The organism is Candidatus Liberibacter asiaticus, assembly GCF_000590865.3.
Classification (GTDB): Bacteria; Pseudomonadota; Alphaproteobacteria; order Rhizobiales; family Rhizobiaceae; genus Liberibacter; species Liberibacter asiaticus.
In genome coordinates, this window is sequence record NZ_CP010804.2 from 640,687 (window position 1) to 698,357 (window position 57,671).

A 57,671-nucleotide genomic window follows, 5' to 3' on the forward strand; every position below is an offset into this window, starting at 1 on the left:
TAAGTGTCCTAGGATTGATTATAGTAAGAATTTGTGACAAGTGATACCAAATTCATGATGATAAGAATGGATGGTGATCATTTCTTCTTTTGATGAGGTCTTAGACAGGGATTGGTGGGTATGACAAAAGACCGTTTTGATTCTGATAACAATATGAAAACTTCTTATGGATTTCGTGAGGTTCCAGAAGAAGAAAAGCAAAACATGGTGAACCATGTTTTCTCTAGAGTGTCGCATCGTTATGATGTGATGAATGACTTGATGTCTCTTGGATTACATAGGTTTTGGAAGGAAGCGATGGTGACTAATCTTAATCCTCGCAAGTCTAAGGATTATCGTGTTTTGGATGTTGCAGGTGGTACGGGCGATGTTGCTTTTCGTATCGCAGAAGCATCAGATAATCGATCTCAGATTGTGGTAGCGGATATTAACAATGAAATGTTGTCTGTTGGAAGAGATCGTGCTTTTAAAGAGAATTTACAGGATTGTATAACTTTTATTGAGGCAAATGCTGAAACTCTTCCTTTTGAGGCGAATAGTTTTGATGCGTGTACGTTGGCTTTCGGGATTCGCAATATGCCACATATTACACTAGTACTTCAGGAGATCTATCGGATACTTAAGTGCGGAGGACGATTGCTTGTATTAGAATTTTCCGAAGTGCAAGGGCCTGTTTTTAAAAAGATTTATGATATGTGGTCTTTCAAAGTTATCCCTCAATTAGGACGGTTCATAGCGGGAGATGAAGAGCCATATCAATACTTAATTGAATCTATTCGAAGATTTCCGAATCAACAGGATTTTGCAGCAGTCATTTCTGCAGCTGGTTTTTCTAATGTATCATTTACAAACTATACTAATGGTGTTGTAGCCCTCCATTCTGGATGGAAATGTGAGAATATAGGGAGTGTTGTTTGAAAGAATATTATGAGCTTTTCCGTATAGCTTGGATATTGATACGGGAAGGGGTGATTGTGTCTTTGCCTTCTGATCGATTGCCTCCGATCATCGTTTTTGGCAAAAAAATAGCATCTTTATTTGTACGTCGAAATATCAAAAAATGTCAGAGAAGTGATCGTTTGGCGCGTGCTATGAATCGCCTAGGACCGTCATATGTTAAAATGGGGCAATTTTTGGCGACGCGACCTGATCTTATTGGGAAAAAATTATCTGAAGACCTTGCTCTTTTACAAGATAAGATGGATTTTTTTCCTACCAATACGGCGAGACTTTCTGTTGCCAGCGCTTTGAAGGCTCCTATTGAAGAATTATACTGCGAGTTCGACGATCCTATCGCAGCTGCTTCTATTGCGCAAGTTCATCCAGCGGTTGTCCATGATATCAATGGGTACCGAAAGGTAGCGGTAAAAATTATACGTCCTGGTGTAAGAAAGCGTTTTTTTCGCGATATCCAAGTTATGTATTTGATTGCGCGTATACAAGAAAAGTTATTGCCTTCGATGAGAAGATTATGCTTTTCAGCAGTGGTACGTGCTTTGGAACAAGTAACAAAAATGGAAATGGATTTGCGACTTGAAGCCGCAGCTTTTTCAGAAATGGCTGAAAATACAGTGAAAGATCAAGGATTTCGCGTTCCAAAGATTGATTGGAATCGGACAGAACGTGATGTCATTACTATGGAATGGATTGATGGAGTAAAAATATCAGATACAGAGAAATTGCGTGCTTGTGGACACGATTTGGAGCGATTATCTGTTACGCTTGTACAGTCTTTTTTGTTGCATACATTGCGAGATGGTTTTTTTCATGCTGATTTACATCCTGGAAATTTATTTGTTGATTCAAAGGGATATATCGTAGCGGTAGACATGGGGATTACGGGGAGATTAAGTAAGAGAGAACGGCGTTTTCTTGCTGAAATATTATATGGTTTTATTTCGCGTGATTATCAGCGCGTTGCAGATGTCCATTTTGAAGCCGGTTACGTTCCACGCCATCACAATCGGTTTTCTTTTGCGCAGGCGATACGGGCTATAGGTGAGCCGATTCATGGACAGTCATCTGATGTTATTTCTATGGGAAAACTATTGACCATGCTTTTTGAGATCACAGAGTTATTCGATATGATGACCCGTCCTGAGTTGGTTATGCTTCAAAAAACTATGGTTGTTGTGGAAGGGGTGGCCCGTATGCTGAATCCGGAATTCAATATGTGGGTATCATCAGAGCCTATTGTTGAAGAATGGATTCGCGATCATCTTGGGGCTAAGAGTTGTGTGGTTGATTTTCAAGATGGAATTAAAACTGCGTTTCGGCTTGTACAAGCAGCTCCTCAACTTTCTATTTCAGTGGAGAAAATTTTGAAGTCATTAGTAGAATCATCAGTAAAGGATAAATATCTGGATTTCCCGAAAAAAGAATCTTCTCGTGTATATGATTTTTTAAACAAATTAGTTTTATGGAGTATTTTCGGGGCTCTTCTTTATATTATTTCTATCATGCGATAGGGTTGTTATGGATCTTTCGGGAAAAAAGATTGCTCTGATCATGTGTGGGAGTGTTGCTGTCTATAAAAGTTTAGATCTTATTCGTCGACTGCGAGAAAGGGGTGCAGTGGTTATCCCTGTTATGACTAAGTCAGCGCAAAAGTTTATAACTCCATTGATAGTAGGGGCTATATCTAATCGTCGTGTGTATACGCATTTATTGTCTTATAAAGAAGGGTATGAGAGTAATCATATTCAATTAGCAAATGAATGTGATCTATTGGTAGTAGCGCCTGCATCTGCTAATTTTATTGCTCATGTAGCGCACGGGATGGTATATGATTTAGCGTCTGCTATTTTATTAGCAAAAGGAGATCAACCTGTTCTTATAGCGCCGGCGATGAATTTTATGATGTGGGCTAAGCCGGCTACACAACGTAATGTCGAGATTTTACAAAAGGATGGATGTTATTTTATAGGCCCTGAAAGTGGAGCAATGGCTGAGAGTAATGGTTACGGAGTAGGAAGGATGTCTGAGCCATGTGATATTATAAGGCAAATAACATGGTTGTTATATAAAAGCAAAGAACTGCTTTTAAAAGGGAAACGTGCTTTAGTAACTTCAGGGCCGACATACGAGCCGCTAGATCCCATGCGCTATATTGCAAATCGTTCTTCAGGACAACAAGGGCATGCAATTGCCAAATCTCTCGCGTATTTCGGAGCAGAGGTGATATTGATATCAGGGCCTGTTTCAATTGCTGATCCGCCAAATGTTATGACTATTCATGTTGAGCGGGCGGAGGATATGTTGCAAGAAGTTTTGAAAGCATTGCCGGTAGATATAGCAGTGATGGTATCTGCAGTATCAGATTGGAGATTCCCTAAGATTGCGGGGACAAAAATAAAACGGAAAGACATAGGTGATACTATGAGAATAGATCTTATGGAGAATCCTGATATACTCAAAATTATAGGACATCATCAATGCCGCCCGTCTATTGTTGTAGGATTTGCGGCTGAGACACAGTGTATTGAGCAGAATGCTCGGGAAAAATTATTAAACAAAGGAGCGGATTTTATTGTATCAAATTGTATTTTGCCAGACACTGGATTCGTGGGGAAAGAGTGGAATAAGGTAAGTATTGTCTTTCCAGATAAAATAGAGGAATATCCTGAATTACCTAAAGCGGAAGTGGCAGATAGGTTGTGTCACTTGATTGTAGAACATCTTGGTATGAAGTGATAAGTGTATTCTTCTGAGTGCCAAGCGCCTTTCTAAGGTGGTTGAACATGATAGACTTAGCTATCGGTGTGATTTTTATTCTTTGTGATTTGATACGATATCTTGAAAATTTTGGGCACTGACACTATATCACCATTGTAGATGCCTTATAGGATCTGCGTCTCTTATTCTTCATTGGGAATTGACGAAGGATAAGATGGTTTTAATAAGATAGTCGCTTCATAAGGAGGACGTTATGCGTTTAGATGTTTCCCGTATTTATAATTCTGCAGTTGGATATGATACTGTTCTTTCGATGTTGGATGGTTTAGGTGCTCCTAGCCAGACCTCTGCTTATCCTCCCTACGATATAGAGCGTACAGGTGAAAATGCCTATAGAATAACAATTGCTGTTTCTGGATTTCATCCTTCTGAAATCACCATAGAGGTTGATTCTAGTATCCTAATGGTTAGAGGAGAGAAGAAATCGGAAGAGAAAGAAACAGTGGAATATTTGCACCGTGGTATAGCAAAGCGTGCTTTCGAGCGTCGTTTTCAACTTGCTGATTTCGTGGAGGTCATGTCTGCATCCCTAGAAAATGGGCTTTTGTATCTAGAATTATTGCGTAGTGTTCCAGAAAGGATGAAACCGCGTCGTATTGAGATTTCACAATCTCCTCAGGAATCTACAAAAATGATTGAAGAGAAGAAAAAATCCGTCGCTGCATGATGTTATCATGATGTGTATGCGATTATAAAGATAAGAAAGAAAGGATGATTTTGGTCATCCTTTCTTCATTATTTCATTGAGATATACGACTTGTTATTTTCAGAAGGACAGGTATATATCCCTTGGTGAGGTATTCAGTCGATTGTCATCAGGGATAGTAAGGGTAAGAAAATGCATCTGACGAAGCGAACTGATTATGGAATACGTGTTTTGATGTATTGTGCCATTCATAACGATTATCCCAATCGCATATCGCAGATTGCTGAAGCTTGTTGCATATCAGAGCTCTTTTTATTTAAGATTTTACAGCCTCTTGTAAAAGCGGGTATAGTTGAGACTGTGCGGGGCAGAAGAGGAGGGGTTCGTCTTTGTCGTCCAGCGGATCAAATTACTATTTTAGATGTAGTCAAAGCGACGGAGGAATCTTTTTTTGTTGCGGAGTGTTTTGCGAGTCATAAGATTGATTGTCCTTTGGTTGGAAGCTGTGGCTTGACTTCCGTATTGCGGAAAGCGCTTAATGCTTTTTTTGATGTATTGACTCAATATTCTATTGAGTGTTTAGTGCGCAATCGTTCTAGCATTAAAAAAATTTTTAATGCAGGTTAGTTGTTTTTGGATGATGAATTTTCGATATTTTTTATAAAGTCATTGTCAAAAGAGAGCTGGCAGAATTCTTGTAGTAAGAGCAATAGCTTTGCTTCAGTATGTTATCAAAAGAGTAATCAGGTGAATTGAATTAATACAAGATGCGTTAAATACACGTTGAGGAAGCGTGTATAGAATAAAAATATAATCGATTTTGTATAATTAACCAGAAGGTGTTTTTTTTACTCTTTTCAATATGGGGAATATGGTTATTGCTATTCCCTATCGATTCTATAAAAACGATTATTTTAACAGGGCAAGCTATAAAGAGCAGACAGGTTAGCTTTAAGGGCAAGTTTTTCTCTTCATGTTCTTTTAAGGGCGGTCGAAATTAATTCTCTCCTATCTTTTTCGTTAGGAAAGGATATGATAAACAACAGTGAGAATTTAATAAGTGCCGTCAGGTTCAGGTATTTATTGCTCCAGCCTTGATACGCTTAATTCTAAGTCATCAATGCATTTTTTAATGCTTTTATCTTATCTTTTTTATTCCCAGACAAAGAAATGTAGTATGCAGCGTTCACATCAGAAAAATATGATGATAGCATTCCTCATATATGTGTCAATTCTTCCGCTTGCTCTGAACACGTCGTTAGTAGAAACAACCTAGAAGGTACTTAATATTCATAGAAATATTATAAATAGAAAATTTTATCTTTCTATCATAGGGACGATAAGGTTTTGTAATAATAACAATCTTTAATTGTAGTGATGCTAGTTAGGGTAAGATCAAGTATAATAAATATTTTATAATCAAGGGTTTATAAGTTTATATATATAGTATACGTGGATTGTTGTCTATAGGTGTTTATCATTTTGGTGCTTTTGATCAAAATTCCAAATTTATATTGTTAAACTATAATATCCATAATACATAATTTTATTTTATACTTTAGATCTTGCAGATCTATTTGGATCAATTTTTATTGAAAAATTGATTTTGGAATGTTTTGATACTCGCACGATTAATTATATTTTTGATCCATTGGATCATTTGAGTCAAATATTAAAGTTATTTTTTATGTGTATTCAAAACAAGCTGGGCTTATATAGTAGGAGATTTAACTGTGGCTTCATCAGGATCCTCTGTGGAAGGAGTGGTTTGTTCTCGTGTTATCATACTGCTATTACAAGCAGTTTCTGGTCCATATATTTATTCGGTTCCAAGTGCAATGAAGGTGGAATTAGGATCTATCGTACGAGTGCCTCTCAGGTCGCGTACTGTTCTTGGAATAGTATGGTATAATTCAGAAGAAAAATACAAGATTGATAGTCTGAAATTACGTCCTATTGAATACGTTTTTGATTGTCCCCCATTGTCGCGGCAGATGTGTGAATTTGTAAAATGGGTTGCTGATTACACATTTTCTCCCATGGGATTAGTGGCACGCATGGTTGTTTCAGCTCTTTCTGAAACAGAAAAAATGGAAGAAAAAATTCAATTTACTGGTATTTTTCCTCGGATTAATACGGTCGCACGTCTTCGTGTATTGGACAAAATAAAAGATGGGAAGATATGGGAGAAAAGAGATTTAATACGTGCTTCTCAGGTATCCTCTCACGTGATTGATGGATTAAAAGCACAAGGAGTTATTAAACAAATTTTTGAAGTTATTTCTCCTGTTGTTGATTCGCCTAATCTATATTTTTCTTTGCCAATATTGGATAAGAATCAACAAGATGTGGTTGAACAAGTTGTTCCGTTATGTACGAAAGGCTTTGCTGTTTCACTGATCAGTGGAGTGACAGGTTCTGGCAAAACAGAAGTTTATTTAGAGATTGTTGCTGCTGTTTTACATTTGGGGAAACAGGTGTTGATTTTATTGCCAGAGATTTCTTTAACATCGGCTATTTTAGAGCGTTTTCAAAAGCGTTTTGGCGTCAAGCCCGCAGAATGGCATTCTTCTCTTTCTACAAGTATGCGTGAAAAAATTTGGAGGCAGGTAGCGCGAGGAGCTATATCTGTGATTGTTGGAGTGAGATCTGCTTTATTTCTCCCTTTTAAAAAATTAGGTCTCATTGTGATAGATGAAGAGCATGATATCTCGTATAAACAGGAAGAGGGTATTTTGTATAACGCTCGCGATATGTCGATTGTGCGTGGAAAGATTGAATCATTTCCTGTTGTTCTTGTTTCGGCTACTCCGTCTATAGAGAGTCGTGTGAACGGGATATCTAGGCGCTACCATTCTGTTCATTTATCCACGAGATATCGTAATAGTGCTTTGCCCCATTTGCAAGTGATTGATATGAGAGGTCAAACGATAGCACAAGGAAAATCTCTTTCGCCAGAAATGATTGATGGTATAAGGCATACTTTAGCAAGGAATGAGCAGACCTTACTTTTTTTAAATCGCCGAGGATATGCGCCATTGACGTTATGTCAGGTATGTGGTAATCGCCTGAAATGTCTTCATTGTTCTTGCTGGTTAGTAGAACATCGCTCTAAGAAAAAATTATATTGTCATCAATGTGGTCACAGTGCGATTTATTCGCAGTCTTGTGTCGTCTGTGGTTCGTCTGGAAAAATGATTGCTTGTGGTTTTGGAATAGAGCGCATTGCTGAAGAGGTATGCGAGTATTTTCCTTTAGCTCGAATTTCTATTCTATCTTCGGATTTAGAAGGGGGGGGGGGAAGATTGCAATTGCAATTAAGCGCAATTGCCAAAGGAGAGATTGATATTATTATTGGGACACAATTAGTTGCAAAAGGTCATAATTTCCCACGAATGTCTTTGGTTGGAGTTGTCGATGGTGATCTTGGTCTTACCAATGCGGATTTGCGATCTTCTGAAAGGACTTTTCAGTTATTATCACAAGTCACGGGTCGTGCTGGTCGGTTTGGTCTCAAGAGTCTTGGGCTAATTCAAGCGTATCAACCAACGCATCCGGTTATGCAGGCATTGGTTTCAGGGGATGCTGATTCTTTTTATGAATCTGAAATCCGTGCGAGAGAATCAGTGAATTTGCCTCCATTTGGGCGTTTGGCTGCTGTGATTATTTCAGGGACAAAGTATCAAGAAGTAGAAAATTACGCATATAATCTAAAAGAACACGCTCCCAGATCGTCTGATATTGTAGTTTTTGGTCCGGCAGAATCGCCATTATTTATGGTGCGAGGTCGATATCGTTTTCGCCTCTTAATTCATGGGAAGCGTAATTCTAATTTGCAAGGTTTTTTCTCTCAGATGTATGATAATACTATTAAAAGATCAAATGCGTTGCGTGTACAATTTGATATTGATCCACAAAATTTTTTATAATTTTCTGCATCGTGTGAGTGACTGATGGCAAAAGATGGTAATTTGAGTTCAATATAGTCATTGTATAGAATATTGTTTGTTTGTTTGTTTGTTTGTTTGTTTGTTTGTTTGTTTGTTTGTTTGCTGCAGTGTTCTGAGCATAAATTTTTAGTATGGATTTATATCGCTTATATGCTATAGAGATATTGCTATCATAATGGTATTTGGATTTGATATGATCAGAATACAAATAAGATAGACTATTTCTGATGTTTCGTATAATAAGTAGTAGTTTGGGATTATATCTCTAGAGATTTTCTTTTATTTTAAGTACAATGGGATTGTTTGTGTCTCTTTGTGTTGTGCATGAGATCGGATTACTGGTTGTAAGCAATCTTAGTGTTTTTTGAGGTGAATATTTTCTGTTTCCAAATATTCTGTTGATTTGTTAAATTGTTAAGTCCTATGTTTTTTAAAGGATATAGTGTTGGTGTCTCATTCATTTGCTCTTTTTTCGGATGTTCCAGGTAGATATTCTCATTCCTTGTTTGGCGTGTCTAATGAAGAAGGTGTTTTAGATATTGTCTCAGACGATATATCGCGTTTAGAGGCGCTCCTTATGGAATCTGCGGATTTGAGATTTTTTATTCATAATCCCCTTTTTTCTATGAAGGATCGGCGATCGGTTATAGATGATTTGGTAAAAGACGCTCATTTTTGTGCTATAACGGCAAATTTTTTGCGAATTTTGGTGGCTAATGGAAGGTTATCGGTTTTACCGGCAATCATAAAGTCCTTTCGGGCAGTCTGTATGTATTATCGCAATGAGGTAATGGCTTTTGTCAGGGCATTTAGTGGTTTATCTTTACTCCAGCAGAATAAGCTGGGGGAATGTTTGGAGAAGATAGTTGGTAAGACTGTTATATTGGATGTAATGGAAGATTCGGCGCTTATGGGTGGTTTTATTGTGGAGATTGGTGCTCATCAAATTGATGCATCTTTGCGTACGCAATTATTAAAGCTTGGTTGTATATTGAAAGAGGTTGACTAATGGATATCCATGCTGCAGAAATTTCTGATATTCTAAGAAAAAGGATTAAAGATTTTGGTAATGATTCAGAGTTTTCTGAGATAGGTCGGGTTCTTTCTATTGGAGATGGTATTGCGCGTGTTTATGGTCTGAATAATATTAGGGCTGGAGAAATGGTGCAATTCTCCCATGGAGTTTATGGAATGGCGCTCAATTTGGAAGTAGACAACGTTGGTGTCGTAATTCTCGGCTCTTATAAAGAAATTTCTGAGGGAGATATTGTAAAGCGTACAGGTCGTATTGTTGATGTTCCGGTTGGTTTAGAATTGCTGGGTCGTGTCGTTGATGCACTTGGTAATCCGATTGACGGTAAAGGTCCGATTAAGTGTGAGCAAAGATCTTGCACTGAAGCAGATGCGCCAGGGATTATACAACGTCAATCTGTATGTGAACCATTATCAACTGGTATCAAAGCGATAGATTCTCTTATTCCCATAGGTCGTGGTCAACGTGAGTTAATAATTGGCGATAGGAAAACTGGGAAAACGTCAATTATTTTAGATACTTTTTTAAATCAAAAATCTTCTCATGACAAAGGATCAGAGAAAGATAAAGTCTATTGTATTTATGTAGCAATTGGTCAAAAGCGTTCTTCAGTCGCTCGATTTGTTAAAGCTTTGGAGGATCGAGGAGCGTTAAGTTATTCTATTGTAGTTGTAGCAAGCGCTTCTGATCCTGCGCCAATGCAACTCTTAGCGCCTTTTGCAGGTTGTGCTATGGGAGAGTATTTTCGTGATAATGGCTATCATGCTTTGATTGCATATGATGATTTGCAAAAACACGCAGTTGCTTATCGTCAACTATCTCTTCTATTGCGTCGACCTCCTGGAAGGGAAGCTTATCCAGGGGATGTGTTCTATTTGCACTCGCGCTTGTTAGAAAGAGCTGCGAAAATGTCCGATGCATTAGGGGCAGGGTCTCTTACGGCGTTACCTGTGATAGAGACGCAGGTTAATGATGTCTCTGCGTATATTCCAACAAACGTTATATCTATTACAGATGGGCAAATTTTTCTAGAAACAGAGCTATTTTATCAGGGTATTCGCCCAGCTATTAATATTGGATTGTCGGTTTCGCGTGTTGGTTCTGCTGCTCAAGTTAAAGCTATGAAGCAGGTTTCGGGTGCCGTGAAAGGAGAGTTAGCTCAATATCGTGAGATGTCTTCTTTCTCTAAATTTTCTTCTGATCTTGATTCTTCTACCCAAAAATTTTTGAGTAAAGGTGAAAGGCTCACGGAGCTTTTAAAGCAACCGCAATTTTCTCCATTAGCAATGGAAGAGCAAGTGGTTATGATATTCGCTGGGATAAGTGGATGCCTTGATGAAGTTGCAGTATCTCAAGTAAGAAAATTTGAGACGAATTTTTTATCCCATATGCGGGTTTCATCGCAAGACATTTTGGAAGATATCAGAAAACAAAAAGTCTTAACTGATGATATTCGAAGTAAATTAATAAATGAAATTAAAGTGTTTTTAGAAGATTTTAATTGAGATTCAGGTGAATATTAGATCATGACTTCGCTGAAAGAGTTTAAAAGTCGTATACATTCTGTGAAGGAGACTCAGAAGATAACTGAGGCTATGCAATTGATTTCGGTCACTAAGTTGCGTCGAGCAAAGGAAGCTATTCAAAATGCTTCTTCCTATCAGTTCCATATAAAAGATTTTTTTATGAAATGCGTTGTTGGCGAACATTTTCAGGAATATCCTTCTCCTTTCGTAAGAGGGACAGGAAAGGATAAGGTGTATCTGCTGGTTATTTGTACAGCAGAAAAGGGATTATGTGGTGGTTTTAATGCTCAGATTATTCGTTTTGCGCGAGATCGTATTAAAGAATTCATCGCGGAGGGTAAGGAAATCAAGCTCTTGATCATAGGCAGAAAAGGATATGAGGGATTGCGTAAAGAGTTTTCTTCCATGATCATTGATTCTATAGAGTTATCCTCTAAAAAAGGAGTAGATTTCGTTCAAGCACATGGTATTGCGCGTCAGATTACATCTCTTTTCACAAGTAATGTTTTTGATCTTTGTTTTTTTATATATTCAGAGTTTAAATCAATTATCCAACAGATTCCGATTATATCGAAGATAATTCCAGTAGATTGGAGTCAGGATTTAGAGCAGAAACAACAAGACATTTTATCTGTTTATCGTTATGAATCTACCTTATATTCAGTGTTAGATGACATTGTGCTTCGAAGTATTTCATCTCGAGTATTTTGGATTATTTTAGAGAATAAAGCGAGTGAAGTAGGGGCAAGAATTACCGCTATGGATAATGCTACTCGTAATGCTGGTCAGATGGTTGATAATTTAGTTTTGTCATATAATCGGCAGCGTCAAATGCGGATCACTACCGAGCTTATTGAAATAATTGCAGGGGCGGAGGTAGTGTAAGATAAGAAATGGAGAAGAGAAAAGAGAGAATAGCCTTATGACTACTAAAGCCAAAACCGAGAGTGTTGGAAGAATACAACAGATTATGGGAGCTGTTGTGGATGTTGTGTTTGTGAATTCTTTGCCGCCAATTTTTAGTTCTCTGGAAACAAGCGATAAAGGTTCTCGTATTGTATTTGAAGTCGTTCAACACTTAGGGGAAAAGACAGTTCGATGTATTGCTATGAGTAGAACCGATGGTTTGAGCCGAGGCGATTGTGTAATTGATACTGGCACACAGATTACTGTTCCTGTTGGAGAGGCTACTTTGGGTCGTATTATGAATGTCATTGGAGAGCCTGTTGATGATCAAGGTGCCATTATCTCTTCAGAGAAGCGTGCCATCCACCAGCCATCTCCTTCTTATACAGAGCAATCTACAGATGCTAGTATTCTGACAACAGGCATTAAAGTGATAGATCTTATTTCTCCTTATCAAAAAGGTGGGAAGATAGGGCTGTTTGGTGGTGCAGGAGTTGGGAAGACGGTATTAATCATGGAATTAATCAATAATGTTGCAACAGCGCATGGTGGTTATTCGGTTTTTGCTGGCGTTGGTGAGCGTACTCGCGAAGGGAATGATTTGTATCATGAAATGATTGATTCAAAAGTGAATATTGATCCAAGAAAAAATAATGGCTCTGCTGTAGGATCTAAATGTTCGTTACTTTATGGTCAAATGAACGAGCCTCCAGGAGCTCGTTCTCGAGTTGCTTTGACAGGTTTGACAGTTGCTGAGCATTTTAGGGATCAAGGACAAGATGTTCTATTTTTTGTAGATAATATTTTTCGATTTACTCAGGCGAATTCGGAAATTTCGGCTTTGTTGGGGCGTATACCATCAGCAGTGGGATATCAATCCACTCTCGCTTTGGAAATGGGAGAATTACAAGAGCGTATCACAACAACCTTGAAGGGTTCTATTACTTCTGTGCAAGCTATTTATGTCCCTGCAGATGACTTAACTGATCCTGCTCCGGCTACGTCTTTCACACATCTTGATGCAACGACTGTTTTATCGCGTCAAATATCAGAAAAAGGCATTTACCCAGCTATTGATCCGCTTGATTCAAACTCTAGTATGTTAGAGATAGATATTGTGGGACAAGAGCATTATGACGTCGCACGTAGAGTTCAAGAGATTTTGCAACGATATAAGTCTCTTCAAGATATTATTGCAATTCTTGGTATGGATGAGCTATCAGAGGAAGATAAATTGGTTGTTGCTCGTGCCCGTAAGTTAGAACGCTTTATGTCACAGCCGTTCCATGTGGCTGAGTCTTTTACAGGATTGCCGGGTAAATTTGTTTCTTTAGAAGAGACAATTAGAGGATTCAAGGGATTAGTACAGGGTGAATATGATCATTTACCAGAGCTTGCGTTCTATATGGTAGGATCAATAGATGAGGCTGTAAAAAAGGCTGAGGTAATTTAAATTATTTTTTAAATTTTGTATAGGATATCATGTCTCTAGTAAACGATTTGCACTTTGAATTAGTTTCTCCGGAAAAATGTGTTTTTTCTGGAGAAGTTCAATCTGTTGTACTTCCTTCTGAGTTAGGCGATATAACCGTTCTTGTTGGTCATGCTCCTGTTTTGACTACAATAAAATCTGGAATTGTTACGATCAGTCTTTCATGTGAAGAGATTCATCGTTATGTGGTGATTGGGGGGATTTGTGATATAGTACCATCGCACTGTACGGTTTTAAGTGAAACCATTCTCCCGATGGATAATGCTTGTCTTCAAGCATTGGAGAAGCGTATCGATGAAGTTTGTTCGGATCTTAATAATATCTGTGATGTTGATCAAAGGTTTCAAATGGAACAATTGTTAGTTGATTTATCCTGTTTGCGTAGGCGTATTCAGTAGTATTTTTTTAAAGGAGGAATAGAAGATATTAGATCTGCTATTGTGGTGGCTAGTTGCTTTTTCTTTTATCGCAAGTTCCCTAAATATTTTTATAGCTCTTTAATATTCTAGTGTTAGTTATTTAAGAGGGCATTTAGGTTAGAGAAGCAGGTTTAGTGCTAGTTTGGGATTATAATAGTTATGGTTTCTGAGGAACATTGAGGTATCCCCGTCGTTATTTCAATGAATTTATATTTTAATAATACCTAGGCGCCATTCCAAGTTCGAGACGATAGCTGATAGTCCGCTACTCTACTACTAGGGAATAGAATAATACTCGAAGATTTTTAAGATTGTAACCCATTTGTTATTTTTATAAAAACCCTATCCTTAAATATACTTTAGGAACATTTTAAATCATAGAAAAACAATTTTTTCTACTTATAGCTCAATGGTACGGATGGTCGGAATCGAACCGACACTTTGTTGCCAAAAACGGATTTTGAATCCGTCGCGTCTACCAGTTCCGCCACACCCGCTTACAGATTTATCGAACGATTTCACCTAAACGCAAAATATTTCTCTGAGAGAGACTAATGTCATATATTTATTGTTCTAGCAACCCTTTTTTTCAGTGTAGATAATTTTTGTGATCTTTACAATCATCTGTATATATTTACTAAATTAACTATATCTGGAAAGAGGGATAAGTGAAGTCTGTTTCAAGAAAAATGAATATGGATGATGAATTGTGATGAGACTATTGCCTTAGTATTTTATATCGCAATTTTTTTGTGATTAAATAAGATTAAGGATTAAAATTTTCATAGAAACTATCTCTATCATTAGGGATTTTGTTTTGGATCAGATAATAAGAAGAAAGAGATTCTGAATGACGAATGTAGTGGTAGTTGGCTTACAATGGGGTGATGAAGGGAAAGGAAAGATTGTAGATTGGCTTTCAGAAAATGCTGACGTTATTGTAAGGTTTCAGGGAGGGAATAATGCTGGCCATACTTTAAAAGTTAATGATATCGTTTATAAGTTATCTCTCCTTCCATCAGGGGTAGTGCGTCCTGATAAGATGTCCATTATAGGAAGTAGTGTGGTAGTAGATCCACATGCTTTTATATCTGAAATTGAAAGTTTAGCGCATCAGGGAATTTGTGTAACCCCTAATAATTTGCGTATTGCTAATAATGCATCGCTAATATTATCGATTCATAGGGATCTTGATATGTTGCGAGAAGGTGCGCTTTCCCCATGCGGTGCCCATATTGGGACAACACAAAGAGGTATTGGCCCAGCCTATGAAGATAGAGTCGGACGACGTGCCATTCGTGTGATGGATCTCACTGATGTGGAGCATATTTCAAAAAAAATTGAACAGTTATTATTGCATCATAATGCGTTGAGACGTTCTTTTGGGGAAAAAGAGGTTTTATATAAGACGATATTGGAAGAATTGATGTATGCACGAGAAAAAATTCTCCCTTTTATGGATGTTATATGGTCTCTGCTTGAACGTGAATCTCGCAAAGGGGCACATATTCTCTTTGAAGGGGCACAAGGTTTTCTGTTGGATAATGATCATGGAACCTATCCTTTTGTAACATCTTCTAATACAATGTCTGCACAAGCATCTATTGGGTCTGGGATTTCTCCCGGTTCTTTGGGATATGTGCTTGGGGTAGTTAAAGCTTACACGACACGTGTTGGTGGAGGGCCTTTTCCCACTGAATTAAAGAATCAAACTGGTGATTTTTTAAAAGAAGTTGGAAAAGAATTTGGTACAGTGACTAATCGACAACGTCGCTGTGGTTGGTTGGATTTAGCATCAGTACGTCGTTCTGTCATTATCAATGGCGTTAAAGGAATAGCTTTAACAAAACTTGACGTTCTTGATGGTCTTGATGAATTGAAAATTTGTGTGGGATATCGAATGGATGGTCGTGAAGTAGATTTTTTGCCGGATGACTCTATATATCATACTCGTTTTGAACCTGTATATATGATATTAGAGGGATGGAAGCAGTCTACTGCTGGTATGCGTGTCTTCGCTGATCTTCCTATACAAGCGAGGAATTACATACGAAAAATAGAAGAGGTATTGGAAGTGCCAGTTGCTTTATTATCCATTGGCCCAGAGAGGGAAAATACCCTAATTATGTCTAACCCATTCGAAGATTAAATTATTTTGGTATCGATTTATTTATTGGTGCTACATTGAGATAGTAGAAATGTGATAGATGGTAGATTTTATATTAGTAATTCAACGTGCTGTGGATAATTTACCTGAGAATACTCCTGAAAGGCGTTCTCATATATATGAGCACGCTCGGAATTCCGTTGCTCGACGCTTAGAATCTATGAAACCGCGTCTTCCTAAGGAGATTTTGGAACGTCAATTTAACAAATTAGAACAAGCAATCCTACAAGTAGAAAAGCAGAATCAGAAGTCTTTGCATACTTCGAAGCAGGATAAGGAATCGGACATTCCTAAGAGTAGTGTTACTTCTAAAGAGAATATTTTTCTTGAACCTCGTTTAAGATCTATTTCTTCTATTTTGCGGAGTAATAAGCATAAAAAATTAGCGAATATATTGTCTGTTCAAGGAAAAAGTAGAACAAATACGAACCTTTCTCCAAAAAACTTTTCTTGTAGATTAAGGGAGATTTTGAGTTTCTCAGTTAATACACAGCATGAATATGATTCATCTGTTTCCCCAGTTGCTGCTATTGAACACGATAAAAGCCGTTTGAGAAGGGGAAAATTAGCAGGCATTTTTTCTTTTCCGACTGGTTCGATATTTTGGTCGGTACATAACTATTTTTTCAATAAAACACGCGGGTTACTATCTTTTTACTCGGCATTGTCAGAGCACCATTTATTCAAATATTTTGTTTTCTTGATTATATTGTTGGGTATGGCAATAGGAGTATCTTATTCTATTGGGAAAAGTAAAGGCAGTATTACGCATTTTTTAAGAAGAGAATCGCTAGATGGAGGCAATGTAGATAAGAAAAATGTTTTTTCGGGGATTCGTCCGAAAATTACGCGCAGATTGTTAGAAGATGGATCTGAAGTGGATGTCGGTCCATCTACTATTCCTGTGGCTGATTTTGCAAATACTAGTAATATTGCATTCAAAAACTATATAGGTGGAGATGAAAATAGTACTTTTGTTTTAGGGAAAAAAGAAATAGAAGAAGGGAATCCTCTCATAGGGGAAGGTCGAGTCTTTATCAATAAAGGTAGGGGGCAATCTTCTATTTTATCAGGTAAGATATTATGGTCGCTGCAACAAGAAAAATCTCAAGGATTAAAAGGTTTAGTCATCAAAGGTGATATTCCTATGATTGACAATGCATTTTCGGCATCTATGACTCTAAAATGCAATGCTGATATATCTTTATCTATAACACATGTAATGGAAATTATGTTTTCTTTTCCTAAGGAAAGTCAGGATGCTGTTGTAGATTTGCGACGAATTTCTATGAGAAAAACAGACAATAGCCCAAGTGTTTTGATCGATTCCAATATTTTCGTAATTTCTAAAAACTCTTATTTGATTTCTTTAAAGGGTTCTGAGGAAGATCCTTTTAGAAATTCGAAAATTCTAGAAGAATATCGGTTTATAGATATCCCCATTACGTACCGTAGTGGTCAGAAAATATTATTCACTATAGACAAGGGGAAAAAGGGCGCAGACATCTTCAAATCTGCAATCATGCAGTGGGAAAATCGTTCTAATAACTGAAAAATAGTACTTTTATTGTGAACGCGCATCCACCGCTACAATATCTTTGTGCTGAATTTTTTTTATTTATTACTGCTATTTTTTCAATATCTCGGTTTTTGTAGTAGGGGGGGAGAAGACGATAGCTCTACCTGCTTTTGTATTGATTCTTGTACTTTCTTAAAAGCACGTGCTTCTATTTGTCGTACGCGTTCGCGACTTACTTCAAACTCAGATGATAAATTCTCAAGTGTTACAGGATTTTCTTGCAGACGTCGTGCTTCAAAAATCCTTCTTTCTCGGGGATTTAATACAGACATAGAACGGGTAAGCATGTTACGACGATTTTTTCGTTCTTCTTTTTCAATAAGTACTTGTTCTTGGCCATCGTGATCATATACTAACCAATCTTGCCATTGGCTAGAATTTTTGTCTGAAGAATTGATGAGAGCATTGAGAGACTCGTCTCCAGCTAGGCGACAATTCATCGAAATTACTTCTGATTCCGAAACATTAAGTTTTTTAGCGATGGCAACGACTTGTTCCGGTTTTAAATTGTTATCAGTTATAGCTTGTAGATGTCCTTTTAGACGTCGTAAATTGAAGAAAAGACGTTTTTGATTAGCTGTGGTTCCTATTTTCACTAGTGACCATGAACGCAAAATATATTCTTGCATTGCGGCTTTAATCCACCACATGCTGTATGTAGCAAGACGAAAACCACGTTCTGGATCAAATTTTTTAACTGCCTGCATCAGCCCTATATTGCCTTCGGATACGACTTCGCTGATAGGCAAGCCATAACCGCGATAACCCATCGCAATTTTGACGACAAGCCTGAGATGGCTTGTCACTAATCTGTGTGCAGCGCTTAAATCACCATGCTCACGATATCTTTTAGCAAGCACATATTCTTCTTGTTTTTCCAACATAGGAATTTTTCGTATCTCGTGAATATAACGACTGAGTCCAATTTCGCCATTTACTATTATAGACATGTTTTTACGGTTCATGAGACTATTTGCCTTCTGTTTCGTCAAGTATTCTCTATTTAATCAAGATCATAATACACAACGCACACTTTTTTATCGAGGGGTATTTCCTTTATTTGATTAGAAAATTAATTATGCATATGGGAACTGGATTATAGATATGATATTTTACTTTTCGTTTAATTTTCGGATTACAGTTAACATATCTTCGGGAATAGGCACTTGAAAATCCATATCTTGATTGTTACGAGGATGACTAAATGACAAGGAATGCGCGTGCAATGCTTGCCGTGCAAGGGATAAAATAGCACTTTTTGCATTGTTATTAACGATATTTGCTTTTGTTTTAAACCCTTTTCCATATAAAGGATCGCCAATTAGTGGATTTCCTTTATGAGCCATGTGTACACGAATTTGGTGTGTTCTCCCTGTTTCTAAATGACACTTTAATAAGGAGACTGCAAAATTAGAGTTTTTATTATAGATTTCGATTGTTTGGTAATGCGTGATAGCACTATCTGCTGTTTTATCGTCTATTCCTTTTACAGCACGTCGTAAGCGGTTCGATTTGCAACGTCCTAGAGGAGCGTTAATTATCCCAGAATCTGGTAACGGTATTCCCCATACCATTGCATAATAGGCACGTTTTAATCTTGTACTCTTTCCATGATCAACGAACTGTTCTGAAAGTTTTTGATGTGCAAGATCATTTTTGGCGACTACCATGACTCCTGTTGTATCTTTATCTAGTCTATGGACAATTCCAGGGCGCTTTACGCCATTGATGCTAGAAAGATTATTATGACAGTGATATAAAAGTGCATTGACCAAAGTTCCCGTCCAATTACCAGGTGCAGGATGTACCACGAGACCTGCTGGTTTGTTGATGACAATTATATCATCATCCTCATATAAGATATCAAGAGGGATGTTTTCTTGAGCAATATTTAATTTTTGTGCTGCAGGAACAGTAATCAAGAAACTGTCCCCAGGAACAACTTTTCTATTTGGATTTTTGGAAACCATGCCATTAATGCTAATAAAGCCATTGAGGATGAGTATTTTAACGTAAGATCTTGAAAATTGCTCTTTTAAACTGGTGGCTAACCATCTATCTATTCTTCCTTCTGCTGTGCTATCGGATAACAATGAAATTTTTATAGAAGAGCAATTATCTAATGTCTGTTGCATGTTTTCACGTCTAATGGGGAATATATTACGAATAAGCAGATGGATATTCTAGACATTTGAGAATATTCGCACATCATTACTACGATATTTATAGCTCAACATTAAAGAGGATAATTTTCTTTAAAGAAGATAAAGCACGCATATCTATGATGATCCCCCAAGAATTCAATTTCAAATAGGATTTTTTCGTAGACGAGTGATTGTCCAGAAAAAATAGATGAAACTATTCTATACACCATTAGCTTATAAGACAAGAGTATCATAAAAAATATCTGAATAATCTTTTTGAATGCTGAGAGAATCTGGCGAGAGGGTGTAACGTTTTCCTTCTAATGTCCAATACTCGTTCTTTTTTTCGATATAAAATAGATTATAAGATGCCTGTGGCTTGTTAGAATGTACTTTTTGAGAAGCCGATGCTATCCCTACGACTGGTATCAGCTTTTTCTCATTTTTTATCCAGTGAAGGCTATTGAGATGTGTATGCCCGTGTAGTATTAAGTCTGCCCCTTCATGCCAAATCATCTTTTGAAATCTTTGAATACCAAACATGCGATTGTATAGAGAGCTTGTATCTAAAACAGGTGGGTGGTGCATCATGATGATGCGAAAGAACCCTTTTTTATTTGCTTTTCGCAAAAGTTTGGATGTAGCATGAGCTTGCTCTTGTCCAAAATATCCATTAGCACTAAAAGGTGGGGTAGCTATTGCAGTTGAACACCCAATCAAAGCAATATTGTTGCGTATGCGCAAATAAGGGAATAATTTTTTCCCTGTGGAACAGGTGGTATCACTAGTGATATAGTCTTTCCATGCGTGCAAGGATTTTTCTTTTGCTCCGCTTATATAAGCATCATGATTACCTGGAACAATTGATATATCATGAGGATTGCCGATGCTTCTCAGCCAATGGGTAGACGTAAATATTTCTCTGTTACACGTAAAATTGACAATATCGCCTGTGATGGAAACATGATCAACGTTATGCAACAAAATGTCATTGATTAACAAGTTAGCCACTTCTTTCGAAAAGTATTTTTTCCTATTGAAGTGCCAATTGACTAATCCGATGATTCTTTTCGGGGATAGTTCGAAAAAAGATGGAGAATAGCTGAGATGAATATCCGATATATGCGCTAACACAAACATAATCGTAGTATAACGTTTTGTAATCTGTGGTAAACAGCTATAATTTATAAAAGTACTTATATTCTTAAACTATGATTTTTAGGATGAGCCATGTATATGAAAAAGAGTATCAATTTTAAAATAGACTGGCATATACAATAATGAAAATTTATTTTGAATTATATATGAAACGCAGTATTTATTGACCAAGTAAATAAAAAAATTAATCTCATTGGAATGAGGTAATGTCTTTGATGACATATGTTCAGTATGTAGTGGTGGAAAATGATGAAGAAAATATGCGTCTTGACCGCTGGTTTAAGAATCATTATCCGCATATTAATTTTGTAAATCTTCAGAAGATTTTACGATCTGGTCAGGTAAGAGTAGATAAAAAGCGTGTTAAATTTAATAATCGAATCCAATCTGGACAAGTGGTACGTATTCCACCTGTTATTAATGCTTTAAATCATATAATAAAAGAACAAAAAATTCTTGATTCATCTGTGAATTTGACCAAGCATTCGGATTTTCTAAAAAGCATTTTGCTGTATGAAGATAGCAAGATCTACGTCTTCAATAAGCCTGCGGGAATCTCTGTTCAAGGAGGATCGGGTATTGCTTATCATATTGATGGTTTTTTGAAATCTTGGGTGGATTCTAAAGGACAAAAACCACGTCTTACTCATAGGTTAGATCAAGAAACTTCTGGTATACTTGTTGTAGCGCGCACGCGTGCTGCAGCTCAACACCTTACGGAATCTTTCCGGATGCGCAGGATTCAGAAAATATATTGGTCATTAGTCTGGGGAATTCCGAAAAACAAAAAAGAATGTATTGCCAATTGGTTATTAAAAAAAAGTCATATTGGAGGAGATTATGTGCACGTAGTAAAGCAAAACGAGAAAGGAGCTAATTATGCAATTTCTCATTTTAAAGTCATTGATTGTTTTGCACAAAAATTTTGTTGGTTGGAAATGCAACCTCATACAGGACGTACACATCAATTACGGGTTCATGCTCTTCATATGGGGTGTCCAATCGTAGGAGATCACAAGTATTGCGCTAATTTTAAAGGAAATTTTACCAGTCCAATCCAAAACAAATTATATCTTCATGCACGTTATATGGATTTACCCCACCCTGAAGGGGGTAGATTACAAATAACAGCACCGTTGCCTGCACATATGGTTAAAACATGGGACTCTCTTGGTTTTAAATATGATCGAAATTTATATATCAAGCGCTTATATAGTCAGGATGAGTGCAAACAAAACATTTTGTGATGATAGATTTCAGCAGTGATTTTAAGATTATATTGCAATATTTTAGCAATGAAAGCTAGCGTAGATGTTTGTTTGATATTATCGGTATTTATTTGAAATATCAATTGAATTCCGATTATTTTTTGGTTGGATCCCGATTCTTTTTAAGTGTTCAGTATAGAATACGCCAATTGACTTTCCTATTCTCATTGTACCGTTTTCTTTTTTCTTTCTTTTGTAAGATGGAGAGATATGCGGGGGTAAAAAAGACTTTTAAGGTATCATAAAGTCAAGAGCAGTAGAGTATACCGTGTTTGTCTGTTGTACAGCAATCACTTGGCACAGCGGAAACCCACTAAGTGATTTGGATCTGGCGTGAACGTAATAGACATTCTTGTACACTAGGATGGGATAGATGCGAAACTTCTTCTAATGCCTGCTATCTAGCGGTGCAAAAATGTTTTGATCAGCTCAGAGATATTAGGAAATAGGAGGGAAAATTCTTAATTATGATGCAAAGGTGAGAGAGTAAAATCCTTTCTAATCATCAATTATTTATAAATGGGCAGAGCAGATCGCCTTCTGGACATGTAAGGTAGGATTCTAGTTTCTCATTTCGTTCGATGGCATGTCCTTGTAGACAATTCGCATAAATCATTGATTGTGCAGTTCCTTCTTCTGCTCCAGAAGCAGCAAAGGCGCATTCAGAACCTCGGTATATTTCCCATGCCATTTGTGATTTTTCAAATAATTCTCTTTGATGCTTTTCAACTTTTTCTAAGACTTTTTTATATGTTGCTTCTAGTTTCTCTTTTACTAGTGCAAAAGAATTTCCTGTGCATTGATTCATATCGGCTTGCATTAAAGTTTCGTTGCAATTAAGAGCCATTGATTGAAATGCTATGGCAATAATAGTAAGTGCAAAGATAATTTTTCTACACATGCATGTCTCTTGGATAACTATAATATTAAAATCCGCTAATTCTCAGGCGTTTTGGATTTTAGCAAACTAGTGTGAAAACTGCAATCAGGGAATAGTTGTAGTCTTACTCAAGAATACTATAATCAGTTTAGATATCTTGCTATCTGTGATATTGATTCCTACCATGTATCGCCTTTGCTCCTGTTAAGGGAGGATAGTTTGATCCTTGGTATGGAAAATCCTTCTTTTGAAGCGGTTTATTTGGTTATAGGTTAGTGTTGTTTTATCTTTAATAATTATATACTTAAGCAATGGAGAGGCGAATGAATATTGTCACACCTCTCGGTCAGTATGTAGATCAATTACTATCAATCTCTGTTTCTATTATAAAGAGCTAGCCCAATTCCCCATGTTATTGATCTTGCAGAGTATTTGAATTGCCAATACAACAACAAGGGATTCTTACTATGTGATTTTTGTGAAGATGCTATTAAATGAAAAATTTGATGTTTCTACAGAGTATGGATAGCATGCTCATTTGAATGCATTACATTATATCTCGATTATTTTACATCACATCTAGCTGAATTTTTCAGAAAAAACATGTCTTTTCCCAACATGATCGGCTTCACTTACTAATCCTTCTTGTTCCATACGTTCAACTAACAAAGCAGCACGATTGTATCCAATTTGTAATCGACGTTGGATAAAAGAAGTAGAGCAACGTTGATTGTCTATTACTAGATCCACTGCTTTTGCATAGAGATTGGAACGTTCTTTTTTTTCTTCGGAATCAAAATTATTCCCATCCTTGTCAGTATCAGTATCAGTAGTAACAGTGTTAAGATATTCAGGACATCCTTGTTTTTTCAGATGTTGAACAACTTTTTCAATTTCAATATCAGATACGAGAGGGCCATGCACGCGTTGGATGCGTCCTCCTCCCGACATGTAAAGCATGTCTCCTCGTCCGAGCAGTTGTTCAGCACCATGCTCGCCTAAGATCGTGCGACTATCAATTTTTGAGGTTACTTGAAAAGAAATTCGTATGGGGAAATTTGCCTTAATTGTGCCAGTAATAACATCTACGGATGGTCTTTGTGTTGCCATAATTAAGTGGATACCTGCTGCGCGTGCCATCTGTGCCAACCGTTGAATGGCTCCCTCAATTTCTTTACCAGCAACCATCATCAAGTCTGCCATTTCATCAACGATAATGACAATATAAGGCATAGGACGCATATCATCACCACATCCTTGTGGTTTTTCCCCATACATTGTGGAAATACGCTCATTATAACTCTTGATATTGCGGACAGAAAGGTGAGACATTTTGCGATACCGCTCTTCCATTTCACGTACTGCCCACTTTAAAGCCATGACAGCTTTTTTAGGGTTTGTGACAACAGGAGTAAGGAGGTGGGGAATGCCGTCGTAAACCGACAATTCTAGCATTTTAGGATCTACCATAATCATGCGACATTCATCAGGACGTAAACGATAAAGCAAAGACATAATCATTGTATTGATAGCAACGGATTTTCCAGATCCGGTAGTTCCTGCTACGAGGATATGAGGCATGTTTGCTAGATCAGCGATGACAGATTCCCCACTGATTGTTTTTCCAAGGCACAAAGCTAAATTAGCTTTAGAATGTGAGAAAGATCGAGATTCAATGATTTGGCGAAGATAAACAGTTTCCCGAGTTTCGTTGGGAAGCTCAATACCAATGGCATTGCGTTTGGGGATGACGGCGACACGAGCTGATAGAGAGGACATAGAACGCGCGATATCATCGGCTAATCCTATGACTCTAGATGATTTGATACCCGGTGCTGGCTCAAATTCGTATAAAGTCACTACAGGCCCAGGATTCACATTGATAATTTCTCCTTTAATGCCGAATTCTTCTAAGATTGTTTCTAATGATCCAGCATTTTTTTCCAAAATTTCATGAGTTATTCCTTGTAAGTTTACATTTGATTGTACCTGAAGAAAGGACGAGCATGGTTGTTCATACTGTTTTTGTCCTTTAGCAATTTCTTGTGAGGTATCCTGAAACATATGCTCAGTCATTGTATTAGAGGATGAAGGTTTGTGATCAATAGAAGATTTCTTTTGTTGATCACCTGCAGTAGTAGGTGTGGAATCAGTTCTTATTTTTTTATTATGCAAGTACTCTGTAGACATGTGTGGAGCAAGATCTGTGTGATCTGAGAGATCTTCTGCTGATTGTATAGGTATGGGTGTGTATTGATGATGATCATTGAAAGACAGGAAAGAATGAGGTGTGGATAATCCTTCAAAAAAAGCGAAATCTGACAACCAAGATAGCGTATCAGGATTTTGGTTTATTTGGTCTGAGACGTTGCTAGCCGTGTCCGTGTTTACTTCTTCTATAACATCTAAAGAAGGTTCAATCGTTTCTTTTTGCATATTTGGGTCAGGATGGGAACCATTCTTCTGCACAAGATGTAGCTTATGTGGCGTCTTTTGTGAGTTGAATTGATCGGCAACAGAATTTCGATTCATCATAAATCGGTTCTTTAAGTAAACGAGAGAACTAGTCGATTTTAAAGATTCTGTTACCGCTTTCGTATGGAGATAATCGCCAATAGAATGCTCTGTTTCTTTGGGTTGTTGTAATGTAGAATTATTGCGATACCGATTGAGATCATTCTCGGGCGTGCGTGTGAAACGCACATTAGGGGCGAGTAGAAACGCTTCGTGCCACGGTGGAACAAAAGATTTTAGATCCACTTGCTTATGGGGAGTTTCGAGCCAATGTAAGTTATTTTTTTTTGAACATTTCATGTTTGCTACTACGGTTAATTTTCTCTTTACCGGAAGACCATAGTAAAAATCAGTTAATAATTTACTTCTGAAATTCAATCTAATTAGTTTAATATCAATAATCTGATGAGGTTTATAATTTCGACCAGTGAATTTGATTGATGTGGAGACTGAAAATATATCGTAGTGAATGATTTTTATGGAGTGAAAAGAGCAATGAAGCAGTATCGGCGTATTTTGCGGTAGAAGAAAAATATTTTTTTACCAATTACTATTGTTCACAATTCCAGTCTTAATGGATGGTAGAAAATCGGCATTTTTTTCTCATACCTAGTGTGTATGACGTATTCTATAAGATTAAAAATTACTATTATACAAACCTCTTATTGGTTATATCTCTCGAGGAGACTATTCTGAGTTAGTTTCGTGTTTTTTTGAGGTATTGTTTGCACATCAAACCGGAAATGAAGTGATGAACGACGGTTTTTACGTAAAATTTTTTTCAGGGTATCAGACCAGTTTGGAGGAAAAAATATGTTTCAGTCTTTTGAAATGAAATCATCTCCCTCAAAAACATTTGAAAGAGTACACAATCTGCGATCGTGCTTTGATTCATTGGGGATGGATGCCTTTCTTGTCCCGCGTGTAGATGAATATAGAGGAGAATTTGTAGATAAAGGTTCCGAAAGACTTGCTTGGCTTTCTGGTTTTACGGGATCAGCGGGTATAGCAATTGTATTGCGTCAAAAATCTGTTATTTTTGTGGATGGACGGTATACCCTCCAAGTAGAAAAAGAGGTAGATACGGCATTATTTACGATAAAGAATATTGCCATTGAACCACTTCATGCTTGGATATCAGAACATGGTTTCGTAGGCCTTCGTTTAGGGTTGGATTCTCGATTACATTCGTCTTTCGAGGTTGATTTACTGCAAAAATCGTTGGATAAAATAGAGGGGGTTATAGTAGATGTGCCATATAATCCCATTGATTCTTTATGGAAAGATCGTCCGCAGCGATTGTATCGTAAGGTTGCAATGCAAGATATGGCGTATGCAGGAAGAGAATCTCAAGAAAAAATTCGAGATATTTGTAAGATCCTTCATCAAAAGGAAGTAGGGGCGGTTTTCATATGTGATCCTTCTTCTATCGCGTGGATTTTTAATATTCGTGGATTTGATATTCCATGTTCGCCGTATCCATTATCTCGAGCGATCCTTTATGCCGATGGCAAAGCTGAAATTTTCTTTGACAAACAATATATTAATGAGCAATTGAAAGCATTGCTATCTGCTGTAGCCATAGTATTAGATATGGATATGATGGATTCTCGGCTTGTTTGTCTAGCACGAACAAGTATGCCTATTCTTATCGATCCTAAATGGATTTCTTATCGATTTTTCAAAGTGATTGCTCAAAAAAATGGAGTGATGGTTGAAGGTTCGGATCCATCTTGTTTATTACGTGCTACTAAAAATAAAGTTGAAATCGAGGGTATGCAAACGGCGCATATTCAAGATGGTGTGGCGATGGTTTATTTTCTTTTTTGGTTTTATTCTCAGAGTTTAGAGACAATTACTGAAATTGATATAATCAAGAAATTGGAAAGATGTCGTGAGGAAATAGGTTGTAAGATGCGCAATCCTCTTCGTGATATTGCTTTTAATACGATAGCTGCTTCTGGCCCACATGCCGCCATTATCCATTATCAGGCGACTGTGCAAAGTAATCGCTTATTGCAGAAAGATGAATTGTTATTACTAGATTCCGGTGCGCAATACGTGAATGGAACGACGGATATTACAAGAACAATAGCAATTGGTGATGTAGATTATGAAAAAAAATACTATTTTACATTGGTTTTGAAAGGCATGATATCCGTGTCTACAGCACGATTCCCTCAAAGAACACGGGGTTGTGATCTTGATAGTATAGCGCGGATTTTTCTATGGAAATATGGTGCAGACTTTGCCCATGGTGTCGGGCATGGTGTCGGTTCTTTTTTGCCGGTGCATGAAGGTCCTCAAGGGATTTCTCGGACGAATCAAGAGCCTCTTTTACCTGGTATGATTCTTTCGAATGAGCCTGGTTATTATAGATGTGGTGCTTTTGGCATTCGTATTGAAAATGTTCTTTGTGTTTCTGAGCCAGAGACGATTAATAATGGTGAGTGTTTGATGCTTGGATTCAATACGCTCACTCTTTGTCCTATAGATCGAAAACTCATACTTGTTGAACTTCTTACTAACGAAGAAAAAAAATGGTGTAACGATTACCATAGACGCGTGTATACCTCTCTTGCTCCACTGATAGAGGATCAAGAAGTTTTATCTTGGTTATTTTCTGTCACTGCACCAATTTGACGAAAAGATCATGAATGTCATACAGCATCACCTTATCTGAGGTTTTCAAGAGTGTTTGAATTTTATTTATCTTTTTTCATAGGTGATTATGCGTAGCGATTCATTTTTTGCCAAACGTTTTCGAGACTTGAAACTAAATGCTCTATGTCAGAATCAGTGTGCAAAGGAGTAAGGGTAACGCGTAATCTTTCTTTTTTCTTTGCCACAGTTGGGTAGTTAATTGGTTGTATATAAATACCAAATTCTTTGAGTAAAATATTAGAGATCTGTGTGCACTTGTGAGAATCGCCGACCATGATAGGGATAATATGGCTTTCGTTGGGAATACAAGGAATGGCTTTATTTTCAAGAGAGTGGCGAAGTTGTTTTACACGTTCCAGATACTTTTTTCGTTCGTCATAGTGTTGTTTGATGTATTGGATTGAAGTAACAGAAGCGCTTGCAATAGCTGGTGGTAAGGATGTACTAAAAATAAAACCAGAAGCAAAAGAACGTATGAAATCACATAAATTTTCGGAAGCTGCAATATATCCACCGAACGTGCCAAATCCTTTTGCAAGAGTACCTGATATTATTGTGATTCGATTCATAATTCCTTCGCGTTCAGATATGCCAGCACCGCATGATCCGTGTATTCCGACAGCGTGTACTTCATCTATGTAAGTGATCGCATTATATTGATCAGCGAGATCGCATATTTCTTTAATGGGAGCTATATCTCCATCCATGGAGTAAATGGACTCAAAGATAATAATTTTTGGTATAGACAGGTCTGTTGCGGCAAGATTTTTTTCTAGATCTTCAAGATCATTGTGGTTCCATATAACTTTTTTACACCGCGCTTTATTAATTCCCTCAATGATGGAAGCATGATTATGGGAATCAGAAAAGCATATGATATTGTCAATTTGAGAACAAAGTGTCCCTATAGTTGCCCAATTTGCAATATAACCAGAGTTAAATATAAGCGCAGCTTTTTTCCCATGAAGGGTAGCTAATTCTTTTTCGAGCATAACATGATAGTAATTTGTGCCTGCAATATTTCGCGTTCCTCCAGCGCCAATACCGCATTTCTCAAAGGTTCTTTGAGCATTTTCTATGACCTTTGGATGTTTTCCCATTCCCAAGTAATCATTGGAACACCATATCGTGACCTTTCTTGATCCTTCGTCTGAATTATGTATCGCATAAGGGAATTGGTATTGCTCATATGCAAGTTCTGTGAAAAAACGATATCGTTTTTCATGATGGAGATAGTTGATTTGATCTTTGAAAAATTTTTCGAAATCCATACGACTTTCCTTGCGTTATTGTAATCCTCGAAGTGTGTTATATTGGTTAATGATGTGCTATTAAATCAGTTGAGGGTGAACCTTATTTCGCTATATGATTGCGAATGACGATAAAAGCAATATTCACGAATAAAGGGATTATAAGATCAAAACATAATTGTATCATACCTTAAGTAAAATAAAATAAATTATTTGGCAAAGTGATTTTGCGTTATGTAGAGGGCAACAGCTGCAGCATTTGATACATTGAGAGCTTTGATTATGCCGGGCATATGCAGGTGAGCCATAGAAGTTGCCGTTTCTTGGGTTTTGGGGCGTAATCCTTTTCCCTCGGCGCCTAAAATGAGAGCGATCTTGTCGTTTTTTATTTCTTGTTCTAGAGGTTTTTTGCTATCGGAAGAGAGTCCTATTGTTTGAAATCCCCAAGAATGCATTTTTTGTAAAGCATCGGTGAGATTGCTGATTCTAATATATGGAATATGCTCCAACGCACCTGAGGCGGATTTAGCAAGGACAGCTGATTCAGATGGGCTATATCGTTTTGTTGTGATAATGCCATCACAGCTAAAGGCGACAGCTGATCGTAATATAGCGCCTATATTATGAGGATCGTTGACATGATCTAGCACCATGAGTAGCTGGCTATTTCGCACTGCATCAAGTGTTGGGGAAAGTAAAGGAGCTGTTTCTAATGCCAATCCTTGATGAACTGCTTCTTTTCCGACAATTTTATCGATTGTTTGTGGTGGTACGGTTTTAACAGGAAAAGGATGAGGCAAGTTAGCATCCCAATCTAAACGCGCTAAGGCATTTTTTGTTGCTAACAATTGAAATATTTTTCTGCTGGGATTATTGAGCGCTGCGCTTACAGTGTGCACGCCATATAGAAATAAATTTTCTGGTTGGGATGTGTGTCGAGATTTTTGATTGAAGGATTGCATCTTTTTGTAGTCACGATGATTCCTCCGTAATTTTGCATAATGTGAGTCTTTTAGAGAGAAGATTTTTTCAGATTTTTTTTTTGATATTAAGTTCATAATTGAATTGTCCTCGAGAGAAATATGTACTAATGCTAACATGTTTTTCATTACAGATGTGTATTAGTAAGTGGATGCCTTTATTGTAAATAAGAATTTGATCATTTTTCTATGCTGTCTTGACAGTGATATACTTAGAAGTCATAACATTGCTGCAATGTGGTGCGCTTTGCATAGGAGGGATGCCCGAGTGGTTAAAGGGGGCGGACTGTAAATCCGTTGGTTTATCCTACGTCGGTTCAAATCCGACTCCCTCCACCACCAAGTCATCATTTTTCAGCGCGGGTATAACTCAATGGTAGAGTAGCAGCCTTCCAAGCTGAGTATGCGGGTTCGATTCCCGCTACCCGCTCCATGATTTTGTTTTCGGATTGTTAAGAATGCATTCTATATTATGAAGATTGTTGTTTTTTCGGTCTCGAGCTTGTTTAAGAATTGAAGTAGGAATGAAATAAATATGGTATTTATTTCTAATATTCTTCGTCGTGTACAACCTTCTGCTACGCTTGTAGCAGCTCAAAGAGTACGCGATTTGCGTTCCAAGGGTATTGATGTGTTATGCCTTACGGCAGGAGAGCCAGACTTTGATATGCCGGAAAATGTTAAGTATGCCGTTGTGCGTGCCATGGAAAGAGGTGAGACAAAGTATACCGCTGTTGCAGGTATATCCCCATTACGGGAAGCAATAGTTGAGAAATTTAGAAGAGATAATGATCTACATTATACTTCAGATCAGATTATAGTGGGCACTGGAGCGAAGCATGTTATTTTTAATGCTCTAATGGCAACGGTTAATATGGGTGATGAGGTATTGATTCCTCGTCCTTATTGGGTGTCATATCCTGACATGGTAGCCCTTTGTGGAGGGATCCCTGTTTTTGTTGATACTCAACAGGATGATAATTTTCAAGTTTCTCCAGAAAAACTTGAACAGGCTATTACTCCGAAAACGAAATGGTTGTTTTTAAATTCTCCTTCCAATCCTTCTGGCGTAGTGTATTCTCAAAATAGACTAAGGGCTTTAGCAGATGTTTTAGTCAGGAATCCACATGTTCATATCATATCGGATGATATTTATGAGCATATTGTCTATCGCAATTGTCAGTTTAGTAATATTGTCAATGTGGAGCCTTCTTTGTATGAGCGTACTCTTGTTGTTAATGGTGTCTCTAAGGCATATGCGATGACGGGTTTACGTATTGGTTATGCTGCTGGCGCGTTGAGTTTGATTAAGTCAATGATCGTTTTACAGGGGCAGCAGACTTCGGGGGCTTGTTCTATAGCACAGTGGGCAGCTGTTGAAGCTCTTAATGGTCCACAAGACTTTGTCGTCAATAATAGGAAGATTTTTGAATATCGTCGTGATTTATGTGTGGCTCAATTGCAAGGGGTGCCGGGGATAAGATATATGATTCCTGATGGCGCTTTCTATTTATATCCTTCTTGTCAGGATCTGATAGGGAAGAAATCCCCTTCTGGGGATGTTATAAGAACGGATCTGGATTTTGTAAATGGGCTTTTGGAAATAGAAAAAGTTGCTGTAGTTCAAGGATCTTCTTTCGGTCATGGACCAAGTATTCGCATCTCTTATGCAGTATCCGATGCTATTTTAGAAGAAGCATGCGTAAGGATTAAGAGATTTTGTCACTCTTTGCAATGAGGTTTCCTCTAGTTACTGCATCCATTTGAACTTTTTCTTGGGAAAGACCGGTATCAGGGGACATGTGTTTCTAGATTCGTTTAAATACGGTTTTGAATATGCAGCGATAATCATCGTTCTTGATGTCAGATTATTCTTTTCGGCGATATTAATATTTTTTTAGTAATATTGACAAGAGAGGTGCATCTAAGCATAATCGCCACTGATAGGTAGATGTGTGTCTGCTTAGGTTTTGGTATGGTGAAAATTATTGTGATAGGGGTAAGTTAATTTCTCAAGTTTGGCACTTTGCGTGAATACGAGCTGGAGAATTTATTGGGCTTAGATCGTTTTTTCGGTTTGTCAGTTTTTTGTATAGGGAGAAACTATATCTCTAAGTTTTCTCCCTTTTGTTTTGTTGAAATACAGTTATTGAGTGTTTGATGGCGACTCTATAATCGGTTAGGTTCTAATTTTTTGAATGGTACATAAAGTATTATTGATGCTAGGCTACGTATTCATTGGGTTTAGTGTCTTTTTCGTATATTCCCTTGAGATTTGAAATAACTGTTATTGCTTGTTTGCGTTATAGATTGATCAGTAGAGCGCTATGATTATGAGATCTGGAAGATTGCTATATGAAGATTTTTGAAAATATTCCTCAAGTTATAGGAGAGGCGCTTTCTGAGCGGGGTTATGTTAATTTAACATCAGTTCAAGAGGCTATTTTGAATCCTGATCTGCGAGAGAAGGATGTTTTGGTTTCAGCGCAGACTGGTTCTGGGAAGACTGTGGCTTTTGGATTAGCTTTAGCATCAACTCTACTTGCGGAGAATGACCGTTTTAGTCCAGCGAGTGCTCCTCTTGCTCTTGCGATTGCTCCTACAAGGGAATTAGCGGTGCAAGTAGGACGTGAATTAGAATGGCTTTATGCAAAAACTGGAGTTGTTGTCGCGGTATGTATTGGTGGGGTCAGTGTGCATCGTGAGCGACGGGATTTACAAAATGGAGCGCATATTGTTGTCGGGACACCAGGTAGGTTGTGTGATCATATTCGAGGTAAGGGTTTGAATATTTCCCATCTCAAAGCTGTTGTGCTTGATGAAGCAGATGAGATGCTCGATTTAGGTTTCCGTGACGATATAGAATTTATCCTTGATTCTTCTCCTAAAAAAAGACGTATGTTAATGTTTTCTGCTACGATTTCTCCTGCTATTACGACATTAGCTAAGAATTATCAAAAGGATGCTGTGCGCGTTAATATAGCTTCTGAGAATCGTCAGCATAGTGATATAGATTATCGTGCCCTGCCCGACCCGTACGACCGCTCCGATGTAATAAATTCTCAGGATTCGATGACAGTTCAGCATGAATCACCAACTCAAGATCCGGCAAATCAATACCACGTGCATCTGTATCACGTTTTACTAAAGTATTGGCAGAGCACTTGTTTCAAGTTGTGGCTCTGTCGGGAGAATTAAGCCAGCAAGAGCGTAGTAATGCGTTGCAGATGATGCGTGATGGAAGGGCTCGTGTGTGTATAGCAACGGATGTTGCTGCACGTGGTATTGATTTGCCGGATCTTGAGTTGGTGATTCATGCTGAACTGTCATCGAATCCTGAGAATTTATTACATCGGAGCGGTCGTACGGGTCGGGCAGGGCGCAAAGGAATGAGCGTTTTTGTTATTCCTCAAAATATGCAGCGTCGCGCTGAACGCTTGTTTAGAGAAGCTAATGTTTCAGTTGTTTGGGAACCTGCGCCTTCGGTAGAAGCAATAAGAGAACGTGATGCGCAAAGGATTCTTCAGGATCCATTATTTTTAGATTCTATTCAAGGGGATGAAAAGAAGATGGTTGATGTTTTGTTAGCAAAGCATGATCCCGAAAAAATAGCAGCTGGTTTTTTGCGTATTCATCGTGCAGGACTCTGTGCTCCAGAAGAGATAACTCCTGTCTCTTTAGTTTCTGGGAGAGATCGTTTTCGAGATGATTCTAGGGCTTTCAAAGTCGGAGGAGGTTCGAGAGATAATTTTAAAGGTTCTTCTTGGTTTTCCCTCTCTGTGGGCAGTAAACAGAAAGCTGAGGCTAGGTGGTTGATGCCTATGTTATGTCGTAGTAGTGGAATTAATCGACAGAGCATTGGGGCGATTCGTGTACAACCAGACTTGACTTTTGTTGAGGTTTCTGCAGATGGTGTGGATCTTTTGCGCCGTACTGTAAAATTAGATAAAGGGATCCAATTGAAATATCTGGGTGGAGAAAAGCCAGATTTTAGAGGCTATAAGTCTTCAGGGTTTAAATCTAAGAATTCGCAGGATGGTGCGACTAAAAGATTTAAGCGGTTCAAAGGTGCGTCTAAGAATTAGATTTTTATTGTACAAAATATAATTTATGAATTTTATCTTTTATCTAAAGATGTATAGATAAGAGGTAAGATGAATTTTGTCCAAGATCTCTTCTAACGTTTCTAAAGTGTTATTATTCTTGTTTATCTTCGGAATCAATGTGTTTGATTCCTACTCGAAAGTAATCATATCCACTGTAGATGGTCAGGAGTGCTGAAATCCAAAGTAAGATAATGCCGGTTCCTGTGATATAGGATGTCTGATTTTCACAAGCAGGGCCTGCTAATAAAAATCCAATAGATATCATTTGAATGCCTGTTTTGAATCTTGCGATTCGTGTGACGGGGACACTTACTTTGAGTTCTGCAAGATATTCGCGTAATCCAGATACTAAAATCTCGCGACATAAGATTGTTATAGCCGCCCATATTGAGTACCTGTTTATCGTTCCATCTGCTGTCATTAAGAGGAGGACAGAAGATATGAGGAGTTTATCTGCTATAGGATCAAGCATGCGACCTATGTTGGAAGTTTGGTTCCAGACTCTTGCAAGGTAACCATCAAAAAAATCGGTAATTGAGGCAATGGTAAAGAGAGACAGGGCTATCCATCGCATAAGATTTGGGCTTGTAAAGCTTCCTATTTCCTGAATAAAAAAGCACAAGACTATGAGTGGTACGACCAAGATACGACCATAAGTAAGCATATTAGGAATGTTATAGGAACGGGAAGCCATTGAGTTATTCTAAGGAAACCTGATAGAAGTTGCGAACGAACAAAGGCATTGCACAAAATACCTTAACATACGAGAAAAATTCAAAGTTATGTGGGTGTGTGAGAAGTGTTTTTGTGGAAATGATTATAAATTTTACAAGCTATTTTTTTTGAAATTCCTTCTATTGATGCCAGTGTTTCAGGAGAAGATCGGGATATCATTTTAACTGTCCCGAACGATTGCAAAAGTAAACGTTTACGCAAGGGGCCGATACCGTTAATTTCATCAAGTGGACTATATGCAGCCTTTTTGCGACGTTTTCGATGAGTAGTGATAGCAAAACGGTGGGCTTCATCGCGAAGTCGTTGAATAAAATACAGAATAGGATCACGCATATTTAACACAAGTGCCTCTCCTTTTTTTACAAAAAACTTTTCCATTCCAGCGCTGCGTTTAGGCCCTTTAGCAATGCTTATAATTGTAATACGATTTTCAACATTTAATTTTTTTAACACGCCCTGTGCGGCGGATAATTGTCCTTTACCCCCATCAAGAATAACTACATCTGGCCAAGAAGGAAAGGAATATTCCTGTTTTTTAGGATGAAAATTTAAATTTTCTTCATTTTTAATCAATTGAGAAAATCTCCTTTCTAATACCATCCGCATCATGGCGCAATCATCTTGTGTTTTAACATCATTTGGATGCAAATTAAATTTTCTGTATTGATTTTTTACAAAGCCATTTTCTCCAACTACAACCATACATCCAACGGCACTGCAACCCATAATATGAGAATTATCATATATTTCAATGCGTTTAGGGATGTGTGGTAATGCAAATTTTTTTGTAAAATCTTTCAGGATCATTTGATGAGATATCTCGGTAGAAAGTTTTTGTGTATGAGATCTGTGTGCATTGATCAAGGCTTGTTCAATAATTTTTCTTTTTTCGCCTTGTTTGGGAACCGTAATTTTTACTTTATATCCGTATTGTTTAAAAAAAGATATTTCTAGTAAAGAAGTTTCTTCTGCTTCTTCTGATAACAAAATATTTTCTGGACAAGGTTTATCTGTGTAAAATTGTCTGAGAAAATAGCTTAGAATCTGTGCGTTGGTTGATTCAGAATCTGTTTTTAAAAAAAAAGTGCAGGTACCTCGATTTTGTCCGAAGTGAAAAAAGCAAGTTTGTATACAAGCAAGATTTTTATTGTGATAAAGTGAGAAACAATCCATCCTGTTGTAGATTGAGTCATTATGATTTTGAATATGAGACAGCGCTGCTAGCCGATCACGATGTATAATTGCTGATTCATAATCCTCTTTGAGTGTTGCCTGATTCATGTTACGGGCGATTTTTTCTTTTAGATTATGATTACCTCCAGAAAGAAACTTCTTAGCTTCATGGACGAATTCCATATATTTTTCTGAGCTTATTTCTCCTGTACATGGTCCAGAACAGCGTTTAATTTGGAAAAGAAGACATGGTCGTGTTCTGTGTCTAAATACGCTATCAGCACAACTGCGAAGAAAGAAGGTGCGTTGGAGAGAATTAATGGTTTTTTCTACCGCATCGACAGATGCAAAGGGACCGAAATAACTTCCTTGGATTGTAGAGGAGTCTCGGTGTTTATAAAGGGCTGGGATTTTATGTTTATCTGTGATGAGAATATAGGGAAAAGATTTATCATCGCGTAATAATATGTTAAAACGAGGCTTTAAGCGTTTGATCATGTTGGCTTCTAGGAGAAGAGCCTCGACTTCTGTACAAGTAACAGTAAACCGTATATTATTTATCTGACTGATCATGTGCGTGATGCGATGCGTATGATTGTTTGAGTGCATATAACTTTTAATTCGTTTTTGAAGATTATAGGCTTTTCCTACATATAATACTCTTCCTGCAATATCTAGCATCTGATAGACTCCAGGACATTCTGGCATTTGTTCGCTAGACATTCGTATGATGTCTATGCCTTTTTTTTTGTTAAAAATATGGTGACTCATGTTGATCAGACGCTTTTTTTATTTTTGAATATGGAAAAAATATCCTTTTTCACTATTAAAGGATCAAGGCTCAATTGCATAATAAATTTATGACAATTTTTCTATAGATTTGTACTATGTTTAGCCTGTAGTATTTATCGCATAACTTAATAATTTGTAATTTATAGCTTATTTTGAAAATTGTGAATTATATTTTGGGAATTTACATCTTTACATCTTTACATCTTTACAATATTTCGATAGGGATTACTATACAATAGTGAAGAGGAGTGATATACGATAAGACGATAGTAACTTAATAGCCTATTTCAGTTATCATGGGGGTCTATTGATTAGAAGCGATTTTTTTTGCAAAGGTGTGATTGCTTCTTTGCAATTTTTTTGGTATTTGTGATAATACTGGGGAAAAGCGTTTTTAGTTCTTATTGTGTAGTCGTTTTGGTGCGTGATTCTTCGTAGCTTCCATCTTTTTTGTATTGGAAGTGATTGAGGAATTTGTTAAGGTCTCGGTTTTTCGGGGCGTTATTAAGTGTATCGCCTCCTTTCGGGGATGTGCGTTTTAAGGGAGAAATGTAATGCAAAAACTTTTTTTAGCTGTTGGGGTTTCTAGTTTGGCACTCGCCTCTTTCTGTTCTGCTCAAGCAGCTGATCCTGTGCGTCGTGCTCATCATGGTGGTCGTGGAGTAGTTCCAACCATTGCTACTAATCGATATGTTCCGATTCGCCACGACTTTAACGGTCCGTATGCAGGTCTGAGTGCATTGTATAATGGGTCGTTTGGCGAAGAAGCCCATCATAATGCTGGGGGATCTATTTTCGCTGGATATAACGTCGAAGATTCTTGCATAATGTATGGTGTTGAGGGAGATGTTCGCTATACTGTCCCTGTTCTAGCAGATAATATACATTCTCTTCATGGTATTGGAGGCTCTTTGCGTATCCGTGGAGGATATGAAGTTTCTGATTCGCTCCTGTTGTACGCTACTGTTGGTCCAGATGTAGCTCAAAAATATGAGACTGGCAAAGCAGGCGAGATAACTCCTATTGCTATAGGTGGAACTGCAGGTGTCGGTGTTGAAGTCGGAGGATTATCCGAAAGTCTCGTAGCTCGTTTAGAGTACCGTGCAAGCAAATATAGTAAAGTTGAAGGTTTCTATAATACCATCTCTTTGGGTGTAGGAATGAAGTTTTAATATTTCTACTGATTTTGGTGTTTAAACCGGGCTTTAAGCCCGGTTTCCCTTTATAATTTCATCAAGTTATTTTTTCGTATAAGATAATAAACGGCTTGGTTTTTAATTTTTTAGGTCAAAACAAGTGGCTGTCGCGATCGTGTCATTTGTCTATGACGGTTTTTTGATATTGCATACAATGCTAAAATTTTGTTTTTCTGCTCAATGAACTGTTGATCTTGGCAGATTCTTGGTTATCACGTTTGAGGGATGTAACTGATATATAGTCGGGAGAAGAACAATTTTTTTATACAATATCTTACCACCGTTTATTTCTCGTAGGATCTTCCCTAATATATTTGATCTTTTAGCATTTGTATTGGTTATTGGGATAATCAATATTCTTCTGCATGGTATACAGGAAACAACAGTGCCACGTGATATTGTGGATATTGTTCCTATTACACTTGATGTGCATTCCTTGCCACAGTACGCGTCCCGTACGACTTTGCGTATGCTAAGTGCAATGGTCATTTCTTTGTTGTTTACATTTGTTTATGCTACTCTTGCAGCTAAGAGTCGTCGCTTAGGAATGGTCCTTGTTCCTATTTTAGATATTATGCAGTCTATTCCTATACTCGGATTTTTAACATTTACAGTTGTTTATTTTATGAATTTATATCCTGGAAAAGTTATAGGCGCTGAATTAGCGGCTATTTTTGCTATTTTTACCAGTCAAGTATGGAATATGACTTTTAGTATGTATCAATCTTTGTGTAATATTCCAAGGGATTTAGAAGAGGTATCTCGTAGTTTTAGGCTTTCTGGTTGGCAAAAATTTTGGTATTTAGGTGTTCCATTCAGCATGCCAGGATTAGTATGGAACATGATGATGTCAATGTCAGGGGGGTGGTTTTTTGTCGTAGCCTCTGAAATGATTGTGGTAGGTGATACTGTCATACCTCTTCCAGGTATTGGATCGTATATAGCATTGGCAATTAAAGAACAAGACTTATTAGCAATATTATATGCGATGTTAACAATGCTAGGAGTCATTTTTCTCTACGATCAGTTATTATTCCGCCCTATGATTGTATGGTCAAATAAGTTTCGCCTTGAAAGGACAACGGGGATATATCCTGCTGATTCGTGGGTCTTATACTTATTTCGCAAAACAAATTTTTTGCGTTTTATAGGGTATAGTTCTTGGAATTTTTTTTCGCCATTATCTAATAATGTGAAAAAATTATGCAGGACACTCGGAGTAATACGATTTCATTTTCCAGAAAATTTTCTCCAACTTTGTTCTAATCAAAGAGTATCATATATGCTAGACATCTTCTGGTTTTGCGTAGTATGTGGTGTTGCTATTGGGATAGCTTGGCAATCTATCGGATATATTGTCAATCACTTTACTTATCAAGATGTTCTGTATGTGATATGGCTTGGATGTATTACGATGTTTCGCGTGGTTGTTTTAATTATTATTGCATCCATTATTTGGATTCCTGTTGGTATCTGGATTGGTTTTCGCCCGCATATTAGTAGTAAAATACAACCTTTTGCTCAACTTTTAGCTGCTTTCCCCGCCAATGTTTTTTTTCCTCTTGTGGTCTCTTGTGTTTCCTATTATCACCTTAATCCTAATCTATGGTTGTCATTGTTAATGATATTCGGAACCCAATGGTATATTCTGTTTAATGTTATTGCTGGGGCTAGTGCTTTTCCTAATGATTTCAAGGAAGTTGCGAGTAGTTTTCACATTACTGGTTGGCGTTGGTGGAGATATATTATTCTTCCAGGAATTTTCCCTTATTATGTGACAGGTGCTATTACAGCGTGTGGGGGAGCTTGGAATGCTAGTATTGTATCTGAAGTAGCTAGCTGGGGTCATATTCATCTCAGGACAACAGGTTTAGGTGCTTATATTGCAGAATCTACGGAAAAAGGAAGTTTCCCAGAAGTTGTTCTAGGTGTTTTGATCATGTGTTGTTTTGTTTTAGCATTGAATCGTTTCTTATGGCATCCTCTTTATCTGTATGGTACACGTTGCCTGCGTCTATAATTTAATATTTATAATTTCGGAGTTGAATATGGCGAATATTGCTATTAAGGATAATCGTCTTTTAGAAATCCAAGATATTTGTCAAAGTTTTTCTCTTAAGAAAATATCTGGTAATTTACTCGTATTAGATAAAGTTAATTTTAATGTTTCTTCAGGTGAGATTGTTGGATTATTAGGACGATCTGGTTCTGGAAAATCAACTTTGTTACGTATTATTGCAGGATTAGTTTCTCCATCTTCAGGTCAGGTCCTTTTTAAAGGGAAAAAAATTAAAGATCCTCCGAAAGATATTAGTGTAGTATTTCAAACCTTTGCATTGTTTCCATGGCTGACTGTACTGGAAAATGTTGAATTAGGTTTAAAAGCAAAAGGGATAGATAAGGAAGAACGCCGTAAAAGAGCATTATCAGCGATAGATCTCATTGGATTGGATGGTTTCGAATCAGCTCATACAACAGAAATTTCAGGCGGTATGCTACAGCGTGTTGGTTTTGCACGTGCTTTTGTTGTATTTCCTAGTTTGCTACTAATGGATGAGCCATTTTCTGCCTTAGATGTTTTGACCGCTGAAAATTTGCGTACTGATCTTATAGACCTCTGGATTGAAGGTCGACTTCCTATTGAATCTATGTTGATGGTAACGCATAACATAGAAGAAGCTGTGTTAATGTGTGATCGTGTATTAGTTTTCTCGTCTAATCCTGGTCGCATAGCAGAAGAAGTTTTGATTTCTATTCCGCATCCGCGTAATCGTCTTTCTCCTGAGTTCCGGCAAATTGTTGAGAAAATATATGCTCTCATGACTAAAAAGGAAGAGAAACGTCTGAATCCTTTGGAAAATGCTCCAGGTTCAGGTATAGGAATTTTTTTGAGACATGTTTCAACCAATTTATTATCGGGGCTTATTGAAGCTGTTATGGCTCCTCCATATAATGGTAAAGCTGATCTGCCAGATTTGGCTAACAGTTTGCAGCTTGAAGCAGATAGGCTTTTTCATATTGGAGAATCTCTTCAATTATTACAGTTAGTGAATCTGAGTGGAGGGGATATTACACTTACAGAATCAGGGATAAGATTCGCAAATCTTGATACGGATTCTCGTAAAAAACTTTTTGCAAAACAGCTTTTGCAACATGTTCCTTTGGTCAATCTTATCCGACGTGTTCTTGATGAGCGTAGATTGCATAGTGCGCCTGCTGCACGGTTTCGGAATGAGCTTGAAGATTATATGTCTGAAGAATATGCACAAGAAACCATTGATACTGTTGTGTCTTGGGGGAGATATGCAGAACTTTTTTCCTATGATGAACAGAGTGAGCTTTTTAGTTTTGATAATCCACAATAAAAATTTTAGTAGTATGTAAATTTTATCAGTAATTTCTTTTAAAAGCATAGGCAATTTTCTATGTGATTCGATTAGTCGGTAAAGAGTACGTTGTCTCGATAAATAATGGGCAGTTGTTAGCATCATATTATAGTGTGACTCATCATTAGCAAAACGGAGAGTATGTCTTTATAAGTTTTCGATTTCTTTCCATAATTGTTTGAGTGATATACGATAATTAGGATAGAGCAATTGAAATCCAAGTGACTTGATTTTTGCATTTGATATTCTTTTATTATCTGCATAAAAAAATCTTGTGAAAGGTGATATATTAGCTGTATCAAAACATTGTTCTAATGGAGGGGTTATTTTCATGAGAGAGGCGGCTTCCATTATTACATTTTGTGGAGGAGCGGGTTCGTCATCACTGAGATTAAAAATTCCTCCAAGATGATGTGTCATCAGAAAGATTACACATCGTGCCACGTCTTCTACGCGAATTCTATTAAATACTTGATTTTTTTTTACTAATCTTAGTGAATTCTTTTGCCTTATTTTTATAAAAGGGTTGCGTTTAGGTCCGTAAATTCCAGATAATCGCAATACAGCTAGTTTAATATTAAGTTTTTTCGTTATTGCAAGCCACTCTTTTTCTGCATTAAATCGTTGAGTAGCAACACAAGAAATTGGATGTACGAAAGAATGTTCATCAACCCATTGACCTTCACGATTTCCATAGATACTAGTACTAGAAAGATATCCAATCCACTTGACGTGAGGCATGAATTTGTAAAAATCTTTACTCATGGATATGATGCATGGATCTCCTTCAGAGCTTGGTTTAATGCACTGTACGATGTGCGTAGTAAAATATAGCTTTTCCCGTAGTAGATTGTTTATTTTTTGATCAGCAAACAAAAAAGGTGATATTCCTTTGTGCTTTAATGTTAGTAAGTTAGATACAGATCGTGTAGTTCCGCATGTGTATACCCCTACTTTTAACGCTGCATCTGCGATAAATTTTCCAGTATAACCGGCGCCGAATATCATCAGATGCATCTGTAAATCCTCAAATATAAGTTTTAATAAGCAATATGAAAAATTCTATTTCTTATATGTCCAATAATGCATCATGCTTAGAAGTCAAGATTAGTATAATGAGATACAGGTAACAGTCCTCTTATGCGTTCTGATAGCAGGGGACGAAACGAGGGACGGGATTTCATGCGCTGGTACCATTCTTTGACAATAGGGGCGGTATCCCAGTCTATTTCTCCTAGATAATCAAGTATTGAAATAGTTGCAGAAGCTGCAAAATCAGCGTAACTCATGTGATGACCAGCAATCCATGAACGTGATTTGATTAGCCATGTAATATATTTTATATGTTCCCGCATATTATTACGTGCTATACGCAGTACTTTAGAATCAGGAGATCCTCCACCTTGTTCAGTAGTCATGTGCAATTTATAAACACGTTCATGAGCCAAAGGTCTTGTGACATCTTGTTCCATTTGATACATGAACCATTCTATCATCCTGCGAGTTTCCGCTCGTTGTAATGGATCAGTAGAAAGAAGGCGATTCTTTTGAGCGATAGCACCATATGTTTCATCAAGATATTCAGAAATAACGAAAACTCCACATAACGCTTGCATATGTTCATCTATATACACAGGAAGTGTACCAGATGGGTTGAGTTCTAAAAATTCACGGCGTTTCCCCCAAGGAAATTCTTCTATCATATCAGTTGTAAACTCATATTCACTAAGAATTAACCGTATGAAGCGTGAACTAGATGAGAGGGGATAATGATAAAGTATAGACATTGTACCTTAAGGATTCACTGGAGGGGGATATCAATTAAGATGGAGTTGAATCTCGCTACTTTATTGTATTATGTAGAGACGATGGATGCAAGATACAGGTAAATAATCAAGTAAAAAATATTATGAGATATGATGTTGAGATATTCTATAATTATCGCGCTTATTTTAGGAGTAGTAGAAGGGGTCACAGAGTTTATTCCTGTTTCTTCAACGGCTCACTTATTGCTCGTCAGTCGTTTGTTAGGCGCCGATTTAGGTTCTAGTTTTATTGTTTTAGTTCAATTAGGGGCTGTTTCTGCATTATTGTATGTGTATTTTGGTAGAATTTTGTCTATATTCGTTTCTTTTCCCTTTAGCGCTGCTGCACGTCATTTCACAATAACTCTATTCCTTGGATTTTTCCCCACGGTAGTTTGTGGTTTTTTTGCGTATAACTTTATTAAATCGATACTATTTAAAGAAATGATAATTATACACATCACTCTGATTATCGGGGGGTTTATATTATTACTAGTTGATCGTTTGAAATTTGAATCAAAGTATTTCCATATTGAAAATTATCCTATACCTTTAGCGATAAAAATAGGTCTTTTTCAATGTATTGCTATGATCCCTGGTACATCTCGTTCAGGAGCTACTATTACTGGTGCGCTTATTTTAGGGGCTGATAAACGTTCTGCTGCAGAATTTTCTTTCTTTATAGCAATTCCAACAATTATTGGTGCATGCGTGCTAGATTTTTATAAGAACTACAATGTCATAGTCAATAATATAGGAAAAGAAATTATTATTGGTTTTATGGCTTCTTTTATAACAAGTTTGCTTGTTATACGATCTTTATTCCAAGTTATAGCAAAAAGGGGATATACTCCATTTGCTTTATGGAGAATACTTATAGGTTTTGTAGGCTTGTTTTTAGAGATATTTCCTTAATACTCATATCAATGACCTGATCACCTCAATATGAGGTGTTACGCTGCTTTCTAGAATATAATCTTGTATTAAAGATCGTTACTTGATTTTTTTAAAATAGGCGATGAAGTTTAACTACAATCTAAATATGTTTTTGATCTACAAGAAATTGAATAATTATTGTGATTTGTTAAATATTGAAAATATAATTGAAATCTTTTTTCAAAGAATAGCTCGATCACTTTTTCTGTGAATATCAAGCTCTTTCTTTTTTATTATGATTACTCCTAGCTTTAGCTATCTTTTTCCAAGGGTCTCTTTGAGAAAGAATGGATTTGATATATTTTATGTTCCTTGTAGCTTCTTCAGGAGATAGTTCTTGTGATGCTATGGAATAAGCTTCTTTCATACGTCCCTGTAAGCCAACCACTAGAGCTAAGTTTTGTCGTATACGGCTATCAGCTCCTATCATTTGGGAAGCAAAGCGTAATTTTTCTTCTGCTGTTTTTAGATCTCCCATGAGGAGGTAGGACATAGCAATATTAGAAACAATAGAAGATTCATTGGGAGACAACTCTAAGGCTCTTTCATATTCGATGAGTGCTTCCGAATGTTTTCCCATTTGTGCTAGGACAGATCCTTTAGCAGATATTAGTTGCCAATCAGGTATATCTGGTCTTTGTGCGCGGTTAATAGCATCCAGTCCTTCATCTAGGTATCCTGCATTTGCTAAAGATTTTCCATACGCTGCAAGTACTTCCTGATCTTCTGGGTAGAGTATAGCAACTTGTCGCATGACAGCAAGTGCTTGAGCAGTACGTCCTACTCTCCTTAGTACATCTGCATATACAATACCTATCATCTTGTTTTTAGTGTGAGATTGGTACTGTAATCCTATTGTACTTGTGACTTCCAATAACTGTTCATGATTCATATTTTCAAGAGATTCAGGATCAGGGATGGATATGCGAGGATTTAAGTGGCAACTAGAAAATAGCAACAATGGAATTAAAAAAACTATGCACTTAATCTTTTTTAAAAATAAAATCACAGGGCAAAATAAAATAATCACTATTTTACTCCTCATTATCAAGCTTTTCTCAAACTTTTCTCAAACACATATCAATCAGAATAATCAGCATACCACACGTAACGACATGTTTTAACAGGAAACGTTTAATATAACATTCAAAAAAACAACTTTTGGTTTTAATGTCAGGGTCAGTTTAACACGCAATGATTAATATCCACTCCCCCTAATATAAATTGTAATTATCTTATCTTCAATATCAATTTATAATCGACATGTGTAGTTCTTATTTCAATATAAAAACTAATATTTAAGTTCTTGACGTGACCAACATCTATCAGGAAATTTTTATTTTTATACAGCAGTTATTTTATTTATACCAATGAGGGAAAGAGGCTTTTACTCTGACTCCATGAACTGTTAGTGCCATACCTTTTTTTATAGCATGATCGACTTTATCTATTCGTGCTATCGCTAGAGCTTTTTTCCCTACAACGACTCCCAACGTTCCAATTTCTATATCATCAGTAAGGATAGGAGATCCACTAGGAGGAAGATCATCCGTCCCTGTGATGATCATCGGGCGTTTGCGGATTATATTACGGTGTTGTATTCTTGATACAACTTCTTGTCCAATGTAACAACCTTTCGTCAAGGAAATCCCATTGAGGAGATCCATCAAGGCATCATGAGGGAATATTGTAGAAGGTAAAAAGTCGGTGTTAGGATCAACTATTCCATGATTAATTCTAAGTTCATGATATGTTTTTATATCAGATGCGATTTTTTCATTATGTCCCCATGTTCTATGCAGTAATACATCGGCTATTGAAAATCTTTCATCAATAAAAGAAGAATTACTAAAGGTATGTTCTTGATTCCAAGATAGTACGACTCCATTTATAGGTTGAATTTCTATAATAACATTTGAGCGCAATTTATAAAAAAGAAGTTTATCTATCAAAGAATCACGCTTGCTCCTATCTATTTCTAGTATGAAAGTATCTTCTTCAATTTTGCTTATTAGAAAATAAAGTAAAATTTTTCCTTGGGGAGTAAGAATTGCACTACCACGTGCGATTTTATAAGGTAGTGTCAATACATCGGCAGTGATAATAGCTTGTAAAAAAGGGATGGCGGATTTACCGCATACTTTGATAAAGGATTGATTAGATAGGTAAACAGATGACATTTATTTTCTCAAACAAGATCCCATTAACTATTATGAGCATTTTTTAAATCTTCGATCACTATAACCTAGATTTCTTGCAACTGCGCTATTCTAGTAAATATGATCTAATTGACTTGCTTAGATACTTCTTCCAAAAAAATTCCTAACAAGCCTTAATAGTTTCGCGTGAGCATTCTTGCTTGAGAATAATCATTGCCTCATTTACTGAATAACTCGCTCAGGTGAAAACTCTCCTGCTAACATACGAGACATGAGTGATTTGAGTAATGACTCCATTTTTTCTTCTCCATGGATTCGCACTGTTTCTCGAATTGCTTGGGTAATAGCAGCATTAGCAATAATTTCTGGTTCTATACCCTCTGCCATACCCTCTGCCCAAGCTTCATTTTGATATTCAATTGCAACTTGCATTTTTTCATGGAGGAGTAGGGCGTCAAACTCTTGAGTTTTCTTTTCTACGCTTCGTATACTTTCCATAGTTCTTACTCCTAGCTAATAAACTACCGTTGATTCCTTTACGATTTTATAACACATCCATTCAAGGATAGTGACATTATCAAAGCTAAACCTTTAATGCAGCAGAGAATACTTCTTTTATGCACAAGATATTGTATAATCATTAAATAGTATAGCTTTTTGAGAGTAAATAGGGAAATAAAAACATAGGTTAAATACTTGTCTTTTGAGCTCTTCTGAAAGTTTATCACGAGGCAAGTGCAAGTCCAAGTGCAATGTTTGGACTTTTAGTAGTATATAAACAATAATAAATAACGAGATCGCCACACGGTCATATCGTCTGTCCTTTAAAAAATACATATTGTTTATTAATTATTTGTATAAAGGGTTCTTGGTGATTCTTTTCAAAATAGTCATGTCCTAGCTTAAGCATATTCCAGAATGAATAATTTGGATTGTTTTGATAAAGTTGCATATTTTTTGATGTCATTCGGAAGGGAAATGCTTGTATTTGTATGTGCGATTGCATGTTTCCTCTGAGTGAATCCCGTACAATAGCATATATTTCTTGCATTTGTTTATTGTTCATTGCATAACAACCTGCAGAAGCACATTCTCCATGAATCATGAGATCGGCGCCTGTTCGATTATGTGCTTTATCAAATTCATTAGGGAATCCAATGTTGATTGATAAGAAGTATTTTGAATTAGGGTTCAGATTATTCCATCCAATATAATAAAATCCTTCAGGAGCTTGTTCATCTCCTGTTTCTATTTTAGGTCCGAAGGTTCCTGACCATGCGCATATTTTATATTCTTTCAACAGCACATATTCTGCATCCACGTTACGTTTCCATATTTCAAGAATGTTTTCATTTTTAAAGATTCGTATGACAGTAGGATGAAAAGGAGAGGTTCTTTTCTTTTGCATAGAGATAATTAAATTCTCTGATAAAGGATGCTCCGCTTTGTCAATCAATGATCGTGAATGATGACATCCATTGAGGAATATAAATAATGCAAATAATAAAATATTATACCGATTGGTCACTTTGAAATTTTTTAAAAAGCACACGTTATAACTAATAAAAATTTATAAATTTCGTCCGATGTTTAAATATTTTTGACGTCGATGTTCACGTATTTCTGTTTCGGAATACGTTGATGTTTCTGATAAAAATTGGCTTATTATTTCACCGACGGAAGAAATTGTTTGTGCGGGATTTCTATGGGCTCCTCCGATGGGTTCTGGAATTATTCCATCAATTATAGATAAATCTTGTAAATCAGTTGCTATTATTTTCATAGCTATAGCTGCCTGTGCTGCACGAGAAGAATCTCTCCAAAGGATTGATGCGGCACCTTCTGGAGAAATAACGCTGTAAATAGCATGTTCTAACATGTAAACAAAATTAGCAGCGGCAATTCCCATGGCTCCACCAGATCCACCTTCTCCAATAATGATGGAAAGGATTGGTACTTGCAATTTAAGGCACATCTCAGTAGCACGAGCAATGGCTTCTCCTTGACCACGTGCTTCTGCATCTACTCCAGGATATGCTCCTGCAGTATCTATGAATGATATAACTGGTATTTTAAATCGGTCAGCCATTTCCATAAGACGGACCGCTTTACGATATCCTTCTGGGCGTGGACTACCAAAGTTATGTTTGATTCGCGATTTAGTATCAGATCCTTTTTCTTGTCCGATAATAGCGACAGGCTGGCCATGAAACCTAGCAAGACCAATTTGCATTGCTGGGTCGTCTCCAAATAAGCGATCTCCTGCTAGAGATATAAAGTGAGTAAAAAGAGAATTGATATAATCAATATAATGGGGTCTATTGGGATGTCTGGACACCTGAGTTTTCTGCCAAGGAGTCAGTTTTGAATAAATTTCAGAAAGAGTCTTGCAAACCATTGCCTCTAGTTCGCGAATTTCCTCAGAGAAATCCTCATTGATATCCTCACGAGATAGTTTTTTGAGTTCATGGATTTTTGCTTCTAGATCAGATATTGGTTCTTCGAAATCAAGATAATGACGCATAGAAATAATTTAAAGCCTCTTATTGTAAAACGATTTGATTGATGTTCAATTGTAATGTTTCTTTTCCTTCTTAGCAAGAGGATGGTAATCTTGAACTAGTTTTTGCAGCTTATCTGGTAACAGGTGAGTGTATATTTGTGTTGTTGATATGTCTGTATGACCTAAAAGTATTTGTATGGTGCGTAGATCAGCTCCGCCTTCTAGAAGATGACTTGCGAATGCATGGCGTATTATATGGGGAGAAATATTCTTTTTTTGTATACCAGCACGCGCAGCTAATGCTTTTAAGTCTCTTGCAAACACTTGGCGTGATAGATGTCCTGTCTTTGTGGACGATGGAAACAACCACAAGTCATTTCCTGTCATTTTCATAGAAGAACAAGTTTTTTTGTACATCTGTAGGGCATGTAAGGCGGAAGGAGAAAGAATCACAAGACGTTCTTTATTACCTTTTCCCTGAATGATCATTGTACGTTCTGTCAAATTTAGAGTATGAGCGGAGAGCGTAACTAATTCACTTACACGCATACCAGTCGCATACAATAGCTCTATCAAGAGAAATATACGGACCCGTTTCCACTGACCGGGAGCAGGATTTTCTGCTTCTATTTTAGCTTGTTCTAGAAGATTTGCTATGGTGTCTTTGTGTAACGTCTTAGGAAGTATATGATTTTTTTTGGGCAGTTCCAGAGTGTCGGAAGGATTGTCTTTACGCAATCCTTCATAACAAAGAAAATTATAGAATTGTCGTATTACAGATATTTTTCTTCTTTGAGAGCTGGTTACTAATTTTCTTTGGGACAAATGGTTTAGATAGGAAATAAGATGATTTGTAGAGGCTGCTGATAGGGATATTTCTTTATTATTGAGGAAGTTCTGCATCTCTTTCAAATCTCTTTTATAAGCAGAGAGTGTATTAATACTAGATGCTCGCTCAGAGCTCATCATTTCCAAGAAGATGCCGATGATATCTTGGTGTTTTACTTTTATCTTTTTTACTATTGCCAAGACGTTTACAAATCACTTTTAATTAATCTATCTGCTTTTTTCATATATTTGACTATTCCACGCAATTGCAGATTTGATAGTAGAATTCGGATGACTTTGTCAATTGTGTAAGAAGGTTATTTCTTTATAGAGAATATGTTTTTTGATATCTAAAAAGATGAATTTTAAATATTTTTGAGGGATAGATTAGATGAAAGTAGGTGCGATAATCGATACATCTGTTTTTTAAATAAAATAAATTGATAAGAAAAAATAATTTTTGTCTTTGTGGGGATATCATCTTTGAAGAGTTTTTCCTTGTATTGTTTGAGAATGATAGCTAGGATAGGATCGTAGTGTAGTGATCCTTGGATGTCATGTGCGTTTTTTTTTGGGGGGTTTACTGTTTATAAGAAAGACTTTTTGGATAATATCGCCTATCATATTAAGGAAAAATATCCTTTCGTACTAGGGATTGAGAAGAGTGACTCTTAGATAGTCGTGCAAAGAAAACAGCAAGGTAAGAGATTTAATGGTTTTTAAGGGTATGTTTTTCGTCAGGAGAAAAAGCTTCTATGGACAGTGCATGTAGTTCTTCTTTTATTTCTTTATGTAGTAAATCATAGATTTTTCTATGTCTAAAGGTTTTGCTTATTCCTGTGAATGTTGGGGATACAATCTTTATGCGGATGTGTGTTTCTCCGAGTCCATTAAATTGAGGTTGGTGTCCGACGTGAAGATGGCTTTCGTTTATGACTTGTAAATCATCTGGAGATAATGCGATGCGGATTTTTTCTGTTATTCTATTAATAAGTGATGTGTGACAAATTTGCATTTTGTTTCCCATTCGTCTTATATGGTAGGTGCGATAGCTGTAATAATTATTATAGTTTGTTTTTTTTTGTTTTGTATAGTCAGTTACAGTAGCCGTTATGAAACTTGATTCAAAGTATTTCGATCGTATTCGAACTCGTAAAAAAAGAAAAAAGAACGCTCCGAGCCCCAAGTCTTCTATTTGTCAATGGGATAATTGCCAGTGTATAGGGGAATATCGTGCTCCAGTAGGGAGTGGCGCCGAAGAGCAATTCTTTCTTTTTTGTCTTGATCATGTCAAAAAATATAATAAGGGATATAATTATTTTTTAGGCCTTTCTGACGATGAAGTTGGACGTTATCAAAAAGAAGGGGTGACTGGGGAACGTTTTACTTGGACGGCTCATTTATATGCAGAACGTTACCCTTCAAATAGTTCTTTTTTTCAAGATCATAGAAGTTCTTATGGTCATTTCGCCGATAGACCAGATCACCGGGTCGGTTCTATGCAGTTTAATGCATTTGAAATACTAGGATTATTGTCGGATTCTTCTCCTGAAGAGATACGAGGAAGATATAAAGATTTAGTAAAAAAACATCATCCTGATGCAAATGGCGGAGATCGGGGGTCGGAAGAACGTTTCCAAGCTGTTATCCAAGCATACAAGATATTAAAGAAGTCTGGATTTTGTTAATCCGATAGACCATCCTATGAGTAGTCACAGAAGATAAATAGAAGATAAGCGGAAGCAATTGTCCATATGATCTTCGATAATGCGAGTGTCCATATGATCTTCGATAATGCGAGAAATCCTATGGCATACTGATTTCGCGAGACTAAAAAATTTTCAATGGATGAGAGAAAGGACTTGACAAAAAAATATGCCTGTAAAATTCAAAATTCTTCAAGAAGATTTTTCAGACATTTTTTTGAGTATCTGACTACGTAAAGTACGCATACGGGCAGAGAGATTTTCTTTTTTAGAATTTGAGAGAAAACGATCTAATCCACCCTGGCGTTCGACAGAACGCAAAGCGCATTTCGAAATACGTAACTGATACTTCTGTTCCATAATATCTGAAATTAGTGTAATCCTGCAAAGATTTGGAAGAAACCGGCGCCTAGTTTTATTATTTGCATGACTAACTTTATTGCCTGACATGACGGTTTTTTTAGTTAATTCACAGACTCGCGACACAATTTTGCTCCTTTTCTTTGGACAGGGAAGAAACAGTCTTTATATTTAGCGGTTTATAAAACTACTTTTTACACGCCAAGTACAGCAACCACACCACCAGACGTAATCTCAAGATTGACTTATACAATTCCACATTTCATACATCTATAATTTAAAAAATGCTAGTCCTATTTCATGATATCCTAACTCTGACATGTTTAATACCTTCTCAATAACGAAAATACAATAAAAAACTATTGATTGTGCATTGGAGAAGTAATTTTTCCTTAAAGAGGAATCATCAGGATAGTTTTCTATTTTTCATGATGGGATTGGATAGTGGTATCATAAACCATAAAGAGAATAGATTGATATTTTTCAGGTGAGAAAATTTTTATTTAGATTGATTTTTACGAATGCGTAGTTCAGTAAAAACAGCAAGATTGCTTGCATTTTCCATATTCAGATTTTTGCGCAAGGAGGTGTTTTCTATTCGTAAGAAAGGATTTACTTTTTTTTCAAGAGATATCGTACTGGGATTGGTATAAAGATTTTGAGAACGCATAGATTTTACTTTAGAACAATATTTTTGTAGTTCTAGATTATGAGGATCGCAAGACAAGGCGAAATAAGCGTTGTTTTCTGTGTATTCATGTCCAAAATAAATATGAGTTTTATCAGAAAAAGATTTTATCTTTTCTAATGATTCAAACATTTCAGCATAACTATCTTCAAATATTCTGCCACATCCTAACGAAAACAAGGTATCTCCGACGCAAAGAAAATGATCATTCATAAAATGATAACAAATATGGCCGATGGTATGTCCTGGAGTTGCAATTATTTTTATTGGATGTGATCCAAAGTCAAAAGTATCTCCATCAGAAAGTCCATGATCTATCCCTGGAATTTTGGAAGATTCTTCGAGAGGTCCGAATATTGTGCAATTAAAAAATTTTTTGAGATTTAAATTGGCGCGTGTATGATCTATATGGTGATGTGTGTTGAAGATATGTGTTAGAAACCATCCTTTTTCCCGGAGCATTTTTGAGATGATATATGTATCAGGAGCATCAATAGCTGCTGTTAATCGGTACTTGTGATTATGAATGAGGATACAAAAGTTATCATGATAAAGGGATATAGCGATATTGAGTGATGTCATATTTTTTCCTTTTGAAATATTTCTTGTATAACGATTTATTACTGATATAAAAACAATTATTGATATGGTGATCTATCAAAAAGAGTATTGTAAATGCGAGTGGATATTGTTGAACTACGACAGTTTTATAGTTCGTTTCTTGGCAAATGTACCACAGATGCTATATCCAAGGTCTTGTCAACTACATGGGATGATGTAACAGGATGTCGTCTGTTGGGACTAGGGTATGCCATTCCTTTCTTTTCCTGTTTTCATGGGAAAGTAGAACGTACTTTAGCATTTATGCCGGCAGGACAGGGAGCAACTAATTGGCCAGATCAGTATTTTTCTTCGACCGCTTTGGTATCTGAAGGGAATTTGCCCCTTGCAGATTCTTCGGTTGATTGTGTTTTAATGGTTCACTATTTAGAATTTGCAGAAGATCCTTTTTTAATGTTGCATGAAATATGGAGAGTGCTCACATCAGGTGGTCGTATGATCGTTGTCGTCCCCAATAAACGTGGTATGTGGGCGCGTATGGAACATACCCCATTTGGTTCAGGACAGCCTTACTCTTGGTATCAGATGATATCTTTATTACGAGAAGCTAATTTTACTTTATCAATAACTTCGAGATCTCTTTTTTTTCCGCCTACGCATAAGAAATGTATACTGAAATTGTGGTCCGTTTTTGAAAAAATTGGTAATATTTTTGGACCAGGGTTTGCTGGTATTTATGTGATAGAAGCAAGAAAAATTTTATATCAAGGGCTTCCGATAACAGAATCCAAAAAAAAGCATATTTCTTCTCCAATTCTAGTGCCACATACTGTCTCAACATAAGTCAGTAAATTAAGTTCTACTACCTTCAAGGGAATATTTTTCTCATAACAAATATTTACTTTTAGAAGTATTTAATGAAAAGGACTATGCATTTCCTTTCATCTTCTCATTTTTATTACTCACTTAATTACGTTTTCAATTAATAGCAGTGTATTGAAACTATTAAAACTTTCTTTTTTTATTGAAGGTTGAATACAAATTGCTGAGACAATCGTTTAAGGGACGAAATTCAGATGTATGGTTTTAATTTTTGTGGTTTTCTCCCCAAAAGAGCAGGGGATTTATCTATGTTGGCTGTAGAAAATGACTTTGAATGGAATTTAATGCTTTTTTGAAAAATCTAAGAATATTTTTTCTGTATAATATGGTAATATTTTTTTTACATTAAGAAATCACGAATTATTCTGTATTTGTCGTAAGTGTTGTAAAGCTTTTTTTGTAGATGCTGGAATATATAATTGAGGATTGTCACGAATAGTCTCAAGCAAAAGATTATTGCTCGCGTGTTCCATTTTTTCTTGCAGTTCTGCAAAAAAAATTTTTCTTGGTATGCCAGCAGGTATTGGTTTCAAAACTCGCACTTTAAAATTTCCTGGATAACGCATAAATTTCTTACGTGGCCAAAACAACCCAGCATGTACGACAATCGGGATAACTGGAACTGAAAGAGATTCATATATATGTGCAATACCTTTTTTGTAGATAGGCATATCACCGGGAGAACGACGTGTTCCTTCAGGATAAATGATCAGTTGACGATTGTCCATAACTGCTTTTTTAGCGCGATTGATAATACTTTTCATATCAAGATTTTTAGAATTGCGCTTAACGCCAATCATGCCTTGCTTGAAACAGTAAAATCCTATGATTGGTATGTAAAAAACAGTGTGTTTTAATATAAAGATAGGGTCTTGGATACAGGTTAAAAAGTAAAATGTATCCCAAGATGATTGGTGTTTAATTGCTATGATACATCCTGTACTCGGAATATTATCTACTCCTTCTATTTGAACAGTTGTTTTTGTAATATATTTCAACAATAGTTGGTTTACATGTGCCCATTTTTTGGCAATGTACAGGCATTGTTTTCGCGTGATAAAGCAACATAGCAACAGGACAATCATCGATACTATAAAGATATGGATGAAAAAAAATATATTGAAAATTAAAGATCGAATAAAAATCATGATCATATAACCTATTTTACAGTTATTTCTTCAATTAATGTTATAAAAAATTGTGATGCAGTTTGTGTGGATAGGGATAATTGTATGGATAATAGCAGTATCTTTAGATATTCGATAAGCAATACCCTTAATATTTTTATCTTGAAGATTGAACTATTCTCTTCCAAATCATGACTGATTATAGGATACGGGATAAACTGTACGGTGCTATTTATTCTTTGTAATTCAAGGAATGTTCTGGGCATGTGATAGTCATGAGTAACAATGAGAACATGATGAAAATTATTTTTTTCAGCCCAAGCGGATGCCTCTTGAGCATTACCTTCTGTATTAAGAGCTTTATATCCTATGTCGATGCAACATTCCGCTAAATCTTGTCGTATAGGGATTTTTTGAAGTAGAATGTCTTTGCTAACAGAATGGTGGACTCCTGATATAAAAATTTTTTCTCCTATTTGATTTTCAAGCAATTCAAATGCCCTTTCTATCCGAATCGGTTCTCCTGTTAGCACAACGATAGCGCTGACAGAAGGATGATCAGGTATGTGCATTTGTTTAACATATCGTATAAATGAGATGAACCCCATGATAAAAAAAATTAAACATACGAAAAGGCCATACCAAAAATAGCGCAAACTTTCCCCTTACCCGTTTTTCATATAATAGCATGCAATTATTCTATTACCTGCAATAGATCATCATCTTATTTTTTTAAATTCTTTATACTATAAGGTCTAGATGGTTTTCCCAATGTATAAAAAATTTTGAATACTATCCACATCATTTATAGGTTTTTCATTTGCAGATTATATTTGGAAAGTATTTCGCTATAACTCTATATAAAAACAGATAAAATGGATGATTAAAAATATTTATTCCTCTAAATAATGAAGATCCACGACGTTAAGCATTTTTTTAGATGCAATATTCGCTCATTACTTGATATAATCTTTATGTTTTTTCTGCTCTGGTTTTATGCCATAACGTTTTTTCCAACAGTAGAATGAAATGGGTAGCAACATAATATAACACAATGTGCTGAAAATGATCATTTCCCATAAGAAGTGTATCATGAATGCAATATAGGCCACAGAGCAAAGAACAATGGGTAACACAAATTTTCTATGGATTTTTTTTCCAGACCAAACTGGTAATCGCGAACATAACAAAAAGCTAATGATCATGGCATAAATCGTTGAGCCATATCCATATATTACACTGATTTTGAATCCCAAAAAATTTATATACAGTGGTAGCATCAATAATATTGCTCCGAGTGGAGCTGGCACGCCAACAAAATACTCACTTTTCCAATTGTCTTTTTCATCGCAGTCATTCATGATATTGAAGCGTGCTAAACGCAAACTAATCGCAATTGTATACATAAGAGCTATGCTCCACCCAAAAGCATGAGCTTGTCGTAAAACAGCAATATAGGTTACTAAAGAAGGGGCAACGCCAAAATTAATAACATCGGCAAGCGAATCCAGCTGTGCACCGAATTTTGAAGTTGCTTCCATAAAGCGAGCAATACGTCCATCAATCCCATCAAGAAAAGCAGCAACGAGTACCATACATACCGCTGTTTCATAATTTCCTTCGATAGCTGATCCGATTCCGCTAAATCCCGCACATATTGCTAGGATTGTTACTAAGTTAGGAAATAAAAACTTGAAAGGTGGAATTTCTTTTTCCTGTAAACTCCATCTCTTACCCTTATAAAAAGAATACCGTGCCTCATCTTGATCAGATGGGACAACAAAATCATCTGGAAGAACATTATATTTTTTTTTTTCCACGGGGAATTTCCTTACATTGCAAAGTATTTCCCATCAAGTGCGACATACTAATAGAGGAGGCTTGGTTGAATTAAATTCAGCAATGACAGTTTCACCAGCTACAGTTTTTTGACCGATTTCAACGCGTATATTAGCGTCTTTAGGCAAGAAAAGATCTACTCTTGATCCAAATCGGATTATGCCAAAACGCATCCCTGCTTCAACTTTCATAGTTGGTTTAACCCAGCAAACGATTCTACGAGCTACAAATCCTGCAATTTGCACGATACCAATGTTTCCGTGAATTGTTTTAAGTACTAAACTTTGTCTTTCATTTTGTTCGCTTGCCTTATCTAGAGCAGCATTCATAAACTGTCCGTTACGGTGAACACTCTTGATAACTTCACCACCAATAGGCATTCGATTCACATGACAATCGAAAATATTCATGAAGATAGAAAGGCGTAACATAACTTCATTTTCTAGTTCTAGCTCTGGTGGTGGAGACATTTCACATATCGCAGATACGAGTCCATCAGCAGGGCTAATCAATAAATTGGGATCTATAGGTGTAACTCTTTCCGGATCTCGAAAAAAATAAGCACACCAAACAGTGAG

Annotated in this window: 47 protein-coding genes, 3 tRNA genes and 2 pseudogenes (1 of these 52 running past the window's edge); 26 read left to right on the forward strand and 26 right to left on the reverse strand. The window is 36.7% G+C overall.

Features of this window, described 5'->3' with window-relative positions; all coding sequences use genetic code 11:
• Window positions 1-120: 120 nt before the first annotated feature.
• The 11 genes from ubiE to atpC all read left to right on the forward strand — a co-directional run bounded on the left by ubiE (window position 121) and on the right by atpC (window position 13,686).
• The gene (gene ubiE / locus CD16_RS02905) at window positions 121-918 is read left to right on the forward strand and encodes a bifunctional demethylmenaquinone methyltransferase/2-methoxy-6-polyprenyl-1,4-benzoquinol methylase UbiE (protein WP_015452535.1); all 798 of its coding nucleotides are present in this window, start codon (window positions 121-123) and stop codon (window positions 916-918) included.
• The gene (gene ubiB / locus CD16_RS02910; RefSeq protein WP_015452536.1) at window positions 915-2,468 is read left to right on the forward strand and encodes a 2-polyprenylphenol 6-hydroxylase; all 1,554 of its coding nucleotides are present in this window, start codon (window positions 915-917) and stop codon (window positions 2,466-2,468) included. Before ubiE ends, ubiB begins: the two co-directional genes overlap by 4 nt.
• Before the next feature lie 7 nt (window positions 2,469-2,475).
• The gene (coaBC, locus tag CD16_RS02915) at window positions 2,476-3,693 is read left to right on the forward strand and encodes a bifunctional phosphopantothenoylcysteine decarboxylase/phosphopantothenate--cysteine ligase CoaBC (RefSeq protein WP_015452537.1); all 1,218 of its coding nucleotides are present in this window, start codon (window positions 2,476-2,478) and stop codon (window positions 3,691-3,693) included.
• Between the two features lie 235 nt (window positions 3,694-3,928).
• Window positions 3,929-4,402, forward strand: a complete 474-nt coding sequence (locus CD16_RS02920) for an Hsp20 family protein (protein WP_015452538.1) — start codon at window positions 3,929-3,931, stop codon at window positions 4,400-4,402.
• A 171-nt stretch (window positions 4,403-4,573) separates the two neighbouring features.
• Window positions 4,574-5,008 carry an iron-responsive transcriptional regulator RirA gene (gene rirA, locus CD16_RS02925; protein ID WP_015452539.1) on the forward strand — a complete coding sequence of 145 codons (435 nt, stop codon included), beginning with the start codon at window positions 4,574-4,576 and terminating at the stop codon, window positions 5,006-5,008.
• A 1,106-nt stretch (window positions 5,009-6,114) separates the two neighbouring features.
• Complete coding sequence (locus CD16_RS02930; protein WP_015452540.1) at window positions 6,115-8,310, forward strand: primosomal protein N'; 2,196 nt, start codon at window positions 6,115-6,117, stop codon at window positions 8,308-8,310.
• A gap of 469 nt (window positions 8,311-8,779) precedes the next feature.
• Window positions 8,780-9,340 carry an ATP synthase F1 subunit delta gene (gene atpH / locus CD16_RS02935; protein WP_015452541.1) on the forward strand — a complete coding sequence of 187 codons (561 nt, stop codon included), beginning with the start codon at window positions 8,780-8,782 and terminating at the stop codon, window positions 9,338-9,340.
• Window positions 9,340-10,869 carry a F0F1 ATP synthase subunit alpha gene (atpA, locus tag CD16_RS02940; RefSeq protein ID WP_015452542.1) on the forward strand — a complete coding sequence of 510 codons (1,530 nt, stop codon included), beginning with the start codon at window positions 9,340-9,342 and terminating at the stop codon, window positions 10,867-10,869. Before atpH ends, atpA begins: the two co-directional genes overlap by 1 nt.
• Before the next feature lie 21 nt (window positions 10,870-10,890).
• Entirely contained in the window at window positions 10,891-11,775 is an 885-nt protein-coding gene (locus CD16_RS02945; protein WP_015452543.1) for a F0F1 ATP synthase subunit gamma, read from the forward strand.
• 37 nt (window positions 11,776-11,812) lie between these two features.
• The gene (gene atpD / locus CD16_RS02950; protein ID WP_040055303.1) at window positions 11,813-13,249 is read left to right on the forward strand and encodes a F0F1 ATP synthase subunit beta; all 1,437 of its coding nucleotides are present in this window, start codon (window positions 11,813-11,815) and stop codon (window positions 13,247-13,249) included.
• Between the two features lie 29 nt (window positions 13,250-13,278).
• Window positions 13,279-13,686 (forward strand): ATP synthase F1 subunit epsilon, encoded by a 408-nt coding sequence (gene atpC / locus CD16_RS02955; protein WP_015452545.1) that lies wholly within the window; start codon window positions 13,279-13,281, stop codon window positions 13,684-13,686.
• 431 nt (window positions 13,687-14,117) lie between these two features.
• Here atpC and CD16_RS02960 read toward each other — a convergent pair.
• A tRNA-Leu gene (locus CD16_RS02960) sits at window positions 14,118-14,204 on the reverse strand.
• A gap of 353 nt (window positions 14,205-14,557) precedes the next feature.
• Between CD16_RS02960 and CD16_RS02965 the strand changes: the two genes are divergently transcribed.
• Both CD16_RS02965 and CD16_RS02970 read left to right on the forward strand, forming a co-directional pair.
• Complete coding sequence (locus tag CD16_RS02965) at window positions 14,558-15,856, forward strand: adenylosuccinate synthase (protein WP_015452546.1); 1,299 nt, start codon at window positions 14,558-14,560, stop codon at window positions 15,854-15,856.
• A 58-nt stretch (window positions 15,857-15,914) separates the two neighbouring features.
• Complete coding sequence (locus CD16_RS02970; protein WP_015452547.1) at window positions 15,915-17,426, forward strand: hypothetical protein; 1,512 nt, start codon at window positions 15,915-15,917, stop codon at window positions 17,424-17,426.
• Between the two features lie 83 nt (window positions 17,427-17,509).
• On the opposite strand, the gene rpoH is transcribed toward CD16_RS02970, so the two are convergent.
• The 3 genes from rpoH to CD16_RS02985 form a co-directional block, all read right to left on the reverse strand.
• The gene (gene rpoH, locus CD16_RS02975) at window positions 17,510-18,418 is read right to left on the reverse strand and encodes an RNA polymerase sigma factor RpoH (protein ID WP_015452548.1); all 909 of its coding nucleotides are present in this window, start codon (window positions 18,416-18,418) and stop codon (window positions 17,510-17,512) included.
• A gap of 147 nt (window positions 18,419-18,565) precedes the next feature.
• Window positions 18,566-19,588, reverse strand: a complete 1,023-nt coding sequence (locus CD16_RS02980) for an RluA family pseudouridine synthase (RefSeq protein WP_015452549.1) — start codon at window positions 19,586-19,588, stop codon at window positions 18,566-18,568.
• A gap of 243 nt (window positions 19,589-19,831) precedes the next feature.
• Window positions 19,832-20,737 carry a metallophosphoesterase family protein gene (locus tag CD16_RS02985; protein ID WP_031934902.1) on the reverse strand — a complete coding sequence of 302 codons (906 nt, stop codon included), beginning with the start codon at window positions 20,735-20,737 and terminating at the stop codon, window positions 19,832-19,834.
• A 233-nt stretch (window positions 20,738-20,970) separates the two neighbouring features.
• On the opposite strand from CD16_RS02985, the gene CD16_RS02990 reads away from it, so the two are divergent.
• Window positions 20,971-22,002 (forward strand): RluA family pseudouridine synthase, encoded by a 1,032-nt coding sequence (locus CD16_RS02990; RefSeq protein ID WP_045490453.1) that lies wholly within the window; start codon window positions 20,971-20,973, stop codon window positions 22,000-22,002.
• Between the two features lie 526 nt (window positions 22,003-22,528).
• Here CD16_RS02990 and CD16_RS02995 read toward each other — a convergent pair.
• Together CD16_RS02995 and CD16_RS03000 are read right to left on the reverse strand one after the other, a co-directional pair.
• Entirely contained in the window at window positions 22,529-22,924 is a 396-nt protein-coding gene (locus tag CD16_RS02995; RefSeq protein ID WP_015452552.1) for a lysozyme inhibitor LprI family protein, read from the reverse strand.
• 558 nt (window positions 22,925-23,482) lie between these two features.
• Window positions 23,483-25,717, reverse strand: coding sequence for a DNA translocase FtsK (locus CD16_RS03000; protein WP_015452553.1), 2,235 nt, complete (start codon window positions 25,715-25,717; stop codon window positions 23,483-23,485).
• A gap of 513 nt (window positions 25,718-26,230) precedes the next feature.
• Between CD16_RS03000 and CD16_RS03005 the strand changes: the two genes are divergently transcribed.
• Complete coding sequence (locus CD16_RS03005) at window positions 26,231-28,060, forward strand: aminopeptidase P family protein (protein WP_015452554.1); 1,830 nt, start codon at window positions 26,231-26,233, stop codon at window positions 28,058-28,060.
• A gap of 86 nt (window positions 28,061-28,146) precedes the next feature.
• Here the strand turns inward: CD16_RS03005 and hemA are convergent, their stop codons facing one another.
• Both hemA and CD16_RS03015 read right to left on the reverse strand, forming a co-directional pair.
• On the reverse strand, window positions 28,147-29,352 hold the full coding sequence (hemA, locus tag CD16_RS03010) for a 5-aminolevulinate synthase (protein ID WP_015452555.1): 1,206 nt from the start codon (window positions 29,350-29,352) through the stop codon (window positions 28,147-28,149).
• A 188-nt stretch (window positions 29,353-29,540) separates the two neighbouring features.
• Window positions 29,541-30,389, reverse strand: a complete 849-nt coding sequence (locus tag CD16_RS03015; RefSeq protein WP_015452556.1) for a TrmH family RNA methyltransferase — start codon at window positions 30,387-30,389, stop codon at window positions 29,541-29,543.
• A 176-nt stretch (window positions 30,390-30,565) separates the two neighbouring features.
• On the opposite strand from CD16_RS03015, the gene CD16_RS03020 reads away from it, so the two are divergent.
• From CD16_RS03020 to CD16_RS05785, 4 genes and pseudogenes are all read left to right on the forward strand, one after another.
• Window positions 30,566-30,650 (forward strand) — tRNA-Tyr (locus CD16_RS03020).
• 20 nt (window positions 30,651-30,670) lie between these two features.
• Window positions 30,671-30,744, forward strand: a tRNA-Gly gene (locus CD16_RS03025).
• A gap of 102 nt (window positions 30,745-30,846) precedes the next feature.
• Complete coding sequence (locus CD16_RS03030) at window positions 30,847-32,049, forward strand: pyridoxal phosphate-dependent aminotransferase (RefSeq protein ID WP_015452557.1); 1,203 nt, start codon at window positions 30,847-30,849, stop codon at window positions 32,047-32,049.
• A gap of 617 nt (window positions 32,050-32,666) precedes the next feature.
• Window positions 32,667-33,182 (forward strand): annotated as a pseudogene (locus tag CD16_RS05785) (DEAD/DEAH box helicase); the annotation flags it as partial.
• Between the two features lie 151 nt (window positions 33,183-33,333).
• On the opposite strand, the pseudogene CD16_RS05705 reads toward CD16_RS05785, so the two are convergent.
• Window positions 33,334-33,447 (reverse strand): annotated as a pseudogene (locus CD16_RS05705) (helicase-related protein); the annotation flags it as partial.
• A gap of 28 nt (window positions 33,448-33,475) precedes the next feature.
• Here CD16_RS05705 and CD16_RS05710 point away from each other — a divergent pair.
• On the forward strand, window positions 33,476-34,396 hold the full coding sequence (locus CD16_RS05710) for a C-terminal helicase domain-containing protein (protein ID WP_174098450.1): 921 nt from the start codon (window positions 33,476-33,478) through the stop codon (window positions 34,394-34,396).
• Window positions 34,397-34,508: 112 nt separating this feature from the next.
• On the opposite strand, the gene pgsA is transcribed toward CD16_RS05710, so the two are convergent.
• Window positions 34,509-35,111, reverse strand: a complete 603-nt coding sequence (gene pgsA, locus CD16_RS03045) for a CDP-diacylglycerol--glycerol-3-phosphate 3-phosphatidyltransferase (protein ID WP_015452559.1) — start codon at window positions 35,109-35,111, stop codon at window positions 34,509-34,511.
• An 86-nt stretch (window positions 35,112-35,197) separates the two neighbouring features.
• Complete coding sequence (gene uvrC, locus CD16_RS03050; RefSeq protein WP_015452560.1) at window positions 35,198-37,096, reverse strand: excinuclease ABC subunit UvrC; 1,899 nt, start codon at window positions 37,094-37,096, stop codon at window positions 35,198-35,200.
• Between the two features lie 575 nt (window positions 37,097-37,671).
• Between uvrC and CD16_RS03055 the strand changes: the two genes are divergently transcribed.
• From CD16_RS03055 to CD16_RS03065, 3 genes are all read left to right on the forward strand, one after another.
• Window positions 37,672-38,289: an outer membrane protein gene (locus tag CD16_RS03055; protein WP_015452561.1), complete on the forward strand. Its 618-nt coding sequence runs from the start codon at window positions 37,672-37,674 to the stop codon at window positions 38,287-38,289.
• A gap of 280 nt (window positions 38,290-38,569) precedes the next feature.
• Window positions 38,570-40,333, forward strand: a complete 1,764-nt coding sequence (locus CD16_RS03060; protein ID WP_015824909.1) for an ABC transporter permease — start codon at window positions 38,570-38,572, stop codon at window positions 40,331-40,333.
• 28 nt (window positions 40,334-40,361) lie between these two features.
• Window positions 40,362-41,678: an ABC transporter ATP-binding protein gene (locus CD16_RS03065; protein WP_015452563.1), complete on the forward strand. Its 1,317-nt coding sequence runs from the start codon at window positions 40,362-40,364 to the stop codon at window positions 41,676-41,678.
• A 168-nt stretch (window positions 41,679-41,846) separates the two neighbouring features.
• Here the strand turns inward: CD16_RS03065 and CD16_RS03070 are convergent, their stop codons facing one another.
• Window positions 41,847-42,716, reverse strand: a complete 870-nt coding sequence (locus tag CD16_RS03070; protein ID WP_015452564.1) for an NAD-dependent epimerase/dehydratase family protein — start codon at window positions 42,714-42,716, stop codon at window positions 41,847-41,849.
• 77 nt (window positions 42,717-42,793) lie between these two features.
• The gene (locus tag CD16_RS03075) at window positions 42,794-43,486 is read right to left on the reverse strand and encodes a glutathione S-transferase family protein (RefSeq protein ID WP_015452565.1); all 693 of its coding nucleotides are present in this window, start codon (window positions 43,484-43,486) and stop codon (window positions 42,794-42,796) included.
• A gap of 132 nt (window positions 43,487-43,618) precedes the next feature.
• Here CD16_RS03075 and CD16_RS03080 point away from each other — a divergent pair, with 132 nt between their 5' ends.
• Window positions 43,619-44,419, forward strand: a complete 801-nt coding sequence (locus CD16_RS03080; RefSeq protein ID WP_015452566.1) for an undecaprenyl-diphosphate phosphatase — start codon at window positions 43,619-43,621, stop codon at window positions 44,417-44,419.
• 235 nt (window positions 44,420-44,654) lie between these two features.
• On the opposite strand, the gene CD16_RS03085 is transcribed toward CD16_RS03080, so the two are convergent.
• The 7 genes from CD16_RS03085 to CD16_RS03115 all read right to left on the reverse strand — a co-directional run bounded on the left by CD16_RS03085 (window position 44,655) and on the right by CD16_RS03115 (window position 50,945).
• Window positions 44,655-45,470, reverse strand: coding sequence for a tetratricopeptide repeat protein (locus CD16_RS03085; protein WP_015452567.1), 816 nt, complete (start codon window positions 45,468-45,470; stop codon window positions 44,655-44,657).
• Between the two features lie 328 nt (window positions 45,471-45,798).
• Window positions 45,799-46,620, reverse strand: coding sequence for a CAF17-like 4Fe-4S cluster assembly/insertion protein YgfZ (gene ygfZ, locus CD16_RS03090; protein WP_015452568.1), 822 nt, complete (start codon window positions 46,618-46,620; stop codon window positions 45,799-45,801).
• A 201-nt stretch (window positions 46,621-46,821) separates the two neighbouring features.
• Window positions 46,822-47,097 carry a hypothetical protein gene (locus CD16_RS03095; protein WP_015452569.1) on the reverse strand — a complete coding sequence of 92 codons (276 nt, stop codon included), beginning with the start codon at window positions 47,095-47,097 and terminating at the stop codon, window positions 46,822-46,824.
• Window positions 47,098-47,407: 310 nt separating this feature from the next.
• Window positions 47,408-48,127 (reverse strand): L,D-transpeptidase family protein, encoded by a 720-nt coding sequence (locus tag CD16_RS03100; protein WP_015452570.1) that lies wholly within the window; start codon window positions 48,125-48,127, stop codon window positions 47,408-47,410.
• 42 nt (window positions 48,128-48,169) lie between these two features.
• Window positions 48,170-49,123, reverse strand: a complete 954-nt coding sequence (locus tag CD16_RS03105; RefSeq protein ID WP_015452571.1) for an acetyl-CoA carboxylase carboxyltransferase subunit alpha — start codon at window positions 49,121-49,123, stop codon at window positions 48,170-48,172.
• Window positions 49,124-49,168: 45 nt separating this feature from the next.
• Window positions 49,169-50,071, reverse strand: a complete 903-nt coding sequence (locus CD16_RS03110) for a tyrosine recombinase (protein ID WP_015452572.1) — start codon at window positions 50,069-50,071, stop codon at window positions 49,169-49,171.
• 568 nt (window positions 50,072-50,639) lie between these two features.
• A complete protein-coding gene (locus CD16_RS03115; RefSeq protein WP_015452573.1) occupies window positions 50,640-50,945 on the reverse strand; it encodes a BolA family protein in 306 nt (101 codons plus the stop codon).
• Between the two features lie 97 nt (window positions 50,946-51,042).
• Between CD16_RS03115 and CD16_RS03120 the strand changes: the two genes are divergently transcribed.
• Window positions 51,043-51,618: a J domain-containing protein gene (locus CD16_RS03120; protein WP_015452574.1), complete on the forward strand. Its 576-nt coding sequence runs from the start codon at window positions 51,043-51,045 to the stop codon at window positions 51,616-51,618.
• A 210-nt stretch (window positions 51,619-51,828) separates the two neighbouring features.
• Here the strand turns inward: CD16_RS03120 and rpmB are convergent, their stop codons facing one another.
• Window positions 51,829-52,122 carry a 50S ribosomal protein L28 gene (rpmB, locus tag CD16_RS03125; protein ID WP_015452575.1) on the reverse strand — a complete coding sequence of 98 codons (294 nt, stop codon included), beginning with the start codon at window positions 52,120-52,122 and terminating at the stop codon, window positions 51,829-51,831.
• A 373-nt stretch (window positions 52,123-52,495) separates the two neighbouring features.
• On the reverse strand, window positions 52,496-53,266 hold the full coding sequence (gene gloB, locus CD16_RS03130) for a hydroxyacylglutathione hydrolase (protein ID WP_015452576.1): 771 nt from the start codon (window positions 53,264-53,266) through the stop codon (window positions 52,496-52,498).
• 93 nt (window positions 53,267-53,359) lie between these two features.
• On the opposite strand from gloB, the gene CD16_RS03135 reads away from it, so the two are divergent.
• Window positions 53,360-54,088 carry a class I SAM-dependent methyltransferase gene (locus tag CD16_RS03135; protein ID WP_015452577.1) on the forward strand — a complete coding sequence of 243 codons (729 nt, stop codon included), beginning with the start codon at window positions 53,360-53,362 and terminating at the stop codon, window positions 54,086-54,088.
• 392 nt (window positions 54,089-54,480) lie between these two features.
• Here CD16_RS03135 and CD16_RS03140 read toward each other — a convergent pair whose 3' ends face one another.
• From CD16_RS03140 to CD16_RS03155, 4 genes are all read right to left on the reverse strand, one after another.
• Entirely contained in the window at window positions 54,481-55,125 is a 645-nt protein-coding gene (locus CD16_RS03140) for a lysophospholipid acyltransferase family protein (protein ID WP_236301240.1), read from the reverse strand.
• A 161-nt stretch (window positions 55,126-55,286) separates the two neighbouring features.
• Window positions 55,287-55,826, reverse strand: a complete 540-nt coding sequence (locus tag CD16_RS03145; protein WP_236301241.1) for a YdcF family protein — start codon at window positions 55,824-55,826, stop codon at window positions 55,287-55,289.
• A 384-nt stretch (window positions 55,827-56,210) separates the two neighbouring features.
• Window positions 56,211-57,074, reverse strand: a complete 864-nt coding sequence (locus CD16_RS03150) for a CDP-alcohol phosphatidyltransferase family protein (RefSeq protein WP_015452581.1) — start codon at window positions 57,072-57,074, stop codon at window positions 56,211-56,213.
• Window positions 57,075-57,107: 33 nt separating this feature from the next.
• Window positions 57,108-57,671, reverse strand: partial view of a phosphatidylserine decarboxylase gene (locus CD16_RS03155; protein ID WP_015452582.1) — the 3' portion only. Its footprint extends 135 nt past the window's final position; the window shows 564 of its 699 coding nt (coding positions 136-699); its start codon lies beyond the right edge, outside the window — the gene reads right to left on this strand; the stop codon is at window positions 57,108-57,110.

Excerpts from the sequence above, each read along its gene's own strand:
- ubiE (WP_015452535.1), top strand. The coding sequence starts at position 121 with ATGACAAAAGACCGTTTTGATTCTGATAACAATATGAAAACTTCTTAT.
- coaBC (WP_015452537.1), top strand. The coding sequence starts at position 2,476 with ATGGATCTTTCGGGAAAAAAGATTGCTCTGATCATGTGTGGGAGTGTT.
- CD16_RS02920 (WP_015452538.1), top strand. The coding sequence starts at position 3,929 with ATGCGTTTAGATGTTTCCCGTATTTATAATTCTGCAGTTGGATATGAT.
- rirA (WP_015452539.1), top strand. The coding sequence starts at position 4,574 with ATGCATCTGACGAAGCGAACTGATTATGGAATACGTGTTTTGATGTAT.
- atpA (WP_015452542.1), top strand. The coding sequence starts at position 9,340 with ATGGATATCCATGCTGCAGAAATTTCTGATATTCTAAGAAAAAGGATT.
- CD16_RS02945 (WP_015452543.1), top strand. The coding sequence starts at position 10,891 with ATGACTTCGCTGAAAGAGTTTAAAAGTCGTATACATTCTGTGAAGGAG.
- atpD (WP_040055303.1), top strand. The coding sequence starts at position 11,813 with ATGACTACTAAAGCCAAAACCGAGAGTGTTGGAAGAATACAACAGATT.
- atpC (WP_015452545.1), top strand. The coding sequence starts at position 13,279 with ATGTCTCTAGTAAACGATTTGCACTTTGAATTAGTTTCTCCGGAAAAA.
- CD16_RS02965 (WP_015452546.1), top strand. The coding sequence starts at position 14,558 with ATGACGAATGTAGTGGTAGTTGGCTTACAATGGGGTGATGAAGGGAAA.
- CD16_RS02970 (WP_015452547.1), top strand. The coding sequence starts at position 15,915 with ATGGTAGATTTTATATTAGTAATTCAACGTGCTGTGGATAATTTACCT.
- rpoH (WP_015452548.1), bottom strand. The coding sequence starts at position 18,418 with ATGAACCGTAAAAACATGTCTATAATAGTAAATGGCGAAATTGGACTC.
- CD16_RS02980 (WP_015452549.1), bottom strand. The coding sequence starts at position 19,588 with ATGCAACAGACATTAGATAATTGCTCTTCTATAAAAATTTCATTGTTA.
- CD16_RS02985 (WP_031934902.1), bottom strand. The coding sequence starts at position 20,737 with ATGTTTGTGTTAGCGCATATATCGGATATTCATCTCAGCTATTCTCCA.
- CD16_RS02990 (WP_045490453.1), top strand. The coding sequence starts at position 20,971 with ATGACATATGTTCAGTATGTAGTGGTGGAAAATGATGAAGAAAATATG.
- CD16_RS02995 (WP_015452552.1), bottom strand. The coding sequence starts at position 22,924 with ATGTGTAGAAAAATTATCTTTGCACTTACTATTATTGCCATAGCATTT.
- CD16_RS03000 (WP_015452553.1), bottom strand. The coding sequence starts at position 25,717 with ATGAAATGTTCAAAAAAAAATAACTTACATTGGCTCGAAACTCCCCAT.
- CD16_RS03005 (WP_015452554.1), top strand. The coding sequence starts at position 26,231 with ATGTTTCAGTCTTTTGAAATGAAATCATCTCCCTCAAAAACATTTGAA.
- hemA (WP_015452555.1), bottom strand. The coding sequence starts at position 29,352 with ATGGATTTCGAAAAATTTTTCAAAGATCAAATCAACTATCTCCATCAT.
- CD16_RS03015 (WP_015452556.1), bottom strand. The coding sequence starts at position 30,389 with ATGAACTTAATATCAAAAAAAAAATCTGAAAAAATCTTCTCTCTAAAA.
- CD16_RS03030 (WP_015452557.1), top strand. The coding sequence starts at position 30,847 with ATGGTATTTATTTCTAATATTCTTCGTCGTGTACAACCTTCTGCTACG.
- pgsA (WP_015452559.1), bottom strand. The coding sequence starts at position 35,111 with ATGGCTTCCCGTTCCTATAACATTCCTAATATGCTTACTTATGGTCGT.
- uvrC (WP_015452560.1), bottom strand. The coding sequence starts at position 37,096 with ATGAGTCACCATATTTTTAACAAAAAAAAAGGCATAGACATCATACGA.
- CD16_RS03055 (WP_015452561.1), top strand. The coding sequence starts at position 37,672 with ATGCAAAAACTTTTTTTAGCTGTTGGGGTTTCTAGTTTGGCACTCGCC.
- CD16_RS03065 (WP_015452563.1), top strand. The coding sequence starts at position 40,362 with ATGGCGAATATTGCTATTAAGGATAATCGTCTTTTAGAAATCCAAGAT.
- CD16_RS03070 (WP_015452564.1), bottom strand. The coding sequence starts at position 42,716 with ATGCATCTGATGATATTCGGCGCCGGTTATACTGGAAAATTTATCGCA.
- CD16_RS03075 (WP_015452565.1), bottom strand. The coding sequence starts at position 43,486 with ATGTCTATACTTTATCATTATCCCCTCTCATCTAGTTCACGCTTCATA.
- CD16_RS03080 (WP_015452566.1), top strand. The coding sequence starts at position 43,619 with ATGTTGAGATATTCTATAATTATCGCGCTTATTTTAGGAGTAGTAGAA.
- ygfZ (WP_015452568.1), bottom strand. The coding sequence starts at position 46,620 with ATGTCATCTGTTTACCTATCTAATCAATCCTTTATCAAAGTATGCGGT.
- CD16_RS03095 (WP_015452569.1), bottom strand. The coding sequence starts at position 47,097 with ATGGAAAGTATACGAAGCGTAGAAAAGAAAACTCAAGAGTTTGACGCC.
- CD16_RS03105 (WP_015452571.1), bottom strand. The coding sequence starts at position 49,123 with ATGCGTCATTATCTTGATTTCGAAGAACCAATATCTGATCTAGAAGCA.
- CD16_RS03110 (WP_015452572.1), bottom strand. The coding sequence starts at position 50,071 with ATGATGAGCTCTGAGCGAGCATCTAGTATTAATACACTCTCTGCTTAT.
- CD16_RS03115 (WP_015452573.1), bottom strand. The coding sequence starts at position 50,945 with ATGCAAATTTGTCACACATCACTTATTAATAGAATAACAGAAAAAATC.
- CD16_RS03120 (WP_015452574.1), top strand. The coding sequence starts at position 51,043 with ATGAAACTTGATTCAAAGTATTTCGATCGTATTCGAACTCGTAAAAAA.
- gloB (WP_015452576.1), bottom strand. The coding sequence starts at position 53,266 with ATGACATCACTCAATATCGCTATATCCCTTTATCATGATAACTTTTGT.
- CD16_RS03135 (WP_015452577.1), top strand. The coding sequence starts at position 53,360 with ATGCGAGTGGATATTGTTGAACTACGACAGTTTTATAGTTCGTTTCTT.
- CD16_RS03145 (WP_236301241.1), bottom strand. The coding sequence starts at position 55,826 with ATGCACATACCTGATCATCCTTCTGTCAGCGCTATCGTTGTGCTAACA.